The 54930-nt window shown below is 59.8% G+C and carries 61 protein-coding genes, 1 tRNA gene and 2 riboswitches (2 of these 64 cut by a window edge); of the genes, 36 read left to right on the forward strand and 26 right to left on the reverse strand.

Annotated elements, in window-relative coordinates; all coding sequences use genetic code 11:
• Positions 1-1720 carry the 3' portion of a DNA topoisomerase IV subunit B gene (parE, locus tag ACQY1J_RS12505; RefSeq protein WP_430251743.1) on the forward strand. The gene continues 332 nt to the left of window position 1, outside the view, so the window shows 1720 of its 2052 coding nt (coding positions 333-2052); its start codon lies beyond the left edge, outside the window; it ends in the stop codon at positions 1718-1720.
• A 37-nt stretch (positions 1721-1757) separates the two neighbouring features.
• Here the strand turns inward: parE and ACQY1J_RS12510 are convergent, their stop codons facing one another.
• Positions 1758-4304: an HWE histidine kinase domain-containing protein gene (locus tag ACQY1J_RS12510; RefSeq protein ID WP_430243510.1), complete on the reverse strand. Its 2547-nt coding sequence runs from the start codon at positions 4302-4304 to the stop codon at positions 1758-1760.
• Positions 4305-4570: 266 nt separating this feature from the next.
• Between ACQY1J_RS12510 and ACQY1J_RS12515 the strand changes: the two genes are divergently transcribed.
• The gene (locus tag ACQY1J_RS12515; protein WP_062580694.1) at positions 4571-5779 is read left to right on the forward strand and encodes an AI-2E family transporter; all 1209 of its coding nucleotides are present in this window, start codon (positions 4571-4573) and stop codon (positions 5777-5779) included.
• 84 nt (positions 5780-5863) lie between these two features.
• A complete protein-coding gene (locus ACQY1J_RS12520) occupies positions 5864-6301 on the forward strand; it encodes a hypothetical protein (RefSeq protein ID WP_062580693.1) in 438 nt (145 codons plus the stop codon).
• A 2-nt stretch (positions 6302-6303) separates the two neighbouring features.
• Here ACQY1J_RS12520 and ACQY1J_RS12525 read toward each other — a convergent pair whose 3' ends face one another.
• The 3 genes from ACQY1J_RS12525 to ACQY1J_RS12535 form a co-directional block, all read right to left on the reverse strand.
• On the reverse strand, positions 6304-7431 hold the full coding sequence (locus tag ACQY1J_RS12525; RefSeq protein WP_062458049.1) for a DUF2336 domain-containing protein: 1128 nt from the start codon (positions 7429-7431) through the stop codon (positions 6304-6306).
• 149 nt (positions 7432-7580) lie between these two features.
• Positions 7581-8183, reverse strand: a complete 603-nt coding sequence (locus tag ACQY1J_RS12530) for a flavin reductase family protein (protein ID WP_062456946.1) — start codon at positions 8181-8183, stop codon at positions 7581-7583.
• A 4-nt stretch (positions 8184-8187) separates the two neighbouring features.
• Positions 8188-8763 (reverse strand): nitroreductase family protein, encoded by a 576-nt coding sequence (locus tag ACQY1J_RS12535; RefSeq protein ID WP_192076894.1) that lies wholly within the window; start codon positions 8761-8763, stop codon positions 8188-8190.
• A 108-nt stretch (positions 8764-8871) separates the two neighbouring features.
• Here ACQY1J_RS12535 and ACQY1J_RS12540 point away from each other — a divergent pair, with 108 nt between their 5' ends.
• Positions 8872-9861: a hypothetical protein gene (locus ACQY1J_RS12540; protein WP_174196665.1), complete on the forward strand. Its 990-nt coding sequence runs from the start codon at positions 8872-8874 to the stop codon at positions 9859-9861.
• 15 nt (positions 9862-9876) lie between these two features.
• Here ACQY1J_RS12540 and ACQY1J_RS12545 read toward each other — a convergent pair whose 3' ends face one another.
• From ACQY1J_RS12545 to ACQY1J_RS12560, 4 genes are all read right to left on the reverse strand, one after another.
• Positions 9877-10719: a lysophospholipid acyltransferase family protein gene (locus ACQY1J_RS12545; RefSeq protein WP_062580687.1), complete on the reverse strand. Its 843-nt coding sequence runs from the start codon at positions 10717-10719 to the stop codon at positions 9877-9879.
• 106 nt (positions 10720-10825) lie between these two features.
• Entirely contained in the window at positions 10826-12826 is a 2001-nt protein-coding gene (gene thrS, locus ACQY1J_RS12550; protein ID WP_092662330.1) for a threonine--tRNA ligase, read from the reverse strand.
• Between the two features lie 214 nt (positions 12827-13040).
• The gene (gene yidD, locus ACQY1J_RS12555; RefSeq protein WP_430251746.1) at positions 13041-13394 is read right to left on the reverse strand and encodes a membrane protein insertion efficiency factor YidD; all 354 of its coding nucleotides are present in this window, start codon (positions 13392-13394) and stop codon (positions 13041-13043) included.
• Complete coding sequence (locus tag ACQY1J_RS12560) at positions 13394-13843, reverse strand: iron-sulfur cluster assembly scaffold protein (protein WP_430251748.1); 450 nt, start codon at positions 13841-13843, stop codon at positions 13394-13396. The genes yidD and ACQY1J_RS12560 overlap by 1 nt, the downstream gene beginning before the upstream one ends.
• A gap of 289 nt (positions 13844-14132) precedes the next feature.
• Here ACQY1J_RS12560 and folE point away from each other — a divergent pair, with 289 nt between their 5' ends.
• The 3 genes from folE (at position 14133) to ACQY1J_RS12575 (ending at position 16293) form a co-directional block, all read left to right on the forward strand.
• Positions 14133-14747: a GTP cyclohydrolase I FolE gene (gene folE / locus ACQY1J_RS12565; protein ID WP_062458053.1), complete on the forward strand. Its 615-nt coding sequence runs from the start codon at positions 14133-14135 to the stop codon at positions 14745-14747.
• Between the two features lie 8 nt (positions 14748-14755).
• On the forward strand, positions 14756-15226 hold the full coding sequence (gene hisI, locus ACQY1J_RS12570; protein WP_209900838.1) for a phosphoribosyl-AMP cyclohydrolase: 471 nt from the start codon (positions 14756-14758) through the stop codon (positions 15224-15226).
• Between the two features lie 104 nt (positions 15227-15330).
• Positions 15331-16293, forward strand: a complete 963-nt coding sequence (locus tag ACQY1J_RS12575; protein ID WP_062458055.1) for a patatin-like phospholipase family protein — start codon at positions 15331-15333, stop codon at positions 16291-16293.
• A 33-nt stretch (positions 16294-16326) separates the two neighbouring features.
• Here the strand turns inward: ACQY1J_RS12575 and ACQY1J_RS12580 are convergent, their stop codons facing one another.
• Entirely contained in the window at positions 16327-16761 is a 435-nt protein-coding gene (locus ACQY1J_RS12580) for a CBS domain-containing protein (RefSeq protein ID WP_062456971.1), read from the reverse strand.
• A 100-nt stretch (positions 16762-16861) separates the two neighbouring features.
• Positions 16862-17635, reverse strand: coding sequence for a rhomboid family intramembrane serine protease (locus ACQY1J_RS12585; RefSeq protein WP_430251750.1), 774 nt, complete (start codon positions 17633-17635; stop codon positions 16862-16864).
• 226 nt (positions 17636-17861) lie between these two features.
• On the opposite strand from ACQY1J_RS12585, the gene ACQY1J_RS12590 reads away from it, so the two are divergent.
• The 6 genes from ACQY1J_RS12590 (at position 17862) to ACQY1J_RS12615 (ending at position 23284) form a co-directional block, all read left to right on the forward strand.
• A complete protein-coding gene (locus tag ACQY1J_RS12590; protein ID WP_430251752.1) occupies positions 17862-18449 on the forward strand; it encodes a PAS domain-containing protein in 588 nt (195 codons plus the stop codon).
• 73 nt (positions 18450-18522) lie between these two features.
• Complete coding sequence (locus tag ACQY1J_RS12595; protein ID WP_062456977.1) at positions 18523-19134, forward strand: PilZ domain-containing protein; 612 nt, start codon at positions 18523-18525, stop codon at positions 19132-19134.
• A 576-nt stretch (positions 19135-19710) separates the two neighbouring features.
• Complete coding sequence (locus tag ACQY1J_RS12600; RefSeq protein ID WP_092662577.1) at positions 19711-20277, forward strand: transglutaminase-like cysteine peptidase; 567 nt, start codon at positions 19711-19713, stop codon at positions 20275-20277.
• A 227-nt stretch (positions 20278-20504) separates the two neighbouring features.
• Positions 20505-21260, forward strand: a complete 756-nt coding sequence (locus tag ACQY1J_RS12605; RefSeq protein ID WP_430251754.1) for a hypothetical protein — start codon at positions 20505-20507, stop codon at positions 21258-21260.
• Between the two features lie 118 nt (positions 21261-21378).
• Entirely contained in the window at positions 21379-22896 is a 1518-nt protein-coding gene (locus ACQY1J_RS12610; RefSeq protein WP_430251756.1) for an SPOR domain-containing protein, read from the forward strand.
• A 103-nt stretch (positions 22897-22999) separates the two neighbouring features.
• Positions 23000-23284 carry a hypothetical protein gene (locus tag ACQY1J_RS12615; protein ID WP_062456991.1) on the forward strand — a complete coding sequence of 95 codons (285 nt, stop codon included), beginning with the start codon at positions 23000-23002 and terminating at the stop codon, positions 23282-23284.
• A gap of 19 nt (positions 23285-23303) precedes the next feature.
• On the opposite strand, the gene ACQY1J_RS12620 is transcribed toward ACQY1J_RS12615, so the two are convergent.
• Together ACQY1J_RS12620 and ACQY1J_RS12625 are read right to left on the reverse strand one after the other, a co-directional pair.
• Positions 23304-23741, reverse strand: a complete 438-nt coding sequence (locus ACQY1J_RS12620) for a DUF1489 family protein (RefSeq protein WP_062456994.1) — start codon at positions 23739-23741, stop codon at positions 23304-23306.
• Positions 23742-23816: 75 nt separating this feature from the next.
• The gene (locus tag ACQY1J_RS12625) at positions 23817-25217 is read right to left on the reverse strand and encodes an L-serine ammonia-lyase (RefSeq protein ID WP_430251758.1); all 1401 of its coding nucleotides are present in this window, start codon (positions 25215-25217) and stop codon (positions 23817-23819) included.
• 218 nt (positions 25218-25435) lie between these two features.
• Between ACQY1J_RS12625 and ACQY1J_RS12630 the strand changes: the two genes are divergently transcribed.
• Positions 25436-26167, forward strand: coding sequence for a DUF599 domain-containing protein (locus tag ACQY1J_RS12630; RefSeq protein ID WP_062457000.1), 732 nt, complete (start codon positions 25436-25438; stop codon positions 26165-26167).
• Positions 26164-27153: a DUF1624 domain-containing protein gene (locus tag ACQY1J_RS12635; RefSeq protein WP_430251760.1), complete on the forward strand. Its 990-nt coding sequence runs from the start codon at positions 26164-26166 to the stop codon at positions 27151-27153. Before ACQY1J_RS12630 ends, ACQY1J_RS12635 begins: the two co-directional genes overlap by 4 nt.
• Before the next feature lie 4 nt (positions 27154-27157).
• Here the strand turns inward: ACQY1J_RS12635 and ACQY1J_RS12640 are convergent, their stop codons facing one another.
• Together ACQY1J_RS12640 and mgtE are read right to left on the reverse strand one after the other, a co-directional pair.
• Positions 27158-27544, reverse strand: a complete 387-nt coding sequence (locus ACQY1J_RS12640; RefSeq protein WP_092662576.1) for a MerR family transcriptional regulator — start codon at positions 27542-27544, stop codon at positions 27158-27160.
• 77 nt (positions 27545-27621) lie between these two features.
• A complete protein-coding gene (mgtE, locus tag ACQY1J_RS12645; RefSeq protein ID WP_062457009.1) occupies positions 27622-29040 on the reverse strand; it encodes a magnesium transporter in 1419 nt (472 codons plus the stop codon).
• A gap of 214 nt (positions 29041-29254) precedes the next feature.
• On the opposite strand from mgtE, the gene ACQY1J_RS12650 reads away from it, so the two are divergent.
• Together ACQY1J_RS12650 and ACQY1J_RS12655 are read left to right on the forward strand one after the other, a co-directional pair.
• On the forward strand, positions 29255-29746 hold the full coding sequence (locus ACQY1J_RS12650; RefSeq protein ID WP_430251762.1) for a peptide deformylase: 492 nt from the start codon (positions 29255-29257) through the stop codon (positions 29744-29746).
• Positions 29747-29820: 74 nt separating this feature from the next.
• Entirely contained in the window at positions 29821-30318 is a 498-nt protein-coding gene (locus ACQY1J_RS12655; RefSeq protein ID WP_430251764.1) for a BON domain-containing protein, read from the forward strand.
• Between the two features lie 56 nt (positions 30319-30374).
• Here the strand turns inward: ACQY1J_RS12655 and lipB are convergent, their stop codons facing one another.
• Entirely contained in the window at positions 30375-31112 is a 738-nt protein-coding gene (gene lipB / locus ACQY1J_RS12660) for a lipoyl(octanoyl) transferase LipB (RefSeq protein WP_430251766.1), read from the reverse strand.
• A gap of 176 nt (positions 31113-31288) precedes the next feature.
• Here lipB and ACQY1J_RS12665 point away from each other — a divergent pair.
• From ACQY1J_RS12665 to fghA, 9 genes are all read left to right on the forward strand, one after another.
• Positions 31289-31373: transfer RNA gene (locus tag ACQY1J_RS12665), tRNA-Leu, on the forward strand.
• A 145-nt stretch (positions 31374-31518) separates the two neighbouring features.
• A complete protein-coding gene (locus ACQY1J_RS12670; protein ID WP_062457020.1) occupies positions 31519-31755 on the forward strand; it encodes a hypothetical protein in 237 nt (78 codons plus the stop codon).
• A 141-nt stretch (positions 31756-31896) separates the two neighbouring features.
• The gene (locus tag ACQY1J_RS12675) at positions 31897-32817 is read left to right on the forward strand and encodes a DMT family transporter (protein WP_430251768.1); all 921 of its coding nucleotides are present in this window, start codon (positions 31897-31899) and stop codon (positions 32815-32817) included.
• Between the two features lie 41 nt (positions 32818-32858).
• Positions 32859-33488 (forward strand): GNAT family N-acetyltransferase, encoded by a 630-nt coding sequence (locus ACQY1J_RS12680; protein ID WP_430243537.1) that lies wholly within the window; start codon positions 32859-32861, stop codon positions 33486-33488.
• A 105-nt stretch (positions 33489-33593) separates the two neighbouring features.
• Complete coding sequence (locus ACQY1J_RS12685) at positions 33594-34721, forward strand: S-(hydroxymethyl)glutathione dehydrogenase/class III alcohol dehydrogenase (RefSeq protein ID WP_430251770.1); 1128 nt, start codon at positions 33594-33596, stop codon at positions 34719-34721.
• Complete coding sequence (locus ACQY1J_RS12690; RefSeq protein WP_062580659.1) at positions 34718-35179, forward strand: GNAT family N-acetyltransferase; 462 nt, start codon at positions 34718-34720, stop codon at positions 35177-35179. The genes ACQY1J_RS12685 and ACQY1J_RS12690 overlap by 4 nt, the downstream gene beginning before the upstream one ends.
• Entirely contained in the window at positions 35176-35622 is a 447-nt protein-coding gene (locus ACQY1J_RS12695; RefSeq protein WP_062457036.1) for a YaiI/YqxD family protein, read from the forward strand. Before ACQY1J_RS12690 ends, ACQY1J_RS12695 begins: the two co-directional genes overlap by 4 nt.
• Positions 35623-35653: 31 nt before the next feature.
• The gene (locus tag ACQY1J_RS12700) at positions 35654-36325 is read left to right on the forward strand and encodes a DUF1345 domain-containing protein (protein WP_430251772.1); all 672 of its coding nucleotides are present in this window, start codon (positions 35654-35656) and stop codon (positions 36323-36325) included.
• A gap of 26 nt (positions 36326-36351) precedes the next feature.
• Complete coding sequence (fghA, locus tag ACQY1J_RS12705; protein WP_430251774.1) at positions 36352-37185, forward strand: S-formylglutathione hydrolase; 834 nt, start codon at positions 36352-36354, stop codon at positions 37183-37185.
• Between the two features lie 54 nt (positions 37186-37239).
• On the opposite strand, the gene ACQY1J_RS12710 is transcribed toward fghA, so the two are convergent.
• From ACQY1J_RS12710 to crcB, 6 genes are all read right to left on the reverse strand, one after another.
• Positions 37240-37623 (reverse strand): DoxX family protein, encoded by a 384-nt coding sequence (locus ACQY1J_RS12710; protein ID WP_062457045.1) that lies wholly within the window; start codon positions 37621-37623, stop codon positions 37240-37242.
• A gap of 93 nt (positions 37624-37716) precedes the next feature.
• On the reverse strand, positions 37717-38208 hold the full coding sequence (locus ACQY1J_RS12715; RefSeq protein ID WP_062457054.1) for a hypothetical protein: 492 nt from the start codon (positions 38206-38208) through the stop codon (positions 37717-37719).
• A 56-nt stretch (positions 38209-38264) separates the two neighbouring features.
• The gene (locus ACQY1J_RS12720; RefSeq protein WP_062457056.1) at positions 38265-39056 is read right to left on the reverse strand and encodes an ATP12 family chaperone protein; all 792 of its coding nucleotides are present in this window, start codon (positions 39054-39056) and stop codon (positions 38265-38267) included.
• A 9-nt stretch (positions 39057-39065) separates the two neighbouring features.
• Positions 39066-39719 carry an HAD-IA family hydrolase gene (locus ACQY1J_RS12725; RefSeq protein WP_062457059.1) on the reverse strand — a complete coding sequence of 218 codons (654 nt, stop codon included), beginning with the start codon at positions 39717-39719 and terminating at the stop codon, positions 39066-39068.
• The gene (locus ACQY1J_RS12730; RefSeq protein WP_062457061.1) at positions 39716-40708 is read right to left on the reverse strand and encodes an RluA family pseudouridine synthase; all 993 of its coding nucleotides are present in this window, start codon (positions 40706-40708) and stop codon (positions 39716-39718) included. The genes ACQY1J_RS12725 and ACQY1J_RS12730 overlap by 4 nt, the downstream gene beginning before the upstream one ends.
• 38 nt (positions 40709-40746) lie before the next feature.
• On the reverse strand, positions 40747-41124 hold the full coding sequence (gene crcB / locus ACQY1J_RS12735) for a fluoride efflux transporter CrcB (protein WP_062457064.1): 378 nt from the start codon (positions 41122-41124) through the stop codon (positions 40747-40749).
• 117 nt (positions 41125-41241) lie between these two features.
• On the opposite strand from crcB, the gene ACQY1J_RS12740 reads away from it, so the two are divergent.
• A complete protein-coding gene (locus tag ACQY1J_RS12740) occupies positions 41242-41523 on the forward strand; it encodes a hypothetical protein (RefSeq protein WP_062457067.1) in 282 nt (93 codons plus the stop codon).
• A 3-nt stretch (positions 41524-41526) separates the two neighbouring features.
• Here ACQY1J_RS12740 and ACQY1J_RS12745 read toward each other — a convergent pair whose 3' ends face one another.
• Together ACQY1J_RS12745 and ACQY1J_RS12750 are read right to left on the reverse strand one after the other, a co-directional pair.
• Entirely contained in the window at positions 41527-42714 is a 1188-nt protein-coding gene (locus ACQY1J_RS12745) for a GNAT family N-acetyltransferase (protein WP_430251777.1), read from the reverse strand.
• An 87-nt stretch (positions 42715-42801) separates the two neighbouring features.
• On the reverse strand, positions 42802-43347 hold the full coding sequence (locus tag ACQY1J_RS12750) for a copper chaperone PCu(A)C (RefSeq protein ID WP_430251779.1): 546 nt from the start codon (positions 43345-43347) through the stop codon (positions 42802-42804).
• A 173-nt stretch (positions 43348-43520) separates the two neighbouring features.
• Positions 43521-43607: riboswitch (glycine riboswitch) on the forward strand.
• A riboswitch (glycine riboswitch) is annotated at positions 43608-43692 on the forward strand. It abuts the riboswitch before it with no gap.
• 85 nt (positions 43693-43777) lie between these two features.
• Between ACQY1J_RS12750 and gcvT the strand changes: the two genes are divergently transcribed.
• From gcvT to ACQY1J_RS12785, 7 genes are all read left to right on the forward strand, one after another.
• Entirely contained in the window at positions 43778-44914 is a 1137-nt protein-coding gene (gene gcvT / locus ACQY1J_RS12755) for a glycine cleavage system aminomethyltransferase GcvT (protein ID WP_430251780.1), read from the forward strand.
• An 81-nt stretch (positions 44915-44995) separates the two neighbouring features.
• Complete coding sequence (gcvH, locus tag ACQY1J_RS12760) at positions 44996-45358, forward strand: glycine cleavage system protein GcvH (protein ID WP_062580646.1); 363 nt, start codon at positions 44996-44998, stop codon at positions 45356-45358.
• Complete coding sequence (gene gcvP, locus ACQY1J_RS12765; protein WP_430251782.1) at positions 45355-48228, forward strand: aminomethyl-transferring glycine dehydrogenase; 2874 nt, start codon at positions 45355-45357, stop codon at positions 48226-48228. The genes gcvH and gcvP overlap by 4 nt, the downstream gene beginning before the upstream one ends.
• A 227-nt stretch (positions 48229-48455) precedes the next feature.
• Complete coding sequence (locus ACQY1J_RS12770; RefSeq protein WP_062457081.1) at positions 48456-48665, forward strand: cold-shock protein; 210 nt, start codon at positions 48456-48458, stop codon at positions 48663-48665.
• 233 nt (positions 48666-48898) lie between these two features.
• The gene (gene rpsU / locus ACQY1J_RS12775) at positions 48899-49144 is read left to right on the forward strand and encodes a 30S ribosomal protein S21 (RefSeq protein WP_062457083.1); all 246 of its coding nucleotides are present in this window, start codon (positions 48899-48901) and stop codon (positions 49142-49144) included.
• A 117-nt stretch (positions 49145-49261) separates the two neighbouring features.
• Positions 49262-49486, forward strand: coding sequence for a hypothetical protein (locus ACQY1J_RS12780; protein WP_430251784.1), 225 nt, complete (start codon positions 49262-49264; stop codon positions 49484-49486).
• Positions 49487-49682: 196 nt separating this feature from the next.
• Entirely contained in the window at positions 49683-49940 is a 258-nt protein-coding gene (locus ACQY1J_RS12785; RefSeq protein WP_062457086.1) for a hypothetical protein, read from the forward strand.
• 41 nt (positions 49941-49981) lie between these two features.
• Here the strand turns inward: ACQY1J_RS12785 and ACQY1J_RS12790 are convergent, their stop codons facing one another.
• On the reverse strand, positions 49982-50371 hold the full coding sequence (locus tag ACQY1J_RS12790; protein WP_430251786.1) for a RidA family protein: 390 nt from the start codon (positions 50369-50371) through the stop codon (positions 49982-49984).
• A 148-nt stretch (positions 50372-50519) separates the two neighbouring features.
• Between ACQY1J_RS12790 and ACQY1J_RS12795 the strand changes: the two genes are divergently transcribed.
• Positions 50520-51122: a TetR/AcrR family transcriptional regulator gene (locus ACQY1J_RS12795; protein WP_113112177.1), complete on the forward strand. Its 603-nt coding sequence runs from the start codon at positions 50520-50522 to the stop codon at positions 51120-51122.
• Between the two features lie 9 nt (positions 51123-51131).
• On the opposite strand, the gene ACQY1J_RS12800 is transcribed toward ACQY1J_RS12795, so the two are convergent.
• Together ACQY1J_RS12800 and dusA are read right to left on the reverse strand one after the other, a co-directional pair.
• Complete coding sequence (locus ACQY1J_RS12800) at positions 51132-53489, reverse strand: bifunctional diguanylate cyclase/phosphodiesterase (RefSeq protein ID WP_430251788.1); 2358 nt, start codon at positions 53487-53489, stop codon at positions 51132-51134.
• A gap of 151 nt (positions 53490-53640) precedes the next feature.
• The gene (gene dusA / locus ACQY1J_RS12805) at positions 53641-54606 is read right to left on the reverse strand and encodes a tRNA dihydrouridine(20/20a) synthase DusA (RefSeq protein ID WP_430251790.1); all 966 of its coding nucleotides are present in this window, start codon (positions 54604-54606) and stop codon (positions 53641-53643) included.
• Here dusA and ACQY1J_RS12810 point away from each other — a divergent pair.
• Positions 54583-54930, forward strand: partial view of a helix-turn-helix domain-containing protein gene (locus tag ACQY1J_RS12810; protein WP_430251792.1) — the start only. Its footprint extends 861 nt past the window's final position; the window shows 348 of its 1209 coding nt (coding positions 1-348); the start codon lies at positions 54583-54585; its stop codon lies beyond the right edge, outside the window. The genes dusA and ACQY1J_RS12810 overlap by 24 nt on opposite strands.

The following is a 54930-nucleotide window of genomic DNA, read 5'->3' on the forward strand; positions in this document are numbered from 1 at the left end:
CGATAACGGTCGTGGCATTCCTGTGGAAAACCATCCGCAAGTGCCCGGCAAGTCGACGCTCGAAGTCATCATGACCAAGCTTCACGCCGGCGGTAAGTTTGACGGAAAGGCTTACGAGACCTCGGGCGGCCTCCATGGCGTCGGCGTCTCTGTGGTCAACGCGCTTTCCGACATGCTGGAAGTCGAGGTTGCGCGCAACAAGAAGCTCTATCGCCAACGTTTTTCCCGCGGAGTTCCGCAAGGTGGGCTCGAAGAACTCGGTGACGTACACAATCGTCGCGGCACCCGCGTCCGCTTCCATCCGGATCCGCAGATCTTCGGCGATCACGCGAAGTTCGATGCCGGTCGCATTTTCCGCATGGCGCGCTCGAAGGCTTATCTGTTCGGCGGCGTCGAAATCCGCTGGAGCTGCGACCCGTCACTGGTTCAGGCCGGTGGCGATGTGCCGGACAAGGCAGTCTTCCATTTTCCCGGCGGTCTGAAAGACTATCTTTCGGCCACGCTCGGCAAGGATTTCACCGTCACTCGCGAAATCTTCGCGGGCCGCACCGAAAAGACCGGTGGTCACGGCGCCATGGAATGGGCCATCACGTGGTATGGTGGCGACCCGCAGGTTCACTCCTACTGCAACACCATCCCGACGACCGAAGGCGGCACCCATGAAGCCGGGTTGCGCATTGCGCTGACCAAAGGCCTGAAGAATTACGCCGAACTGACCCAGAACAAACGTGCCCGCGAAATTACCACTGATGACGTGATGATCTCGGCCGTGGGCATGCTGTCTGTCTTTATCCGCGAGCCGGAATTTGTCGGCCAGACCAAGGACAAGCTTGCGACCGTGGAGGCTCAGCGGCTCGTCGAGAACGTTCTGCGCGACCCCTTCGATCATTACCTGACCGGAAATCCCAACGAGGCCGCGAAACTGCTCGATTGGGTGATTGAGCGCTCCGAAGAGCGGCTTCGTCGCCGCAAGGAAAAAGAGGTCAATCGCAAGACGGCCGTGCGCAAGCTGCGCCTTCCCGGCAAGCTTGCCGATTGCTCACAGAACACGGCCGAGGGCGCCGAACTGTTCATCGTCGAGGGTGACTCGGCTGGCGGCTCGGCGAAGCAGGGCCGTAACCGGTTGAACCAGGCCATTCTTCCGCTCCGAGGTAAAATCCTCAACGTCGGCTCGGCAAGCCGCGAAAAACTCTCGGCCAACCAGCAGATCGCAGATCTCGTGCAGGCGCTTGGCTGTGGCACGCGGACGAAATACCGCGAGGAGGATCTTCGCTACGAGCGGGTCATCATCATGACCGACGCCGACGTCGACGGCGCCCATATCGCATCGCTGCTGATCACGTTCTTCTATCAGGAAATGCCCGAACTCATCCGCGGCAGCCATCTTTATCTGGCCGTGCCACCGCTTTACGTCATCCGGCAGGGTGGAAAGACCGTCTATGCCCGCAACGACGCGCATCGGGCCGAATTGATGGAAACGGTGTTCAAGGGCAAGAAAGTCGAAATCGGTCGCTTCAAAGGCCTTGGCGAGATGATGGCTGCGCAGTTGAAGGAAACGACCATGGACCCCGCCAAGCGCACGTTGCTGCGCGTCGGGATCGACGAGGTGGATTTCGAAGGCACGCGCGAGGCGGTCGACAATCTCATGGGCACGAGGCCCGAGGCGCGATTCCGGTTTATCCAGGAACGCGCCGCCTTTGCCGATAACCTCGATATCTGATTGCTGCGACCGGAAGACTTCCGGTCGCATTTTGAAGCTATCGTTCCAGAACCTTGCTGACGGCGGCGATCAACGCCGTCGCTTCATAAGGCTTGCGCACAACCGGCGCTGAAAACGTCGCCGGAATGATCGAGCGATCGCTGTATCCCGTCGCAAACACGAAGGGCACGTGACGACGCAGAAGTTCTTCCGCGATTGGAAGCGACGTACCGGATCCCAGATTGACATCGAGGATCGCGACGTCCGGGGTGAAATCCTTGAGGCGGCGAAGCGCGTCCGAGACCGAAGGCGATGTCGTTACCTTGTCGATACCATTGTCCGCCAGCATCGCCTCGACATCGGCTGCGATCAGCATCTGATCTTCCACAAGAAGGAACTCCAGATTGCCGAGTGATCGCTCGCTCGCCGTCCGTCCGCCGAGCCCATCCAGGTGGAGATCGTCCTCGGATGCCGCGTCATCATCTGCGTGAACGTGCTTGGAGGGGATGACAAAGACCGCGTTGACGCCCTCGGGCGGATAGTCGACCGATGCCCGACCATCTAGCTCGAAGGGCATGCTGCGGCTGATAAGGACACTGCCGAACCCACTGCGACTGGGCGCCTTTGTGACCGGACCACCGGTTTCCTTCCAGGTCAACTCGCAGTCGCCATCGGCGCTTCGGCCCCACTCGATGTCGAGCCGACCGTCAGATACCGAGAGCGAACCGTATTTTGCAGCATTGGTAGACATTTCGTGCAGGACGAGGGCCATGACGGAAAACGCACGGCTATCAAGCCAGAATCGCGGTCCGCTCATCGTCACGATGCGGCCGCTTCCCTTATAGGGCTGCAGTTCCGCTTCGAGAAGGTCGGCGAGATGTCCGCCATCGCCGCTGCGGACGACCTGATCGTGCGCATAGGCCAATGCCTGAATGCGTCCCTTCAGCGAGCCGACGTAATCAGACAGCGGTCTTGAGTCATCCACAGGATGCCCCACGAGCGCCTTGATCACAGACAGGATGTTCTTGACGCGGTGGTTGAGCTCCTCGTTGAGCATGCGCTGGCGCACGTCCGCCTTACCGCGCTCGTCCGCAAGCAGTTCGTTATGATGCAGTACGGTTTCGACAAGAACTGCCCTGATGGCGTCGGCAATCTCGAGATCCGTATCGGTCCAAGGTTGAGCCTTGAGGCGTACCTGTTCTTTCCAGATGGCGAAGCTCGACCTCGGCGTCAGTCGCTCCCCATGCGGTCCGCTGGTATACTGCTTGTCGGGATTGCCTGCCCAATCGAGGGTCTGCACGACTTCCTTGCGGAAGAAAAACAGATAGTCGCGAGGGCGCTGGGACAAGGAAATGGCAAGAACGCCGCTCACGTCGTCCGGCGAGATCATCGACAACGGTAGCGACCGAGACAATTCGGCCGTCGACCAAATCCGTCCGCCCGCGACGCCGCCGACCAGTTCCGCCAGTTCGGCAACGAGATGCTCCTGTGGCACGAGCCCCTGCCCTGTCCAGATCCCGTCAAGCCACAGCCCGACCCCATCGCAGGGTAGCATGCCGCCGAAATCATCCAGTGAACTTCTCAACAACCCGCTGATATCGTTGTGGTTGGAAGCGATCTGAAGGAATCGGTCGAGCGAACGTCTGGCAAGATTTGCCGTTTCGACCAGTTGCTTCTGTTTCAGCGCGCTCAAATGCAGGGAGAAGAACTCGCCGAACGTTTCTGCCGCAACGCGCTGGGGCATCGACAAGGTCTTTGGCGAATAGTGGTGGCAGGCCATCAGCCCCCACAACTCCCCATCAACGATGATGGACACCGACATCGAGGCAGAGACGCCCATGTTGCGAAGATACTCGCAGTGGATCGGCGAAACACTCCGCAGATGCGCGAAGGACATATCGAGCGGCAGGCCGTCTTCGCCCAACTCAGGGACGATGGCCACACGCTCGTTGTCAGCGTTGGAGATGACGCGGATGGTGTTCTTGATGTAGAGAATGCGTGCCTGTTTGGGGATATCCGCTGCAGGAAAATACTGGCCCTTGAAGCTCTCGAGGTCGCGGCGTTTGTATTCGCTGACGACCTTGCCGGACCCTTCCTCCTCGAAACGATAGACCATCACGCGGTCATATCCGAGCATGGCGAACATCAGCCGTGCAGCGTTCTCGATAAGCCTGTCGATGCTCTTCATGTTGCGAATGCGGCTGATCAACATGCGCGCAACTTCGAGCGGCTGGTCGGCGTCGTTGGAAGCCGGCTCGAACTCGATGATCACCTTGGAATCGAAACGATGCAACGAGATGTCGAAAGCTTTGCCTGACGGGAGTCGCAAGGCATGGCGTAGCGCCGGGCGTGCTGGATCATCGGAGGTCGCGAGCGCGTTGCGAAGCGAATGGGCCGCTTCGCCACCGACGACGTCCTCGAGTCTCCGGCCGTTGATGTCACCTTCAACACCGAGCATTTCTCCGACATTCGCAGAGTGGTGAAGAATCTCAGCGCCAGTTAAGTCGCAGGCAAGAAGGCAACCATGCGGTTGAATGCTCCCTGGGATGTGAATTGGCTCGCGGTCGCAATTTGTAAGGTCGACCGCCTCCGCATTGAGCATCATTAAAAGTCCTTGGATCTCGTCTTTTATAAAACACGCGTACGTGACGGTTATCTATTGTTCTGCTCTACCGAAACAAGGGGCGCTGACAAAGACGGTTTAGCCATCGCAATGCCCTAGATGAAGTTATGGTTCGGTGTTTTCACATTTGTATCGTATCTGAAGGATAGGCAGACGATGAAGGGCTCGGTTAAGAGGTCCACGGTAGGCTTGCAGCGTAATGGCCGACACACCATATCGGCGACAGCAATCGGGAGTGGCAGTATATCGTGAGCGCGCAAGATGATCGGAACATCCCTATAGAACCGCGTTGGCTGGGACCGGTCTCTCCCAATCGCATTGCTCTGATACCGGCGATATCGGCAGCTCGATGGCTTCTGGTCCTGATTGTTGCTGCGTCGATTTATTTCTTCTACGGCTTCCTTGTGCCGGTTCTGGCCGCCTTGGTCATTGGATTTGCGAGCTGGCCACTTTATCGCAAGCTCTTGGTCCGCGTTGGCGGAAACACGACAATCGCCGCGACGCTTGCCATTCTGTTCATCCTCGCCTTTCTGATTGTGCCGATCGGCGTCGCGATCAGCTACACCACGGGTGAACTGCGCCAGTGGTTCAGCTGGGCGGTCGAAGTGAACAGGTTCGGGGCGCCGCCTCCAGCCTGGATCATCGGCCTTCCCTGGGCCGGTGATTGGCTCGGGTTGCAGTGGACAAAGCATGTTGGGTCACCCGGCGCTATCGGCGAGCTTGTACAGATCGTTAGCGGAGCCAATATCGGCAATATCTACCGCGCCGTGATTGCTGCCGGAGATGGCGTCTTCCATCTTGTTCTGACCATGCTGTTTATGATGATCGCTCTGTTTTTCGTTTATCGTGACGGCGCATCGTTTTCACGCCAGATTGATCTTGTTGGTGAGCGCATCCTGCCGTCGCGGTGGGAGCGGATTTCGCGTGTCGTACCGGCGACAATCAGTTCGACGGTGACCGGGATGACGTTGATTGCGATCGGCGAAGGCATCGTGCTTGGCGTGGCCTACTGGATTGCTGGCGTCCCCTCGCCTGTGACACTTGGGGTCATCACTGGTGTAATGGCGCTTATTCCGGGCGGCGCGCCGCTTTCGTTCACGCTGGTATCTGCCTATCTCGTTGCCAACGGCTCGTTCGTCGCAGGGATCGGGCTGTTCACGTGGGGTGCGGTGGAATTGTTTATCGTCGACAAGACGGTTCGTCCGCGCCTGGTTGGCGGCCCTATCAAATTGCCATTCCTTCCCACATTCTTCGGCCTTGTCGGTGGTGTGAAAACCATGGGCTTTCTCGGACTGTTTATCGGTCCGGTTCTGATGGCGCTGATTGTGTCGATATGGCGGGAATGGATTCGCGAGGTCCGGATGGCAGAGACGACCGAAGTGCAATCGGCCGACCTTGCGGTGTCGCCGAGCGAAGCGGCGGAGCGGGCCTATAAGCGAAAGGCGCAAACGCCTTAAGTGTTCAGCCCCGCTGCGGTGGCGCCTCGCTGGCGCCATCATTGAGCAATCTAACCCCCAACAACCGCCATTGGGGAAAACAGCATGAATTCCGCGCTCATCGTCATGACTATTTTGGGCTGCAACGATTCGGCCACGGACTGCCGCTACATCTCGACCGTCGACCAGAGATGGCCAACGGTCGCCATGTGCGACGCCGTTTCCGAAGACAGGCTACCGTCCTATGCCAATCAGCCTTATCCGGTAATCATCGCCGTCTGCCAAAATCCGGACGATGCGATCGAGACAGCAACACAGTCGCAAACCCCTCCCGTGCGGGATCAAGCGTCCGAGCCGATAGCGGCGGCTCCGGAGCCAGACAGCGACGTAAGCGAGAAGCAGAAGGAAGGTCTGGCCAGCCGTGCGATCCAGCGGGTTCGCAACGTTTTGCCAACGACCGAAGGCGTCAAGACGCTCGTGACGACGCCCGTAAGGCTTGTCGAAGGCGGTTATTCGTGGGTTGCCAAGCGTTTCGACCGCTAAGCTCAGGCAGCAAGCGCTAACTCGCTCGCATAGGCCCGTGCGGCGAACCGCATCTCCAGACGATGCCGTCTCTCGATCATCTGGATCATATCCGAGACTGCCGGATGCTGCCCTGCAGCCCCTGAGAACCTCTCGATCAAACGACCGCAGACATCAGCGGTGGAACGACCCGCCGACGCGTCGCGCCAGAGCAGGACAGCCTCGACGAAGACGGCGGCAATCTCTCTTGTCAGACCACAGGCTTCAAAAAGGGCGCGAACGGCATGAAGGCGGCCTGTCGCCAGGATAGGCCTCACGCGACGCTCTCCGAGCCCGGAAAGGGTCGATACCGCCTCTGCAACGAGGTCCGCTTTGCCAAGGCAAAGGGCGTGGATCAGGAAAGACGGTGTGAGGCGTCCCGATGCCCGGAGATGCTCGACGAGTGCCGGCACTTCCTGCTGGGACGTCGTTCCTGCAATTGCAACGGTTGCCGCTTCGTCGGCCTCGCGGCCCACATATTCGATACGGCCGCGAGCAAGCGTCGAGCGGACCAGACCGCAGTTGAGAAGCGTGTCCGCGATGTGGCTAACGAGCATGTGGCGCGCTTCTGAAGGAAGGTCTTCGCGCTCGAGCAGAAGGTTGCGAATGTCGTGGCGCTGTCCATGCCGCTCGGCGATCCGGCGCAGGGATATGCCTGTGATCAACGCAGTGCCACTTTCGAGCAGAATCAGAATTTCCGGCTCGTCGCCGATTTCTGCAAGTGCTGCACAGGCGCCGCGGGAAAGATTTGGCCGCGAAGCGATCAGACGCCGGGTCATTCCATCGCCTCGGCCGATCAGGTCGACAAGATCCGAGTCGCTGATCACGGGCGAGCGGGCAATCACCGTACAGGCGATCTCGACCTGATCTTCCGCAAGCGCGAGGATGATTGCACGAGGAGCCTGAGGCGAATCGGCGATCGATTCTGCCAATGCGAGACGTACGCGCGGCGAAGGGTCATCGAGAAGGTAAGTGATCGCCAATCCGGCAGCCTTGCGCTCTTCCGCCCCCATCGCCGCGTGGAGATATGCCCGACCAAGGGCATCCGCTGCGCGGGAACGGTCCCCAGCCCTTGCCGTCTCAGCCCAACGAAGAAATGCCTGTACGATCACGACCTGCCCCGGAAACACAACGCTGCTGCTCCGTCTGGAACAGCCTGGTGCCACGGTAGAGACAAAAAGTTTAAGATTGGTTCACCATGTTCCACACCCGGCGCGGCGCACCTCACGCGTAGCCTGAACCAGGCCGAGAGTATGAAATCTCACGTCGGACGGATCAGTTCGAACACGCCCTCGCCGGCATCGGAATAGTCACGGTAGCCCATGCGGCCGACCGGTCGGGCAAGCTGCATGTCGATTCGGCCATCCCGGATGATGTCTTCGGAGATATGGATTCCGACCACCTCGCCAAACACCATGTAAGCGTCGGTGAGCTCGCCCTTGAGATCCTTCGGCTGGATCACTTCGGTAAGACGGCATTCCAGCGCGGTATAGGCCTCCGCAACGTAGGGCGCGTCGACGACCTCTCCCATTCTGGCGGTGAGGCCAGCCAGGTCGAACTCATTCACCCCGTAATCTACCGGAGCAGAGGAAGCGTTGACCTGTTCGGAAACATGGCGGCTGGCCATGCTTGCCGTGAAAAAACCCGTGTCCGACGCATTCTTCAGACTGTGCTTGCGTCCCGACGAGGAGAACATCACGATCTTGGGGTTATCGGACACGATGTTGAAGAAAGAATAGGGCGACAGGTTCAGCGAACCGTCGCGGCCTTTGGTACCGATCCAGCCGATCGGCCGCGGCGCCACGATGGCCTTGAAGGGATCATGGCGCATGCCGTGGGCGTTCGTGTCGGTGCGATAAAACATGCGTTCAACCTGCGTAGGTGACAATGTCGGCAAGAGCCGGCCGCGGCCGGTCCGGCGTCGCGAAATCGCTCGAGCCGATATGAATGAAACCCGCGACCTTTTCGCCCGGGCTTATGCCAAGAGCGGCGAGGGCTCGCTCGTCGTAGCACACCCACTCGGTGCGCCAGTTGGCAACATAGCCATGTGCATTTGCAGCCATCAGCATGTTGAGGCAGACAGCGCCAGCCGACAGGACCTGCTCCCATTCAGGGATTTTGACGTGGGGCTGCGCGGTGCTGACAACGGCAACGACAAGCGGTGCACGTGTGAAACGCGTCAGTTCAGCCTGTTTGGCCGGTTCATTCATCTCCGGGTTACCGGCGAGCGCGAGTTCAAGGAACGTTTCGCCGAGCTTTGTGCAAACGTCACCCCGATAGACGACAAGGCGCCACGGCGCGATTTTGCCATGATCGGGAACGCGGACCGACATGCTCAAGATCGATTCGAGCTCTTCTTGCGATGGGCCCGGGCCTGTGATCTGGGCAACGGGCGTCGAGTGGCGCTCTTGCAGGTAATCGCTGAGCTTCAGGTTGTTTTCCATGTCGAAAGCTTCCGATCGATACGTGATATAGAGGTAGGCCTTGAAAATGCCCGGACGTTCGTCTTCAAGTGGCTTCTCGCAAAACAAGAGTCAACGGGTCATATCCTGATGCCAGGCCTATCGTTCGTAACCCGTATCGCTGCTGCAGGCCTGCTGCTGTTGACCGCTGCCGACCTGGGTTTCGCGCAAAGCGATGCGTTCGGAAGCTTCCGCCAGCTCGACAGCACGGGGAAGATGCCCAAGCTGAACGCCTTCTCGGCCACACCGGGCGAAAGCGCCGGCTCGATCGCGAAGGATGTGCGGTTTGATGCCAGGCTGACGGCTGACAGCGACGTGATGCAGGAAGGTCTTGCCTGGCGCGTGTTCAGCCCGATTGCCGGTGTGGACGGCAAGCTTCCGCTTGTTGCAAGCTCCGACGGCGGATCCGCCGCCTTCCAGCTGGCGCCGGGTGATTATTTCGTGAATGTCGCGTTCGGCCGCGCCGGCGTCACGAAAAAAGTAACTGTACCCTCTGAAGGCGACTTCCAGAAACAGACCCTTGTCCTTGATGCCGGCGGGTTCATCCTGAACGCGGTTGCCGGAGCGGACCAGACTATCCCACCGGCACAGCTGAGCTTCTCCGTCTATGCGGCCGAAGTCCGCGAAAACGGCGATCGGGCCCTGGTGATGTCGGAGGTAAAGCCCAACACCATCGTGCGGCTTGCGACAGGGACCTATCACGTGGTCTCTGAGTACGGTGACATCAACGCCGTCGTGCGTGCCGACATCCAGGTGGAAGCGGGCAAGCTGACGCAGGCAGTCTTGCAGCACAAGGCCGCGGAGGTGTCGCTGAAGCTCGTGTCTCAGCCGGGTGGCGAAGCCATCGCCGACACGGCCTGGTCGGTGCTGACGGCTGCGGGCGACGTGGTCAACGAAAGCGTCAGCGCCCTGCCCTCCATGGTGCTGGCCGAGGGCGACTATCTCGCCGTTGCCCGCAACAAGGACAAGATCTATCAGCGCGAATTCAAGGTGACGGCTGGTAACAACGTGGATGTCGAGGTTCTGATGCGCAATGCCAACCCGTCAGATGCGACGACCGCTGCCGTCGTGCCCGACTGACATCGGCTTTCTGGGTCAACTGGCCTTCTTGAGAAACCGCTGACGTCTGACGGGTCGCATGGAGAAGACGGCACTGTGGAGCAGACCGAGCAACTCCTTGCGGTCTGTGGTCCCAGCCATATCGTCCCAGCTCATCACCCTGCCCACCCGTGCCGTGATCGACGTTCCAGACAGGCGTTTAAACTCGCGGATGAGAAGCGACAGCCTGAATGTCATCGAGATCCGGCTGGCCAGATGAAAGAGCCGACCATTCTGCCCCTCGAAATAGACCGGAACCACGTTGGCCCTGGTAGCCTGAATGAGTTTTGCGGCGAAGATCTTCCACGGCAGGTCGTCGGCAATGCCGAAGCCCTTCTTCGCGGTTGCGACACCGCCGGCTGGAAAGATAATGATGGTCGTGCCGTCTTTCAGCAGCCGTATCGCTTCGTTCCGCGTGTGCATGTTCAGCACCAGCGCCTCCTTCGTCTCCTCGAAGGATACGGGCAGCGAATAGGGTTCCATCTCAGGAACCTTCAGGAGATCGTTGTGGATCAGCACGCGGAAAGGTCGGCCGAGCTGTTCGGCAAGTGCCAGCACGGCAATTCCGTCTCCGATGCCGAACGGATGGTTTGCAACGATGACCAGTGGAGACTGCAGCTGTTCTTCGGGAGGCCATGCGCCTTCGATCTCGAGACCCACGTCGATGATATCGAGCATCTTGCCGAAGACGCGGTCGCTCTTGCCGACGATGTCGGTGCGCCAGATATCATACAGCCGGGCGAAACGATCGCGTCCCGAGAGCCCTTCGATAGACCGGATGAACCAGCGCTTGAAGCGCGGATCCCTGTCATTGGCGTAGGACAGTTCTCTGAACCGCAAATCAGTCTCCCAACGGAAAGGCGCATCCGATGGGAAGGCAATATTACAAAACGATTGCAGTTTTTTGACAGCACCCGCGGACATGGCCCGCGGGCGCTGGTCTTGATCAGGCCGGGCGCTTTCTCAGTGCTGCGCGGCGGCGAAGGTCCGGCGGCGTCGCTTCTTCCGCAAGCGACCGAATCGCCTCTTCAAGCGTCATCGACGTTTGCGCCTGCGACCCCAGACGACGGATGTTGACCGAGTTCTCCTCGGCTTCCTTCTTGCCGCAGACGATGATGACCGGAACCTTGGTCACCGAATGCTCGCGGACCTTGTAGTTAATCTTCTCGTTGCGGAAGTCAGTCTCGACCTGCAGGCCGGCATCGCGCAACTGTTCGGCAACTTCCCGACCGTAGTCGTCTGCGTCCGAAGTGATGGTCGCGACAACGACCTGGGTCGGTGCAAACCACAGCGGCATGTGGCCTGCGAAGTTCTCGATCAGAATGCCGAGGAACCGTTCCATCGAGCCGCAGATGGCACGGTGGATCATCACCGGCTGCTGCTTTTCCGAGTTGGCATCGATGTAGAAGGCGCCGAAGCGCTCCGGCAGGTTGAAGTCGACCTGAGTCGTGCCGCACTGCCATTCGCGACCGATCGCGTCCTTCAGCGTGTATTCGAACTTGGGGCCATAGAAGGCGCCCTCGCCCGGAAGAATGCCGGTCTTGATGCGACCGCCGGACTGTTCTTCAATGGTTTTCAGAACGTCCGTCATGACGCTTTCGGCGCGATCCCAGAGATCATCGGTGCCGACGCGCTTTTCCGGACGCGTGGAGAGCTTCACGACCACTTCCTCGAAGCCGAAATCCTCGTAGACGGAGAGGATGAGATCGTTGATCCGCAGGCACTCGGCCGCCATCTGCTCGTCTGTGCAGAACACGTGCGCGTCGTCCTGCGTGAAGCCGCGCACGCGCATCAGACCATGAAGCGCGCCTGACGCTTCGTAGCGGTGAACGAGACCGAATTCGGCAAGCCTGATCGGCAGTTCGCGATAGGACTTCAGACCGTGCTTGAAGATCTGGACGTGGCCGGGGCAGTTCATCGGCTTCAATGCGAAGACGCGATTGTCCGCTCCCTCGTCCTTCGGATGCGTGAACGCGTAAGCGGATTTCACCGCGAACATGTTTTCCTGATACCAGCCCCAGTGACCTGACGTTTCCCAGAGAGACGCGTCGAGAACCTGCGGTGCGTTGACCTCTTCGTAGGTGCCGGCCAGACGGCGGCGCATGTAGGAAGTCAGGGTCTGGAACATGCGCCAGCCCTTGCCGTGCCAGAAGACGACGCCGGGGCCCTCTTCCTGGAAATGGAACAGGTCCATTTCGCGACCGAGCTTGCGATGGTCACGCTTTTCGGCTTCGGCCAGGATATGCAGGTAGTTGTCGAGCTGCTCCTGCTCCGCAAAGGCCGTGCCGTAGATGCGCGTCAGCATGACGTTGTTGCTGTCGCCGCGCCAATAGGCGCCAGCCACCTTCATCAGCTTGAAAGCCGTGCCGATCTGGCCCGTGGACGCCATATGCGGCCCGCGGCACAGGTCGAACCAGTCGCCCTGATAATAGATCTTCAGATCCTGGTCTTCGGGAATGGCATCGACCAGCTCGACCTTGTAGGCCTCGCCCTTGGCTGCAAAAACCTCGCGCGCCTTGTTGCGCGGCCAGACTTCCTTGGTGAAGGGCTTGTTGCGCTGGATGATTTCCTTCATCCGCTTTTCGATCTTCGGCAGGTCGTCCGGCGTGAAGGGCTCAGCCTTGGCAAAGTCGTAGTAGAAGCCGTTCTCGATGACAGGACCGATGGTCACCTGCGTGCCGGGCCAGAGCTCTTGCACGGCTTCTGCCATGACGTGGGCGGCATCGTGGCGGATCAGTTCAAGCGCCCTAGGGTCCGTACGGGTGACGATCTCGATCTGACCGTCGACGACGGGGTCAGAGAGATCGCGAACGGTGCCGTCGATCGCGATCGCGACAGACTTTTTGGCAAGCGACTTGGAAATGGATTCGGCAACGTCACGGCCGGTCGTGCCGGCATCATACGTGCGGACGGAGCCATCGGGAAATGTAAGGGAAACCTGGGACATGTTCTATCTCCTGTCCAGTCCCGCCAACGAATGCGGGTGGTGGTAAAATGGCCAGATCGACCGGCCGGCAACGGGCGCGGTGATAGTGTGTTTTGGGCGGTTAGTAAAGGTTTGGAACCCGCGAACGGATGGTCGGAGGGCCGTTAGGTTCTGAGCTTTTCTGAATGGTTGGGGTCTGTGATCGCCGGAACGGCAACGCGTCCTCCAACACTTATCAACGACGCCAGTAGCGCCAGGGCATCCACCAGAGTTGGCGTTGCTTCTGCAGGTCCGGAACCGGGTCCAGTCCGCCGGAGCCACCAGGTCCGCAGCGGGCGACGCGATACAGTGTCATCCAGAAACCGGGCCAAAGGCCGTGACGGGCGACGGCTTCATACCCATACTCGGAACAGGTCGGAATATGGCGGCAGCCGTTTCCCACGAAGCCGGAAAGCGTCAGCTGGTAGAACCGGATCAGCCCCATTCCGGCAAGCCGTCCCGGCGTCTTGGCGAACGGGCCTTGCCAATTGCGCGATCGATAGGGCCCGCCGCGTTTTGTGTCGTGGTCACAATCCGGCGAACCGCACATCAGGCGGTCGCTTTGTCGGCCGGGTCGCGGACGTCGATCTGATCGAGCGCGTCCACGACCGCATCGAATGTCAGCATGGTTGAAGGATGCCGGGCCTTGTAATCCTTCACGGGCTTCAGGTAGCGCATGTCTTCGAAGCGGCCGACCGGGCCTTCGCCGCCCTCTTTCAGCATCGACAGCATGTCGACCCTCGCCTGGCGCAGTTCGTCGACCGGCGCGCCGACGATATGCCGTGCCATGATCGACGACGACGCCTGACCGAGGGCGCAGGCCCTCACCTCGTGAGAGAAGTCGCTCACCACGCCGTCACTGACTTTCAGGTAAACACGAACTTTTGAACCACAGAGCTTGGAGTGCTTTTCGGACGTCGCATCCGCATCGTCCATTGCACCCGCGCGGCCAATGTTCCCCGCAAACTCAAGAATTTTCTGGTTATAGATCTCGTCCATGTCGCTCGCTCACGTCATCGTCCTCGACATCCGCTCGACCGATCGAACGCACCGTCTACCGGGATGACCTACCACAATCTGGATTAGGCCCCTATATGTTGTCCGCGACGGGAATTATCAAGGAAACACGTTTTCGAGAAACGCGCGAAAACGGCGATGGTATGCCTTGAAAATTCGGAACGCGCAGACGAAAAGTCAGGAAACTGGTATTCCGGCGTGATCCATGGCGATCAGCTTTTTTACCATAGTGAGATCGGATGTGGCCCTGGCCCGCATCGAGGGACACAAGATGGATGCTATTTTGAAGAATTTTCCGGCCTCCAGCCAGAAACAGCCTCGTCCGACCCAGCAGGAAGCTGAGGACGCCGTGCGCGTCTTGCTCCAGTGGTCCGGTGACGATCCGGAGCGCGAAGGTTTGCTCGACACGCCGAAGCGCGTTGCAAAAGCCTATCGCGAGCTCTTTTCGGGCTATGACCTGTCCGCCGAAGAGGTTCTCGGCCGGACCTTCGAGGAGGTCTCGGGTTATGACGATATGGTTCTCGTTCGCGATATTCCATTCTTCTCCCATTGCGAGCACCACATGCTGCCGATCAAAGGCAAGGCGACCGTTGCCTATCTTCCGCAGGGCCGGGTCCTTGGACTGTCCAAGATCGCGCGTGTGATCGAGATCTACGGTCGCCGCCTCCAGACACAGGAAAATCTTACGGCACAGATCGCCAGCGCGATCGACACGACATTGAAGCCGCGCGGCGTGGCTGTCCTGATCGAGGCGGAACACATGTGCATGGAAATGCGCGGTGTGGAGAAGCAGGGATCTCAGACGCTGACGACCCGGTTTACCGGTGCGTTCAAGACCGACGCGGCCGAGCAGGCGCGCTTCTTTACCATGGCCCGCAACCGCTGAGCGCCGAAATGACAATAACTTTTCAAGCGCCGTCGTCGGATAAGGCCGAGCTCGAGGGTGACGGCGCCTTTACGCCGCGTTTCGATACCGACGGTCTTGTGACCGCTGTCGTGACCGACATTCGCGATGGCGAATTGCTCATGGTGGCGCATATGAACGCCGAGGCGCTCGCGCTGACGGTCGAGACGGGCGTCGCTCACTACTACAGCCGGTCGAGAGCGAAACTCTGGAAGAAGGGCGAGACCTCCGGCAATCTGCAAACTGTGCATGAGATCAGGACCGATTGCGATCAGGACGCCGTCTGGCTCAAGGTCTCGATGTCCGGCCATGACGCCGCTTGCCACACCGGGCGACGCTCCTGTTTCTATCGTGCGGTAAAGAAAAGTGACGGTGGCGCTGTCCTTGAAATACAGGATCAACAGCGTCACTTTGATCCAGAGCATGTGTATTCTGGTCATGATGAGACTGGAAAGCGGTAGGCGTCTGCACCGCTTTCATACCATCCCCACCTGAATAACGAATTGGCAACCAAACGATGCGTTAATTGGCGTACGTGGCTGTGTTCAGCTGAGAGGTGATGGCGATGATGAATTGGAGTTGGAGTCGCAACGAGCGGCAAGCCGCGCCAGCAGACGCTGTCACAAATCGGCTCCAGACGTCCCCTCCTCCCATTGTCATTGAGCAGCCACGCAAGGCAAAGCTGTCTTTAGCACTTGGTGGCGGCGCGGCCCGCGGATGGGCGCATATCGGCGTGTTGCGCGCGCTTGACGAAGCCGGCATCGAAGTCGGGATGATTGCCGGCACATCAATCGGCGCGCTGGTCGGAGGCTGTTATCTCGCAGGCAAGCTCGACGAACTCGAAAGCTTTGCCCGATCTCTGACCATGCGGCGGATCGCGGCGCTTCTCGACCTCACCATCGGTGGCGGCGGCCTGATCGGTGGCATGCGGTTGACGAAGCGAATGCAGGAACACCTGCAGGGCATCTCCATCGAAGATCTCGACCGCCCCTTCGTCGCAGTCGCGACGGAACTTCATACCGGGCACGAAGTGTGGATTTCGGCCGGCTCTCTGATCCGAGCCCTTCGGGCGTCCTACGCGCTGCCGGGGATTTTCGAACCTGTGAAATGCAGCGGCCGCACGCTGGTCGATGGCGCGCTGGTCAATCCGGTCCCGACCTCCGTCTGTCGCGCCTACGAGCAGCCGCTGGTCGTGGCCGTGAACCTCAACTACGATGTCTTCGGCCGGTCCGCGGTTGTCAAACACACTGCAGCCGATGCGCCGGACGATCACGAGCGTTCGCGCCATCAGGACGACCCCCGCGTCGGTGTCACCGGCACCATGGTGCAGGCGTTCAACATCATCCAGGAGCGCATATCGCGCGCCAGACTGGCCGGCGATCCGCCTGATCTGGCGCTGCATCCACGCCTCAACGATATCGGTCTGTCCGAATTCCACCGCGCCGGCGAGGCGATCGACCGGGGCTATGAGGCCACCATGTCGCAGATCGTGGCGCTTCAGCGCATGCAGGAAGTTTTCGCCCGCTGAGATGCGGGCGAAGATGCCGCTCTCCCAGCCGCCTTACCCGGCGATATAGGCCTTCATCTGTTCGGCTTCGATCTCCACTTCACGCAGCCGCGATTTCACGACGTCGCCGATCGAAATGATGCCGGAGAGCTTGCCGTCGGCTTCTACCGGGACATGGCGGAACCGTCCCGCCGTCATCATACCCATCACCTCGTCTGCCGTCTGATCCTCCCGACAGCGCTGCACGGAAGTTGTCATGACGGCCTTGACCGGCTGCTCCAGCGCATCGACGCCTTTAGTGGCTATGCAGTGGACGAGGTCTCTCTCGGTGAAAATGCCGGCAATACGCCCCTCCATCCCGGCAATGATCACGGCACCGATGTTTCGGTCGTTCAAGATGCCCGCGATCTGGCGCAACGTCTCGTCCGGGCTGACGGTCACGACGTTACGGCCCTTCGAATCCAGCATGCTCTTTACGGTCGTCGACATGGCTCGCTCCTCCAAAACCATTCGAACCGAAACGTCTCCCCTCAAAGACATTTGCGGCACAGTCCCTCGACGCGAAGTTTAAGACGACAGCAACTGGAGATCAAGCGGGCGCCAATGGGTGGTCATCGGCGGCAATCCTGTCGAACAGGCCGAAAAACAAAAAGCCGAAGAGAAAGCCACCGATGTGAGCATCCCAGGCGATCTCTCCGACATCGGATCCGATCAGCGGCAGGCCGATGGCGACGAGCACGTTTCCGAAGAACCACATCGCCGTGAAAATCACCACTGTCCGGTTCCGGAAAGAGCCAAGTATGGACTGACGTGGATGGAGATGGCCGAAACTGCGGTCGTATCCGCGGCCGTCCGGGAACGCGAACCGGCACGCGGCGCCCATCAAGCCTGAGACGACGCCTGAAGCGCCGACGAGCAGCGTCTGGTCGCCCCAATGCAGGCCGGCATGGAAGAAAGCTGCCGCCGCTGCCGAGAAAATCCAGAACAGCACGTAGCGGAGAGTTCCGATGCGGCGCACGACCGGCGCTCCAAAGGCAACCAGCCAGAGTGCGTTAAAGCCGATATGCTCGATACCGCCATGCAGGAAGGAATAGGTGACAGGCGTCCACAGCCATTCGAAATTCTGCTCCGCAAACGGAACGACGTAGCGTACGGGCGTGAAGGCGAACCACATCAGCACCGAGATCTGCGCCTCCTCGTCGAGCAAGTAAGCATCGACTAGATAGACGACGGCCAGGAACAGGACCGTGATCACCAGACTTCGGGGAAGATTGAAAACTGGCTGCGACGACTGGTCGTCGATGGCGTCCGCATCCCTGTCCGTATCGTTCGTGGCACCCGGCAGGTCTTGCCTGTCGCTCATCACAATTCCTTCCCTGTTGAAGCGTCAGGCTTACAGGACGACCCGCCTGAAGAAAAGCTGCAGATAGCACCGGATACAAGCACTTAGTCGCCGGGTTCGACATTCTTTCGTCTAGGCTCACCGCTCTGGCATGGTTTTCGCAGCGTTAAGGCTGACCCTCGTGTTGTGCCTTAGAAAGCGGTTCAGCACGGGATGAAGCGTCTCGAAATGGATCACGGGAAAGCGAATGCGAAATCCGGCTACGACGGAAATCTTCGAATACTGGACAGGTCTGTGCGACGGGCGGTTGCCTCCCATGCGCAACGAGATCGATCCGGTCGCCCTGCGCAGATTTCTGCCTCATCTCTTCATCGTCGCAAACGAGGCAGACGACCAATTGACGTTTCGGCTTGCGGGAACGCGGTTATGCGAGTTGTTCGGTGGCGAGTTTCGCGGGATGCCGTTCCGCACGATCTGGGATCTCGAAGAAAACGATCGCGCCCAGGAGGTCGTCATGCAGATCCTCGTCCATGAGAAACCCGCGATTGCCGACGTAGTCCTGAACGTAGCCGGCACGTCAATCGAATGCGAAATGCTGATGATGCCGCTTCGCTCTTCCGAAACCGGAAGCGACCGGGTACTCGGAGCACTTCTGACTGCCGACGGCCCTTTCCCGGTGGCGGCCAGACCGGCAAGTGGGCTGCATCTTCAAGATTGGGGCTTTGTCGAAAGCGATGAAACCGGCGGGTTGTCCGTCTGCGGGCATGACCAGCCGCAGTTGGTCCAGTCAGGACTTCTGCGCCGCTTCCTGCCGGCGAGCTTCTTCCCACAATGACGGCTTCGGGAACCATATATTAACGCCCTGTCGCTAATGTAGGCTAGGACTTTAGCTGAAAAAGCGCTCATCCATGTTTTCCGGCACCTCGTCTCAGGCATCCGTTTCGCAAGCAACTGCAGCGCAGCGCTCATTCCAACGCGTCTCCGTGAACATCGGCGGCCGCTTGATGCTGGCCGACCATGAGGAATATGCCTGCACCGCGATCGAGATGTCCCCCGGGGACGTCAGCTTCCAGTGTGCTGGTCGTCCACGGACCAACGAGCGGGTCATCGCCTATCTCGATCACGTCGGCCGCCTTGAAGGGACAGTTCTCAGTGTTGCGGGCGGCGGCTTCCTGATGATGATCAACGCGACCGACCGCAAGCGCGAAAAACTTGCCGCACAGTTGACCTGGATCGCCAACAAGCATGAACTCGGGCTGCCGGAGGACCGTCGCCACGATCGTCTCACCCCGCGCAACACCCGTTCGGAGATTACTCTCGACGACGGGCGCCGCTATCCGTGCCGGCTGCTTGACCTTTCGCTTTCCGGTGCGGCTGTCGACATCGAGACCCGTCCGTCAATCGGGACCCCGCTTCGCCTCGGAAACATGCGCGGACGCGTGGTGCGTCACTTCATGGAAGGCGTCGCGATCGAGTTTCACTCGGTCCAGTCCCGCGAAGCGCTGACCGAGTTCCTGTAAGCCTCATCATATCCATTTTCTAACCCGCCTGCCCGCAGCTGAGTTGTGCTGTGTCTGCTCCGGCGTGAATTCTTAAGATCACCGCCATCGTCAGCGGCGCTGGACCCGCTGGTCCGACACACCAAAATCCCGAAAAAACACGCCGAAAGAATTATTTTGTGCCTTTTCGGGATTTTTTTCGGGCAGTTTCAGGCGGAGAAACGGGCTGTTTTGGTCGCGATTTCGTCCCGGAACGCGGCGAAGCAAAGCAACAGGCACAGGCAGATCGAAGATCTTCGCTCACCTTTCGATGATGTCACGTTTCATCAAAGCGACGCAGTATCAGGGAGATAGGAGCGGATAGGTCAAATTTACCTCGCATTTTATGCAAATTCGCCGAAAAAGCAGTGCGTATTTTATGAAAAAGCACGTCGAATTCGACGCGTATTTTCGCCAAAGTTGATTAGAATAAGCATCTGATTTTACTGCGGTATTTTGCGGTCGATCAAAGGGTCTGAGGCATTGTTTCCCCACAACGGGGAGACAAGAAAAATGAACTGCCGTAAAGCTCTCGCATTCGCAATCGCCGCCGCTGCAATGATCGGCTCCATGACCGTCCAGTCCTTTGCGATGCCATCCGGCGCCATGCGCGTTATCGGCAAGGCAAACCCGCCGATCGGTCATTACGAATTCTGCAAGACCTACACGAGCGAATGCGTGGCATCCTACAAGGACGCCGGCCCCGTGGCACTCACCGAAGACACCTGGCGCACGATCCTCGACGTCAACTACACGGTCAACACCTCGATCACACCGATGACCGACCAGGAAATCTACGGCGTCGAAGAGCGCTGGGCATACCCGCGGACCGTCGGGGACTGCGAGGACTTCGTGCTCCTGAAGCGGAAGATGCTGACGCAGCAGGGCATTTCGCCTTCCAACCTGCTGATCACGGTCGTGCTGCAGCCGAATGGCGAAGGTCATGCAGTCCTGACCGTCCGCACCGATCGCGGCGACTTCGTCCTCGACAACATGCGCAACAAGGTCATGATCTGGACCGATACGGAATACACATACCTGAAGCGCCAGGCGACCGATGATCCGGCGCGTTGGGTCAAACTCCAGGACGGCCGCGCCACCGCAGTCGGCAGTGTCAGCCAGTAAGTCAAGATTACCCCGACGAACGATCGACCATGTCATCATTCAGAACGCCGGCAAGGCCTCCGAGGAGGTATCCTGCCGGCGTTTCCGTTTATGGCGCTCACCGCTGTCGCGCGACTATGACTAACGATCCATTAACCACAAATCCGCAACAATGGCGGTATCGCTGCCGGCGCGGTCGCACCCCTCGTTCGGTCCGCCGGCCACTCCAGTGACGAGAGCCCGGCCGCATGCAACCCGACAGCCTTAGTGAAACGGACAGCCCGCTTCTATCCAGGCGAACCCTATACAAGATCACCGGCATCGTGGTTGCGCTTGGCATAGTGACCAGCGCCATCAGCGTTGGCGGCCGATGGCTCGGCGAGCGGATGATGCTGGGTGGCCATTCCGAGAGCACCGAGACATTCGACTTGGTGATCGGTCAGGATACGATCCAGCTTTCCGCCAACACGCTCCGTTTCAAAGAGCAAAGACGGAGCGGTGCAACTGAACGGGCGGATCTTTATCTGACCTGGCCGGAAATGACGGGCTACAGCGCCACCAATCGGGCGCGATTCGACACCGTCTCCCAGCCGGCATCTCTGATCTTCGTACAGATGTCGCAGAGCACCATGTCGCGCGACATGTCGGGGCGGCTTCAGCCGATCTACGAGGGACTTTTCGAAGGCCCGGCAGAACCGGCTGAGCATGGGCTGACACTGCATCGCCTCCGGGCGGACAGCGGTTACGGGAACGAAGTGATTCTGACGGGCGCACAGCCCGGTGCCGCCTCCCCCTACGCCGTGCGTTGCCTATTTCCATCAGCGGGAGAGCGCCCTACCAGCGGCGACTGCCAGCGCGATATCCGAGTCGGGCAGGATCTGACCGTGCTTTATCGATTCTCGAGCGCGCTTTTGCGCGACTGGCAGAAGATTGACGCCGGAGTTCGGACATATGTCCAAACCCGCCTTGTGACCGGGCACCCGGTAACGCAGGTCAATCGGTAAAATGGTCCTCTGCGAAGCAACCAAACGTTCATCATAAACCTCTTGGTAACGCTGTTCCCCTAGATTGCCTGACAACGGGCCCATCGGGGGCGCTGAGCCCGGACGTAATACAACCACCATGCAAGCGATGAGTGCGGCAGTGTCGAAGAGCATGTTTTCCACAATCCTCCCCAAGGGACGCGTGGCAGTGCCGGGAAAATTTCTCGGTTGTCTTTTTACGGTGATCTTGGCCTTTTCGAGCCTCGCCAGTCCGGCGCATGCCGATCCGAAATATGCAGGGATCGTCGTCGACGCCAAGTCTGGAAAGGTTCTTTACGGCGAGGATCCGGATGGTCTTCGCTATCCAGCTTCGCTCACGAAGATGATGACGCTTTACCTGACCTTCGAAGCGCTCGAGGCTGGTCGTATCACGCTTGACACCAAGGTTCCGGTTTCTGCGCATGCTGCGTCCGAGCCGCCTTCGAAACTGGGTGTGCGCCCCGGCGGCGCCATCAATGTCGATCAGGCGATCCGTGCACTCGTTACGCGGTCGGCCAATGATATGGCGACAGCTCTCGGCGAGTTCGTCGGTGGATCCGAAGACCGCTTTGCGCAGATGATGACGAACAAAGCACGTGCCCTCGGCATGACGCGTACGACGTATCGGAACGCACACGGCCTGCCCAACACGGCGCAGATGACGACGGCACGTGATCAGGCTCGCCTCGGCATCGCTCTTCGCCAGCATTTTCCGCAGTATTACGGTTACTTCTCCATCCGCACTTTCAATTTCGGCAAGCAGACGATCGGCAACCACAATCGCCTGGTCGGAACTGTCCGCGGCGTCGACGGTATCAAGACCGGTTATACCCGCGCAGCCGGCAGCAATCTGGCAACGTCGGCACAGCTCGACGGTCGCTCGATCGTTGCAGTCGTGCTCGGTGGCCGCTCCAGCGCCGCTCGTGATGCGACGATGCGCAAGCTCGTTGCGGAATTTCTACCGAAAGCCTCCCGCGGCGGTCAGAGCAACCTGATCTCGCAGGCTCCGTCCGCTCCGGTTCCGACACCATCGCTTCCCGTCGCAAGTCAGCCGCGTGTCGCTGCTGCAGTATCCGATGCCCGTCAGGTTTCGGCTCTCGACCTTCCTAACAGTGGCCCCATGCCTGGCGCTCGCTATGACGAGACGGCAGCACCTGCTGCAACCGCCTATCTCGGCGAACCGTCGCAGAAGCGGACGGCTTCGGCAGCGATGAACTCCGCAATGCTCGGTTCTGGCGCTGTCCCGACCCCTGCCCCAGAATATGTTCCGAAGCGCAGTGGCGCCGGCGAGCGGACCGAAATGGCGGCAATCGATTCGGTCACCACGGCATCCACCCGTGATACGCCTAAAGTGTCTCTCAAGGGTGATGTGTCCGGTTGGGTCATCCAGATTGGCGTCTCGCCCAATCCTTCGATGGCAAACGAACTCCTGCAGGATGCGCAGGATAAAGGCGGCAAGGTATTGCGTTCCGCCAAACCCTTCACAGTCGCCTTCAGCACCAATGGCGGCCAGGTCTATCGCGCTCGTTTTGGGGGCTTCGGCGACCAGAAGTCCGCGATCGATGCCTGCAATATCCTGAAGAAGAAAGGCGTGAACTGCTGGGCGTCGATACAGTAATCGGCCCATCAGACGACCAGTGAAAAAGGCTGCGCCAGCCACCGTGTTTTGTATCCGCGGGCGCAGTGAAATCTCGATAGTAATGCGTAAAACGGGGTTTCCTATGGGAATGAATGAAAACAGTATCGGCTTCGTCGCCAACGCGACGAAGTCCAAGGCCCGCGGCATTGCGCTCAATCCGCTGCACGAAGCGGCCATGCGGCTTGCGGGAATGGGAATGGCGGGAATGAACCTGTCTTCGCGTTCCCGGGAAAAGACCAAGGATCTCGTCACCCTGCTGCTCAGCCATGGAGCCCGTGCGTGGCGCCAGTCGCAGCCACCGGCTCAGATCCATCTGCATGTCGGGCTGCGTGCCGGACGCGCGTCGGTCCGTTTGAGACTTCGCTGACTGAGACTGGGCTGAATAGCTAGAGAAGACCGAGTTCGGCGAGGTGTCGCCGCAACTCTTCCGGCAGCTGGGTGACATCATCTCCCAGTCCGCCGAGGTCCTTCGGGATCTCGTTATCGAGGAGATAACGCCAGCCCTGAAATGGCCGCTTCGGCATCGGCGCGGTTTCGATGACTTCGGGACCGAGCACCAGCTGGCAACGGCCGATACCATCCTCGCCCTTAACTGTGCGAACCTCCAGAAGCTTCTGGCGCGCAGAGACCTGCCCCTTGATCACCCAGTAGAGCGACCCGCCATCGACGAGCTCTTCCACGCGCTTCGGCATCATTCGCGTCGTGTGGATGCTGTGGGGTTCAAGGCCGGCGGACATGGCGGTCAGAGACCGCTCGGCCACCCAGTCCCTCAGGTCCTGGATGGAGTCGGCGCCGACGCAGAGCTTGATCAGATGTAGAGCCATGTCCGTTCAAAGCCGCAAGGACTGCGCCGGGTCAAGTCGGATCTTTCAAAACGGACAACGCCCCACAGGAAGCTCTCAGCACTCGACCACGTTCACGGCAAGCCCGCCGGTCGAGGTCTCCTTGTACTTCTCGCTCATGTCCATGCCAGTCTGGCGCATGGTTTCAATACAGGCGTCAAGCGGCACGAAATGGCTGCCGTCACCCTTCAGCGCCAGAGATGCCGCCGTCACGGCCTTTACGGCGCCAAGCGCATTGCGCTCGATACACGGCACCTGGACGAGGCCTGCAATGGGATCGCAGGTCATGCCGAGGTGATGCTCGAGCGCGATCTCCGCAGCATTTTCGATCTGCTCCGGCGAACCGCCCATAACGGCGGCGAGACCCGCAGCGGCCATGGCCGCAGCCGACCCGACTTCACCCTGGCAACCGACTTCGGCACCAGAAATCGAGGCATTGTGTTTGATGATGCCGCCGATCGCTGCCGCGGTCAGAAGAAAGGTACGGATGTCTTCCTGCGTCGCGTCGTCGTGAAAATGCAGATAATAGCGAACCGTGGCTGGAATGACCCCAGCGGCACCGTTGGTCGGCGCGGTCACGACACGGCCACCACCGGCATTCTCTTCGTTGACCGCCATCGCATAGACCGAAAGCCAGTCATTGGCGAGAAGCGGGTTGAGCCGATTGCTGCGCCATTCCTCGTTAAGGCGGTCGTGGATCGCCCGCGCACGGCGCTTCACCTTGAGGCCACCCGGCATGATGCCGTCGACCTTCAGACCGCGATCAATGCAATTCCTCATCGCGTCCCAGATCCGGTCGACGCCTTCGTCGAGTTCGGCCGCGCTCATCTTTGTCAGCTCGTTGGCGCGTTTCATCTGGGCAATCGTCAGGCCAGAACCCTGCGACATTTCGAGCATCTGTTTGGCGGACGAGAATGGATAGGGCACGCGCGCATCGCTTGCCGTCTTCTTGGACGCCCGCATCGCCTCAAGTTCGGTGTCGGTCACGACAAACCCGCCGCCGATCGAATAGTAGATGCGCTTCAAGAGCAGTCGTCCGTCCCGATCCAGCGCCGAGAAGCTCATGCCGTTGGCATGGCCGGGCAGCGGCTGCTTCTTGTCGAAGATCAGGTCCGTTGCCGGCTTGAACTCGTAGCTGGGGTGGCCCGGCGGGGTGACGCGACCGGTACGTTCGACGTCTGCAATGATCGCGTCCATCCGATCGGGGTCGACGCTGTGCGGCTCTTCGCCGACAAGACCGAGGATAATCGCCCTGCCCGTTCCGTGCCCAATGCCGGTAAAGGCAAGCGACCCGTGGAGGCTGACCTTCAGCGCCGCGACGGCAGCACCCGTCGGGCGTGGCCAGTCATTGGAAAGGAGGAGCTCCAGAAAACGATTGGCTGCCGACATCGGCCCCATCGTGTGCGAGCTGGAAGGACCGATACCGATTTTGAAAACGTCGAAAACTGAAAGAAACATGATTGTTCACGGGACCGTTCGTTTGGGCAGAGGCTACGCCAAACCTGAGTTCGGCTCAGGCGATCACCCGACATCCGCTTGGACACGAGCGACATGCATCACAGAGACACGCTCCACAGATAGGTGTTGCAAAAACCTATACCAGGCACACGCCTCTTGCCCGGACAGCCGAAACAAAGCAAGACGAAACGAGGCATACACGATTTGTGGCGAGACCCATGACGACTGCGGACTATATCGCGCTGGCACTGTTTCTCGCCCTGTGGGCCCTTTATTCCTGGCTCACAGCGGGGTCTGGCAGTCGCTTTTTCCCCCGCTTGAGCCTTAACCGGGCCATGGCGGAGCGGCGTCGGAACTGGATCTACAACTCGCTTCGGCGCGATCTCAAGATGATCGACACGCAAATCCTGGCCGGCCTGCAGAACGGGACGGCATTTTTCGCCTCGACCTCGATCTTCGCGATTGGTGGCTGCTTTGCGCTGCTTGGCTCGACCGACAAGGTGGAGGACGTGTTCAGCAACCTGCCCTTCGTCTATTACGGCGGGCGGACGGCCTTCGAGCTCAAGGTTGCCGGTCTGACGGTGCTGTTCGGCTATTCCTTCTTCAAATTCGGCTGGGCCTACCGTCTGTTCAACTACTGCACCATCCTGTTCGGCGCCCTGCCGATGATGCACGACACGAATGCTGATCGTGCCAAAGCTGAGATCGCCGCAGATCAAGTAATCCAGATGAACACGATCGCCGCCGGCCACTTCAATGCAGGCCTTCGGGCGCTGTTTCTTTCCATCGGCTACCTGGGCTGGTTCGCCGGGCCCTACATGTTCATGGCGATGACCGCGATCGTGGTCTTCGTTCTGACACGCCGCCAGTATTTCTCCGACGCCCGTCTCGCGCTGATGGACCCGGTGAGCGACACCAAAGACAAACAAGAGCGGGACATGCGAACGTGACATCATCAGAGATCCAACCCAATGCCTCCCGCGTGCCGCGCATTGTCTTGATCGATACGCTGCGCGGCGTGGCACTGATCGCCATGGCGACCTATCATTTCACCTGGGATCTCGAATTCTTCGGCTATCTCGATCCGGGGACAGCGACGCAGGGTTTCTTCAAGATCTATGCGCGACTCATCGCCAGTTCGTTTCTCTTTCTCGCCGGCGTCAGTCTGGTCCTTGCACATACGCCGCAGATCCGCTGGCAGTCCTTTGCGAAACGGCTCGGCATCGTTGCCGGTGCAGCCCTTGCCATCAGCGTCGCGACATTCGTCGCCTTCCCGGGCGAATGGATCTATTTCGGCATTCTGCATAACATCGCCCTGTCGAGCCTTATCGGCCTGGCGTTCCTGCGGCTTCCTCCGGCGCTCACGGCTGCGGTCGCCGCGATGATCGCGGTTCTGATGCTGGTCGATTACGTCGCTATGCCGGGAACTCTCGATTCGGCTCTGTTCGACACGCGCTGGCTCGCCTGGATGGGCTTCGCCGAGGCTCCGCCCCGTTCGAACGATTACGTGCCGTTGTTTCCCTGGGTTGCCGCTCTTCTTGCAGGCGTCGCCGCAACCAAGTTCCTGATGACACGAAACGTGCTGCCGCGCATTGCGAAGGTCCAGACAAGACAGAACCTACTCTCAAAGGCCGGTCAGCACAGCCTGCTGATCTATCTCGTGCATCAGCCGATCCTGATCGGTCTCGTCTATCTCTTCTCGCTGGTCCATCCCGCTCCGCCGCCGGATGTCCGCAAAGGTTACATCTTGAGCTGCGAGAGGGGCTGCATAGAGAGTGCCGACGCCAACATCTGCCGCGCGTTCTGCACCTGCACGGCCGATCGGCTGATTGCCCAGAACCTCATGACGCCCATGCAGTCAGGCGTGATCACACCACAAGACGACCGGATCCAGATGATCGCACAGGAATGCGCCATCGCTTCGCCGCCTCCCTGAGAGTTCAGGTCCCGACGCCGATTTCGGCGAGACGGGTCAGGCAGGCCTCCTCGACATTGTCGAGTTCAAGCAGCGTTTCCTCGATGTCCTTGCGCTTCTGGCGCAGGTCATCGCGCTTCTCGTCGACCTTCTTCATCAGAAGCTTGAGCTGGCCCATTTCGCCCGGAGGCTCCTTGTAGATCTGTACGATCTCGCGGATCTCCGCGATGGAAAAGCCGATGCGACGTCCACGGAGAATTTCCATGATCAGACGGCGGTCTGCAGCCCTGAAAAGACGCGTACGTCCGCGGCGCTCCGGATGGATCAGGCCCTCATCTTCATAGAAGCGCAAGGTGCGCGTGGAAACGCCGAACTCGCGGGTCAACTCGGTGATGCTGTAATATTTGTTCACGGCCACATCCTGACATTTCTGCCTCAAATAATTGACTTTTACGTAACAGTCAATTTTTCGGATGTTTGCTGCTCTCGTTACCCGATCGCAAACCACCAAGTGGCGAGGCCCAGAAACGAGAAGAACCCGGTCGTGTCGGTGATCGCGGTCACAAAGACCGCGGAGGAAACGGCGGGATCCGCCCCTGCCCGGTTGAGGAGAATCGGAACCATCAGACCGGCGCTGGCGGCCGCGACCATGTTGATGAGCATCGCCGTCGCAATCAGTCCGCCGATATTCGGATCCTGAAACCAGAAGCCCGCCACCAGCCCGACGAGTGTGCCGATCAGACACCCATTGATCAGGCCGACGCAGATTTCACGCCGCGCGACGCGCCAGGCATTGTGGATATCGAGATCGCGGGTCGCGATGGCGCGCACCGTGACCGTCATCGTCTGCGACCCCGCATTGCCGCCCATGCCGGCGACGATCGGCATCAGGATCGCGAGTGCGACCACTTCTTCGATCGTAGCCTCGAACAGCGAGATCACCGACGCCGCCAGGAAAGCGGTCAGGAGGTTGACGAGCAGCCAGGGCACGCGCGATCGAGAGATATCGACGACGGTGTCGGACAGTTCTTCATCACCGACGCCGCCGAGGCGCATGATGTCTTCTTCCGCTTCCTCCTGCATCACGTCGACGATGTCGTCGATCGTCAGCACCCCGACCAGCCTGCCGTTTTCATCGACGACGGCGGCCGAGAGAAGGTCGTATTGCTCGAAGAGCTGTGCTGCCTCTTCCTGATCCATATCGGCGGGGATCGGATAGTTGGTCTCCCGCATGATCGTCTCGATCTTCACCTGCCGGTTGGTGCGCAGGATGCGGTCGAGATAGATGACGCCGAGCAGCTTGAAGGTCGGGTCGATGACGAAGACCTGCGTAAAGCTTTCCGGCAGGCCTTCATCTTCGCGCATGTAATCGATCGTCTGGCCCACCGTCCAGAACGGCGGCACGGCCACGAATTCGGTCTGCATGCGGCGTCCGGCCGAGCTTTCCGGATAGTCGAGTGCCCGCCTTAGGCGAACCCGTTCCGTAAACGGCAGCTGCGCGAGGATCTCTTCGCGATCCTCCTTGTCGAGATCTTCGAGAATGTAGACTGCGTCGTCGGAATCGAGACCGCCAATACCCGCAGCGATCTGCGCGTTGGACATATGCTCGACGATCTCCATACGGATCGCCTCGTCCACCTCGGTCAGAGCCGTCAGGTCGAAGTCGGTGCCGAGCAGCCGAACCATCGCCCGGCGCTGGTCGGGCATGATCGATTCGAGAAGGTCGCCGAGTTCGGATTCGTGCAGGCGCGCTACATGCTGGCGCAGATAGAGAACATCCCGATCGGCGATTGCTGCCCCGACCCTCGCGAGGAAATCGGGCCGAACCGCGCCTTCTTCGGTATAGATGTCGTGGGCCGGTTCGTTGGCCTTGCTGCGACCGCGGGTCTCTTCGCCGATATCGCTCATTGCCGCCCTCGCTATCCGCATCTCGCAGGTTGAAGATAACGGCAGAAACTGATTTTCAACAACCAGATAACCGTCTTAGATCGAACGCGTTTGCCGCTTCATTCCAGCTAGAGCAAATGGTCGGGATGGTCCAGTGCGCAATGGTCAAACATCTGTGGCGAAACGGTTCTCGCCATGCCAATGGGAACGCGTGAGAGACGAGGAAGGATAACGAATGGCACCCCTGACGATATTGCGATATCCGGATCCCGGCCTGTCAAAGCCGTGTCAGCCGATTACCGTGTTCGACGCGGCACTCGAGACGTTCGCGCAGGATCTGCTCGCCACCATGCGGGCTGCACCGGGCGTCGGAATCACCGCCGCGCATGTCGGGGCTCACATCCGGCTTGTCGTGCTAGAACTGTCGGCGAAAGACGGTCCGCGCTTTTATGCCAACCCGGTAATCCTTTCGTTCGGTGAACAGCCCATGCGCTACACCGAGGGAAGCGTATCCATGCCAGGTGCGACCGAAGAGGTCGAGCGTCCCGCCATGATCCGGTTCCGCTATCAGCGCCTGGACGGGACGCACGCAGAAGAGGACGCCACGGGCTTTTACTCCGTCTGCATGCAACATGAAATCGACCAGCTGGACGGCGTCTTCTGGCTGAAGCGTCTATCGAGGTTGAAACGCGACCGGTTGGTCCGCAAGTGGGAAAAAGGTCGGTAGAGGAACCAAGGCTGTTCCTGACGGTTATCGAGGCAACCCTCTACCGACTGACGAACCTTACGGAAGGAACCACAATGCCCGCCACCCGCAAGCCCGACGATATTTCCCGCGAAGAAGATTTCCGCGATTACGACGACCGCAACATCGACGAAGGCTGGCCTTATGACGATGCAGCCGGTGCCGGTGCGCGTCCGGTCGGCAACGCCGCCTATGGCGAGCCTGCTGCGAACTTCGAAAGCGATCGTAACGAAGGCTACCAGGTCGAAGGCATCGAGGCCGACGGGCAGCAGGAACGGCTTGTCGACAGCGATACGCCCGCAACGATCGGGGTCGAAGAATCAGACGATCTTGAGGAGCGCATCACGGACGCGATCGAGTCGCTTGATATCGCCATGATGGATGCCATCGACGTGCATGTCGATGACGGAGAGGTCACGCTCGAAGGCTTGGTCGACGAGGCATCTGCCGTGCGCATCATTGCTGCCAAGGTAAAGAGCATTGCCGGCGTGAAATCCGTCGTCAACAACTTGCGCGCTGGCGGCGTCGATGGACGTATGCCCGACGAGGACTGAGACTCGTACGCCGGTGATTATCGCCGTCGCTACCAACCATCAGACGTCTGAACAGGTCACCGTGAGGTGACCTGTTCTCGTTCGTTCACAGTCGGGCCGAAGATCTGCTCGAACGCCTCACGAAGCCGGATATCGACATCCGTCATCATGACCGGCAGGCCGAGATCCACCAGGCTGGTCACACCATATCCAGTTATACCGCAAGGCACGATGCCGGAGAAATGCGACAGGTCGGGCTCGACGTTGAGCGACAGACCGTGAAAGCTCACCCAGCGGCGCAGGCGAATACCCAGTGCGGCGATTTTGTCCTCGGTGACCGACCCGTCGAGCATGGCGGGCTTGTCCGGCCGCTTTACCCAGACACCAACACGATCCTCGCGCCGCTCGCCGCGAACGTTCATCATGTCGAGCGTCTGAATGACCAGCTCCTCGAGGCCCGCCACATAGGCTCGAACGTCCTGACGCCGGCGCTTCAGGTCCAGCATAACATAGGCAACGCGCTGGCCCGGGCCATGATAGGTGTATTCTCCGCCGCGACCCGTCGCAAAGACGGGAAACCGATCCGGCTCGATGAGGTCGGCGGTCTGGGCGCTGGTACCCGCTGTATAAAGCGGCGGATGCTCCAGCAGCCAGACCAGTTCGTCGGCATGGCCGTCGGCAATGGCTGCCACCTCCGCCTCCATCGTGGCGATCGCCACGTCGTAAGGCACGAGTTCGTCCGAAACCCGCCATCTTACGGGCGGACAGTCGGCTTGTGGCAGCATGGAGAGATTGAGATCGGTGCGTGTCAGCATGGCCAGTCTTCTGTCAAAAGCGAACAAGGGCGGCAAGAGCCTTGTTTTCCGGGACTTTATATAAGGTTATCCCCAACCCGTTTAAATCCTTCAAAAATCTGTCACGACGCACTTGTGCACCCCAAATCCTTTTGCTACATGCTCGCTCGCCGGAGCAATTCGGCTCTACCACGGATGCGGTCGTGGCGGAATTGGTAGACGCGCAGCGTTGAGGTCGCTGTGGGGCAACCCGTGGAAGTTCGAGTCTTCTCGACCGCACCAAAAGAACCCGGCTTCGGCCGGGTTTTTTCGTTTCTGGCGTCAAGCGACGTTTCAAGCCTCGTCATGTCACCCAATTCACATCTTCACAAACGAATTGACTTCTTGCTCCTTCTGGAACATAAACAGAACAACATAGGAGCGTAACATGGCAACCGCAGAAAAATTCATCGTTCTCCAATTCAAGAAGAACCGCGGCCACATCGTCCCCGGTGAAATGCGCCAAGCCTCGAACGCGGCCTCCGCCGAGAAGATCGCGACGGCCATGTCGGTGCGCGTCATCGGAGTCGCTGCCTATTCGGTAATGGTGGACGAAGAGACCGGCGACATGACCTCCCCGCGCCTTCTCATCGAACACGGTGAGACCACGGAACTCGCGGCCTAAGATACCGCGACCTCTGTAAATGAGCATCGGATATGCTTTCCGGTGCTTGCAGCGCCAAGCGTTGCTGATGTGCCCGCACCTGCGGCTTGCCGACAAGGTCAGCCTGTGTTTGAACTCAGGTTCAATTGAAAGCGCAGGCCAATGCCCCCAAAGACTTCCGAAAACCCGCTCAAGGGCATGGCGATCATGGCCTCGTGCATGGCCATTCTGCCGGTCATGGATGCCATCGCCAAATACATGGCGAATTTCGAGCACATGTCGCCCGGACAGGTCACCTTCTATCGGTTCCTGTTCCAGTTCCTGAGCCTGCTGCCGCTGGCACTGCTTTCCGCCCGGTCGCTCATCCATGCGAATCGCCCGTGGATGAACCTGTTGCGCGGCACGTTGCATGCTTCGGCAAGTCTGATGTTTTTTGCCGCCGTCAAATATATGCCGCTTGCCGATGTGTTCGCGATCTACTTCGTCGAGCCGTTCATGCTGACGATGATGTCTGCCATCTTTCTCGGAGAAAGGGTCGGCTGGCGGCGCTGGCTTGCCATTGTCGTCGGTTTCGGCGGTGCGATGATCGTGATCCAGCCGAGCTATTCGATATTCGGCTGGACGGCGCTTCTGCCGGTCGCCTGCGCCTTTCTCTTCACGCTCTATCTGTTTCTCAACCGCGCCATCGGTGAGAGTGATTCGCCGCTGGTGATGCAAACCATTGCCGGCCTCGGCGGCACCGTCTTCATGGGCCTCGCGATGACTGCTGGAAGCAGTTTCGGCGTGGCGGACTTCGAGCCGTCCCTGCCCGCCTCCGCGCTCGGGTTGCTGCTGCTGGTCGTACTGGGTTCGATCTCGGGATACATGCACCTCCTCGTGGTGAAGGCGTTCAGGATGGCACCCCTGTCGCTGCTCGCACCCTTTCAGTATTTCGAGATCATATCGGCGACAGTGCTTGGTTATGCGCTGTTCGGCGACTTTCCGACGGCATCGAAATGGTTCGGCATCCTCATCATCGTGGCCTCGGGTCTGTTCATCATCTGGCGCGAACATGCGCAGTCGAAACAGCTGGTGCCTGCGTGACCTTCGTTGACAACGACCATCAAACATCGTGAAAAGACCTCATGAGCCAAGACCCGATGTCCCCTGACAATCCCATGCTTTTGAGCGGATATTCCAATGTTCCGCCGGGAATGATCGCGACCGTGGTAACCTGTCTGGAGATGCAGGAACGACCGGAACCGGGTTCGATGCCGCCTGTAGGATCGCTTACCGTCGAGCACTGGCCGTCGCCGTCGATCGAGGATTATCGCGCGCTCTACAGGTCGGTCGGCGAACACTGGATGTGGACCTCGCGCCTCGTAATGGACGACAGCGAGCTTTCCGCTATCCTTCAAGACCCATTGGTCGAAGTTCATGCCCTGATAGATGGCGATCGCGCGGTTGGGCTTCTGGAACTCGATTTTCGCAAGCAGGGTGAATGCGAGATTGGCTATTTCGGTCTCGCCGCCGGTACGATCGGCAAGGGTGCCGGCCGGTTCTTGATGAACGCTGCAATCGAGAAGGCGTGGTCTCGACCGATCTCGCGCCTATGGGTTCACACCTGCCATCTCGATTCGGCGCAGGCGCTGCCATTCTACCAGCGCTCCGGCTTCAAACCTTTCAAGATGATGGTCGAAGTCGTCGATGATGTTCGGCTGACGGGGTTGGTGCCGCGCAGCGCTTCTCCGCAGGCCCCGATCATCGAGCCCTGACCGATCACCCGATTGCGACTATTCATACCGTCTTCCGGCTTGAGCCCGGACCACTTGCCGTGCAAAAGTCCCGGCAGAATCTTATAGATAAAATGGAGTGACACCATGGATGTCCGCGCCGCCGTTGCCGTTCAGGCTGGCAAACCGCTCGAAGTGATGACCGTACAGCTGGAAGGCCCTCGCGCCGGCGAAGTGCTGATCGAGATCAAGGCGACCGGCATCTGCCACACCGACGATTTCACCCTGTCGGGCGCCGATCCGGAAGGCCTCTTCCCTGCCATTCTCGGCCATGAGGGCGCCGGCATCGTCGTTGATGTCGGACCGGGTGTCACCTCGGTCAAGAAGGGCGACCACGTCATTCCGCTCTACACGCCGGAATGCCGCGAGTGCTATTCCTGCACGTCGCGCAAGACGAACCTTTGCACCTCGATCCGCACCACGCAGGGCCAGGGCTTAATGCCTGACGGCACCAGCCGGTTTTCGATCGGCAAGGACAAGATCCACCACTATATGGGTTGTTCGACATTCTCGAACTTCACTGTTCTGCCCGAGATTGCCGTCGCCAAGGTCAATCCCGACGCGCCGTTCGACAAGATCTGCTACATCGGCTGCGGCGTCACGACGGGCATCGGCGCCGTCATCAATACGGCCAAGGTTGAAATCGGTTCGACCGCGATCGTCTTCGGTCTAGGCGGCATCGGCCTTAACGTCCTTCAGGGCCTGAGGCTTGCCGGTGCCGACATGATCATCGGCGTCGACATCAATCCCGACCGCAAGGAATGGGGCGAGAAGTTCGGCATGACACATTTCGTCAACCCGAAAGAGGTCGGCGAAGACATCGTGCCCTATCTCGTCAACATGACCAAGCGCAACGGCGACCTGATCGGCGGCGCCGACTACACGTTCGATTGCACCGGCAATACCAAGGTCATGCGCCAGGCGCTCGAATCGTCGCATCGCGGCTGGGGCAAGTCGGTCATCATCGGCGTTGCCGGCGCCGGTCAGGAGATCTCGACCCGTCCGTTCCAGCTGGTCACCGGCCGCAACTGGATGGGCACGGCCTTCGGCGGCGCCCGAGGACGCACAGACGTGCCGAAGATCGTCGACTGGTATATGGAAGGCAAGATCCAGATCGATCCGATGATCACCCACACAATGCCGCTCGAAGACATCAACAAGGGTTTCGAGCTGATGCATTCGGGCGAAAGCATCCGTGGCGTGGTGGTCTATTGACCAGTCTGCCGTCCTATACGACCGATGTGCGGAGGCTCGAAGAGTTCTCCGCACTCGACCTTTATGCCATGATGAAAATGCGCGTGGACGTGTTCGTCGTCGAGCAGACCTGCCCCTATCCGGAACTCGACGGCAACGATGCGGCCTGTCTGCATCTGCGTCTTCTCGATGGCAGCGATCTGCTCGCCTGCGCCCGCATCTGGCGGCCAGAGCCCTCAGACAATCCGCGTATCGGGCGTGTTGCCGTCTCGCCGGATCATCGGGGCAAGCGGCTCGGCGAAGCGCTGATGCGCGAAGCGATCACCGTCTGCGAACAGGCCTATCCCGGAGAAACGATCGAGATTTCCGCGCAGGCGCATCTTCAGAAATTCTACGCCTCGTTCGGCTTCTCGCCGATATCAGAGGAATATTTGGAGGACGGTATTCCGCATGTGGACATGCTGAGGGCAAAGCCTTGATCTATGTCGATGCCGATGCCTGCCCCGTGAAGGCGGAAATCCTCAAAGTCGCGGAGCGTCACGCGTTTGAGGTGACGTTTGTTGCCAATTCCGGCTTGCGTCCGTCCCGCGATCCGATGGTGAAGAACGTCATCGTCTCGGCCGGTTTCGACGCCGCCGACGACTGGATTGCCGAGCGCGCCGGCCCTGCCGACATCGTCATTACGGCCGACGTGCCGCTTGCCGTGCGTTGTGTGGCCGCCGGTGCCTTTGTCACGGGACCGACCGGGCGCGTGTTCGACGAGACCAATATCGGCATGGCGAGCGCCATGCGCGATCTTGGCCAGCATCTGCGCGAGACGGGCGAAAGCAAAGGCTATAACGCAGCCTTCTCGCCACGCGACCGATCCAAATTCCTGGAGACGCTGGACAGGCTCTGCCGGCGCGCCAAATCAAACGGCTAGACCGCGCTATCAAGGCGGTACGGGAGGGCGGATGTCGACACAACAGGGCAAGGCATCGCTGTGGCACTGGCGCCGCCGCCGGCATGGGCCCTTTTTCGCATCGGCGATCGTCGCAGTCGTCGCGTTGCCTGTGCTGATCTGGCAGCTGCCGGAGCTTGCCGCAGCGCTGACGGCGATCGTCTTTTTCGTCGTCTATCTTGGATTGATGGCATTCCGAATCCCGCATCTGGACGCCGACCGCTTCGAGAAAAGCGGCCAGAACACCGATGAACCGGCACCGCTTATCCTGGCCGTCACGCTTGCAGCGGCGGCGATTTCGTTGGTGACGCTGTTTGAAGCGATGAATGACAAGCAGACGGCAGGTGCGTTGGATGTGATGGTCGGCTTCGCCGCCGTCATTCTCGGCTGGTTTTCGCTGCACATGATGTTTGCCCTGCACTACGCCCACCTCTACTGGCGCCCCGGCGACGACAAGGTCGAGGGCCCGGTTGGCGGCCTCGACTTTCCCGGAACCGATCGTCCGGGCGGCTGGGAGTTTCTCTATTTCGGCTATATCATCGGCATGACCGCCCAGACGTCCGATGTCGCGATCACGGCGACCGACATGCGCAGGATCAATCTCCTCCACTCGGTCGTGTCTTTCTTTTTCAACACGGTGCTGGTAGCCGCTGCGGTCAATGCCGTCGTTTCGCTGGCCGGCTGAAGTCCCAACATCGAGGAACATGACCGATGAAGATCATCTCACAGAACACCGCATTTGGCGGCATGCAGGGCGTCTATTCGCATCCGTCGGATGCCTGCAAATGCGATATGACCTTTGCCGTGTTCGTGCCGCCGCAGGCGGTGTCGCAGCCGTGCCCGGTTCTCTGGTATCTGTCGGGTCTCACCTGCACCCATCAGAACGTGATGGACAAGGGCGAGTATCGCCGGCTGGCTGCAGAGCTCGGTCTCGTCATCGTCTGCCCCGACACAAGCCCGCGCGGAGACGACGTCGCGGATGAGGCGACCAACTGGCAGATGGGCAAGGGTGCCGGATTTTATCTCGATGCGACTCAGCAGCCCTGGGCCGAGAACTACCAGATGTACACCTACATCACGCAGGAACTGCCCGCCCTCATCGGCGAGCAATTCCGCGTCGACATGAGCCGGCAGGGGATTTTAGGGCACTCCATGGGTGGCCATGGCGCCATGACGATTGCTCTCAAAAACCCCGACCGGTTCAAGAGCTGCTCGGCCTTTGCGCCCATCGTCGAGCCGACAACAGCTGACTGGTCTGCGCCGGCACTCGAAAAGTATCTCGGTGCCGATCGGTCAACGTGGCGGCCATACGACGCCTGCGCGCTGGTGAAGGACGGGGCGCATTTTCCGGAATTCCTGCTCGATCAGGGCAAGGCCGACAACTTCCTCGACAGCGGCCTGCGGCCATGGCTGTTCGAACAGGCAATCGAGGGCAAGGACATTGCTCTGACGCTCAGGATGCATGAGCGCTACGACCATTCCTACTTCTTCATCTCGACATTCATGGACGACCATCTGCGCTGGCACGCCGAGCGTCTGGCCTAGTCTCCCGTCCGAGGATCAGGACGCCCGCGCGCAATCGCCCGCGGGCGTAAAATCTCAATTCTTGTCGACTGCCCAGGCACCGGGGCCGGAGAAGACGAGATACAGGAAAATGAAGCAGAACAGGATGGCGCCTTCGCCGCCGTTCAGCGCCGGCCAGAAGCCCTTGCTGGCATGCGCCATGAAATAGGCGACGGCCATCTGGCCGGACAGCAGAAACGCGACCGGGCGGGTCATGAAGCCGACAACCAGCAAGGCGCCGCCGACCACTTCAAGCAGCGCTGCGATCAGCAGAAGCGGCGGCAAAGCACCGTCGCCCATCGGTGCCGGAAAACCGAACAACTTCATAGTGCCGTGCTCGATGAAGAGCAGGGCTGCAATGATTCTCAGCACGGCCAGCGCCTGCGGACGGTATTGTCCCAGACTATTGAAAAACTGCATGTCAAATCCCTCTCGTGGCATTGCCGCGGCTGCGCGGCAGCAAACGAGTTAAGCTCGGTTTGCCTGCGGAAATCAAATGCATTTTGTCAAGAATCAGGGTTCGAACAGCGCAGATGTGATGGTTGCGGAATGTCCGCTGCGCAGGCGGAACTCGCTTGCCACCCGGTCGGCGATCTTTCTGGCAAGAGCTGCATCGGCATCCTTGTTGCCGAAGAGGAAGACCGACGTTTCGAAGGAGCCCGTCGCGACCGGTTCACCTGTCGAGACGGAGACGGCCTGAACCGTGACCCTCGCCTCCAGCCGCCGGCCGAAGACGACGGGAACGGGCGCTGCCCGGTCGATCCGGACGGAGATGATGGTTCTCGGCAGCATGCTCGGCCGCATCGTCGAGCGGACAGCCTCATCGATCAGCATGTCGGTGGCAATGACGAGGCCCTGTGGCACGTCGGGCCGTGCCGTCACGAAAGCTCCCCTGACGTCGTAGAGAAGCTTGTCGCGCACACCATCTTCCAACGGCATGCGAAACGCCATCAGCGATGGCGTCAGGGTCAAGATCAGGGCTAGGCGCAGGACACCGGAACGCATGGGGAAACTCGATACGCAGACTGTACCGATCTTCCCCCAACAGGGTTAGAGAAGGATTAAATCCGCCCTGTGGTTGCGTCAAAAACCGCAGCAGCGGCCTGCATCTCTTCGAACCGCTTTGCGCGGCGATGTTCGGCCTCGGCATCGGATCCCCAATGCTCGATTGCCCAGTCTTCCTCCAGATGCGCAAGCCGCCATGTGTCATCGACGGAGAGTTCGCCTTCGGCGAAAGCAATCGCCAGGATTGCGGAGCCCGTCAGCGATGTCACCGTGTGGAGAGACGCAAGCTCGATCGGGGACGCATATTTGCGCAACACCCCGGAAAGGGCGGCGATCGCTTCCTTAGGCTGCTCCTTGGGCATGATACCCTCGATCACCTCGAAGCGAGCGCCGATCGCGTTGGCGGCCCAGTCCAGGACCGGATCCCACTGCTCGGCCTGACGAAGCGTAAGGTTTGCAGGTGTTTCTGCGCGGTAGCACAGCATGTCGCTCGACGAGAAGCGAAGGATGTCCTCGAACACGGCCTGCGGGTCGGCGGCAATGCCGTCGATCGCGGTGTTGACGAGCCGTGTCACCGGCATCGTGCGCGGATCGATCACATCCACCTGCGATGCCCATTCGTCACGGACGAGTTCGGCAACCCGTGTGGTCGGCATTCTCAAGGCGTTCTTGGCGGGTGTCTTCACCGGCCGCCCGTCGAGAAGGATAGCAAAGTCACCCTCGCCCGCCTCAACCGAGACTTCCTTGTAGAAGCGCTTCGGCAGAGGCTTGTGCATCTGGATCTGTGCCCGCCGGGTCGGGTCTTCGTGGCTCAAACCGGCGTTCGGGTCGGATAGTATGTCGCGCATGGAAAACCCTCAGCCGATCAACGGCAGCAATTCGCTTGGATGATGGACGATGTGGTCGGCTCCGGCCTTCTGAAGCTCGCCAACCGAGGCGTATCCCCAGGAAACACCGATTGCCGTTGCACCGGCCGCCTTTGCCATCTGCATGTCGTAGATCGCATCGCCAATGACAAGAGTGTCTTCGGGCGACACGCCCGTCGCGTCGCAGCATTCGGTGACCATCGCCGGATGGGGTTTGGACGGGCAATCATCTGCCGTGCGGCTGACGACGAAATGGTCTGCATAGCCGTGCGTGTTCATGATCATGTCGAGGCCGCGACGGGATTTGCCGGTGACAGCGCCGATCAACAGGTCGTCTCGCGGTCCGATCGTCTCGATCAGGTCCTTTATGCCATCGAACAAAGGCTCGCGGAAATCGAGATCCTGGCGCACCACGGAAAAGAGCGACTTGTAGTAGGCCATCATCTCGACGGCTTCTTCATCGGCATGCGGCTTGCCGTCGATGCGGGCGATCGCGATGTCGAGCGTCAGTCCGATGATCGACTTCGTCTGCGCCAATGTGGGTTCCGCCTTGCCGAAGTGACGGAAGGTGCGCAGCATCGTCTCGTGGATCAGTTCGGCGCTGTCGACCAGCGTGCCGTCGCAGTCGAACAGGACAAGCTTCATTCCTGATCCTCCCGCCGACCGTTCTCCATGTCGAAGCCCAGAAGGTTCCAGGACTGCACCATGTGCGGCGGTAGCGGAGCCGTGACCCGCAGACGACCGCCATCCGGATGCGGGATGTCGATGTGGCGCGCGTGCAGATGCAGCTTTTTCTGGATGCCGCCCGGGAACGGCCAGTTGTGGTCGTCGTCGAAATATTTCGGATCGCCGATGATCTGGTGACCGAGATGCAGCGCATGGACACGCAGCTGGTGCGTACGGCCGGTATAGGGCTCCATCTCCAGCCACGCCATCGTCTGCGCGGCGGTTTCCAGAACGCGGTAGTATGAGACCGCGTGGTCGGCGCCCTCCTCGCCATGTCTCGCGATCCGCATGCGGTCGCCGTCGGGCGTCTGTTCCTTGACCAGCCAGTTGGAAATCTTGTCCTCGCGCTTGCGCGGCACGCCCTTGACCAGGGCCCAGTAGGTTTTCTTGGTATCGCGCTCGCGGAATGCCGCGGTCAGCTTCTGTGCAGCACCGCGGGTTCGGGCAACAACCAGGACGCCTGATGTGTCGCGGTCGATCCGGTGGACGAGACGCGGTTTTTCGCCTCTCTTGTTGGTGAAGGCATCCATCATCTGGTCGATATGGCGGGTCACGCCGGATCCGCCCTGCACAGCCAGACCCGCCGGCTTATTGAGAACGAAGACCTTGTCGTCTTCATGCAGCATCATCCGCTGCAAAAGCTCGTAGTCGCCGGCGTGCTTCAGATCCTTGCCCGCGATCGGCCCGCTGTTCTTCGCGTCGGTATCCATCGGGGGAATGCGGACCATCTGGCCGGGCTCAACGCGCGTGTCGCTTTTCACACGGCCACCGTCGATGCGCACCTGTCCGGAGCGCAGTAGTTTCTGTAGAGGGCCGAAGCCGAGACCCGGGAAATGGATCTTGAACCAACGGTCGAGGCGCATGCCTGCCTCGTCCGCCTCGACGCGGATATGCTCGATGCCTGCCATCAAAGCTCTTTCATCTTATCTGTGATCAGTCCTGCCCTTTAGAGCATTGCCCGCCCGAGCGCCAGCCCAGCAAAGACCGCACACAGCGACACACCAACGCTTGCGATGACATAACTTGCCCCCGCCACGGTCGCGCCGCGCTCGAACAGCGAGATGACATCCAGCGAAAAGGCCGAAAACGTCGTGAAGCCGCCGAGAAATCCAGTCACCAGCAGGAGACGCATCTCAGGCGAGGCGTTGAGGCGCCGGGCAATCACCTCGCTTAGCAAACCGATTGCGAAACAGCCGACGATGTTGACGGTCAGCGTTCCCCAGGGAAAGTTCGGCCCGAACCGGCGCAGCGTCCAGACGCCCACGAGGTAGCGGGCGACGGAACCGAATGCGCCGCCGAGTGCGACAAGTATGATATTGATCATCGAGATATCCAGAAAAGTCCTAAATCGTGCCTACCGTTAAAATGCCGGGATTTCGGTTAAATCGCGGCAAACTCGACGCATATTACATATGTGCCGAATGGGTTGAAGGCGGTTGCTATGGTTCAGGTGACGACAATTTCGGCAAGCATGGCAGCGCTCGCCATAGAGACGTTAAGAACGCCGCCGCAACTGTCCGTCAAAGCGAGAATTGGTGAGGCCAAACGTGTCGCCGAACGCGCTTCTGCGCGTGATCAGAGTGCGACCGATCCGACGGTCACCGGGGCGATGACGCTTGCGACCAGCCTGTCTCTCGATTTCCTCGACGCCGGCCAGCAGCCTCCGCAGCAGCAGGCATCGCTGCAGATGGCCGAAGCCGCCTATCGTGACACGGAAGAGTGACCTTCAGACCCCGAGTACAAGAAGTCCGACACCCTGAATGCCGCTGAGGAAGCGGCGCCAGCTTTCGGGTATCGTGAAATACATCCGCTTGGCGAATGGACGGATGACCGGAAGCCAAGCCTGCGCGTAGAGGCGCCCTTTCCACGAGAAGGGCAGGCTATAGCCGTTCAGCACCAGTTTCTGGTTTGCCCAGGATTGTTTGTAGGCGCCATCGCCGCCGAGAAGATCGTAGGTCTTGATCCTGTTGTCGATCAGCCAGCAGACTGTCATTTCCATCTGCACCTTGCCGGCGGAGAGATGCCGCAGGCTCCAGTCGAAGCTGCCAAGATAGGCGTAGTAGTGCCCTGCCCGCACGAAGCCGAGCTCGATCGCCACCGTTGCATCGCCAGCCCGCAGGATCGAAAGGCACGCACCCTCTAGCAACGCGGCATCACCCGTCAGGCTCGCCAGGAAATCGTCCAGGCCATCGAAGGAAAAACCGCTGCTGCTTCTCCCGGTTTCGCGCAGCCAGACCCGCTTCATCGCCGCACATTCGCGAACGTATTCGGCAAACCTTTGATCGGAGGGCCAGATCATCTCGAAGGTGAGTTCGCCGAGCCGCGCCAGGTGGTTGCGCCGACGGTTGCGATTGCGCTTCTTCAATTTGCCGCCGTGCGAGCGGTATGCGTCCGAATCGGCAAACTGCGTGAGATCGAGCACGGCGCTGCTTCCGCCGTAGCCTCGGATCGTCGGCTGTGAGCGAAGCAGGAGACCCAGCGAGGATTGATGCGGAACGGGGTGAAAGACCGCGACATCGCAATCGGGCATCATCTCGATACGGGTCAGCAACTTGCCCATCAGCAATCCGGCAAGATGGGCGTCGTCGCACAGGAGATTGCAGTATTGCGAGTGAGGGGCGCCGAGGTTTTCCAATACCCTTATGCCGCTGACGGTCTGAACCATCAGAGGCCAGACTGCGACGAGATTGCCGTTGCGCCAGACAGTTTCGATCCGGAATTCGAACGCGGAACCACCACCGGCAAAGGCTGCGACCCAGCCGCGGCACCAATCGAAACTCTGAAAATAGGTCAGCCGGTCTTCGCACCGGCTTTCAAGGGCCCGCCAGGCGTCGGCAACCGTGTCGATTTCCGCGAGCGTGCTGAGGCGTCGGTAAATACCGGCGTCCGGTTCCGGTGCACTGGAAATATCCACGATCTTCGTCCCCACAAAGCCAAACCATCGGCAGAATAGATGGCGGAGCTAAACGAGATATTACGCCTGAGATCACATCAAGCGTGATCAGTTATGCTGGTTGACAGGACGGAAACCCTGGACCGGGAGCGTGAGATCGAGACTGCCGGACTTCTCGAAGGTCAGCTCCAGGGGCACGCTGTCGCCCTGCTTGAAAGGCGTCTCGACTTTGGTGAACATCAGATGCAGTCCACTGGGCTTCAACTCGACGGTCTGGCCGGCCGGGACCGCAATGCCGCCTTCGAGACGGCGCATCTTCATGATCTGGCCCTGCATCGACATTTCGTGGATCTCCACGGCAGGCGACAGAGGCGATGAGGCGGAGACGAGTCGATCGTTTTCGCTGCCCGTGTTGCGGATCACGAGATAGCCACCGCCGACCGGCTGGCCGGGAAGCATGGCACGCACATAACCGCCGGAAATCTCGAGCATACCGAGTTGAACTGTGGCGCCCGATGTGGCCGCCGGATTGGACGATCCGTGCATGTGCATGCCACCATTCCCGGAACCGGCATCTCCCGCCTGGGCATAGGATTGATCTGCCGCCGCACCAAGTGTCGCTGCAAACAGCGCCAGAGTCGCAAGAAATTTCATGACAACGCCTCCCATCGTCTTTCAAGACGACGGGTAGAGCAGATTCCTGAACGTCCGGAAAGCTTGAAGCTTGGCACTCAGTCGCGATGCCTAACTCTATGGTGTGCGACAAAAATCTTGGTCACGACGACATTCTCCCCTTGTCAAACCTGTCGCCTCCTCGATAATGGACGTCATACCCGTTGGGAGAAGCCGCTTCGATGCGGTGCCGAAGGAGCAACCGCCCCGGAAACTCTCAGGCAAAAGGACCACGGGCGACCAACCGGAACTCTGGAGAGTAGCAACCGTCATCGGGGGCTCGCCGAAGGGATAACAATCTCAGGCGAAAAGGACAGAGGGGGCTCGAAACAGGCGCGTAACCGCGCCCTGATCAGAGCCGGCGTGTGAGCTGATTTTACTCAGCGAGCGCCCAAAACCTGGAGGCGCCTTTTTGGACGATCACTCAGTTCTCAAGACCACACCGCTCAACGCACTGCATCTCTCGCTTGGTGCGAAGATGGTGCCGTTCGCGGGCTACGACATGCCGGTGCAATATCCGCTCGGCGTGATGAAGGAGCACCTTCATACGCGCGCCGCCGCAGGTCTGTTCGATGTCTCCCACATGGGCCAGGTCATCGTCAGAGCGAAGTCCGGCGACTATGCAGATGCAGCACTTGCGCTGGAAAAGCTCGTTCCGATCGACATCCTGTCGCTCAAGGAAGGCCGTCAGCGCTACGGCTTCTTTACCGACGAAAATGGCTGCATTCTCGACGACCTGATGATCACCAATCGCGGCGATCATCTTCTCGTCGTCGTCAATGCCGCCTGCAAGGATGCCGACCTTGCCCACATGAAGGCGCACCTTCCGGACTGCGACGTCACCCTGCTCGACGACCGCGCGCTGATCGCTCTCCAGGGTCCACGCGCCGAAGCGGTTCTGGCCGAGCTCTGGGCTGGCGTCTCCTCGATGAAGTTCATGGATGTCCGCGAAGTGCCGCTGCACGACGTTCCCTGCATCATCTCGCGCTCCGGTTATTCCGGCGAGGACGGTTTCGAGATATCGATCCCGCAAGACCATGCCGTGTCAGTTGCCAAGGCATTGCTCGAACATCCCGACTGCGAAGCCATCGGCCTCGGCGCCCGCGACAGCCTGCGCCTCGAAGCCGGCTTGTGTCTTTATGGAAACGACATCGACACCACGACGTCGCCGATCGAAGCGTCGCTTGAGTGGGCGCTGCAGAAGGCGCGCAAGGCCGGCGGCGACCGTGAAGGCGGTTTCCCGGGTGCGGACCGCATCCTCGCCGAACTGGCTGATGGCATCAGCCGTCGCCGAGTCGGCCTGAAGCCGGAAGGCAAGGCGCCTGTGCGTTCGCATGCGAAACTGTTTGCCGATGCGGACGGGCTGCAGGAACTTGGCGAAGTCACCTCTGGCACATTCGGCCCGACGGTCGAAGGTCCGGTTGCCATGGGCTACGTTCCCGTCAGTCATGCAGCAGCAGGTACGCAGGTCTTCGCCGAAGTCCGGGGAAAATACCTGCCGATGACGGTGGCCGCGCTGCCGTTCATCACGCCGACCTACAAGCGATAAACACGCGCGGGAGGCCTGGCCCCACCCCCGGCCTCCCCCCCACGTCATCCCCATTCACGCTTTCCTTAAGAGGACATTCCCATGCTGAAATTCACCGCCGAACACGAATGGCTGAAACTCGAAGACGGCGTTGCCACCGTCGGCATCACCACCCATGCTGCCGAGCAGCTAGGTGATCTCGTGTTTGTCGAACTGCCAGAAGTCGGTGCCGAGCTGGTGAAGGACGGCAATGCCGCAACCGTCGAAAGCGTCAAGGCAGCCTCCGACGTCTATTCGCCGCTCGACGGCGAAGTCACCGAAGTCAATCAGGCGATCGTCGACGACCCGTCGCTCGTCAATTCCGATCCGCAGGCTGCCGGCTGGTTCTTCAAGCTGAAGCTCAAGAATGTAGCCGACGCCGACGCGCTGATGGACGAAGCTGCCTATAAGGAACTGATCGGATGAGTGACTCGACCGACTTCCACTTCACCGACTACGACCCGTACGACTTTGCCAACCGTCGCCATATCGGTCCCTCCCCGACGGAGATGAGCGATATGCTAGCCGTGATCGGCTACAAGTCGCTCGACGCGCTGATCGATGCCACCGTTCCGGCCTCCATCCGTCAGCAGAACCCGCTGACCTGGGGTGCGGCGCTGACCGAACGCGAAGCGCTCGACAAGCTGCGCGAGACGGCCAACAAGAACAAGGTGCTGACCTCGCTGATTGGACAGGGCTATTACGGCACCGTGACGCCGCCTGTCATCCAGCGTAACATTCTGGAAAACCCTGCCTGGTACACGGCATACACGCCCTACCAGCCGGAAATCTCTCAAGGCCGCCTCGAAGCGCTCCTGAACTTCCAGACGATGATCTGCGACCTGACCGGCCTCGACGTCGCCAATGCCTCGCTGCTCGATGAAGCCACAGCTGCTGCCGAAGCCATGGCGCTCTGCCAGCGTCAGGCGAAGTCGAAGGCAACCGCCTTCTTCGTCGATCACGCCTGTCATCCGCAGACGATTGCGTTGATCGAGACACGTGCAGCCCCGCTCGGCTGGAGCGTGATCATCGGTGATCCGATGACCGATCTCGACCCGGTCGACGTGTTCGGCGCGATCTTCCAGTATCCCGGCACGAACGGCGAAGTGCGTGACTTCTCGGGCCTTATCTCCCGCCTGCACCAGACCGGTGCGGTCGCTGCTATGGCGGCCGATCTTCTGGCGCTGACGCTTTTGAAATCGCCCGGCGAAATGGGTGCGGATATCGCGATCGGCTCGTCGCAGCGATTTGGCGTGCCTGTCGGTTACGGCGGCCCGCACGCGGCCTACATGTCGGTCAAGGATGCGCACAAGCGCGCCATGCCCGGCCGCCTCGTCGGCGTCTCCGTCGATGCCCGCGGCAACCGTGCCTACCGCCTGTCGCTGCAGACCCGCGAACAGCATATCCGCCGCGAGAAGGCGACATCGAACATCTGCACGGCGCAGGTTCTGCTCGCCGTCATGGCCTCGATGTACGGCGTCTTCCACGGCCCGGAAGGCCTGAAGGCGATTGCCCAGGCTGTCCACAAGAAAGCCGTGCTGATGGCCAAGGGCCTCGAAAAGCTCGGCTACACGATCGAACCCGATACGTTCTTCGACACGTTCACTGTCGAGGTCGGCCACATGCAGGGTGTGATCATGCGGGCGGCCGTTGCTGAAGGCGTCAACCTGCGCAAGGTCGGTGAAACCAAGATCGGCATGTCGCTCGACGAACGCACCCGCCCGGCAACGCTGGAAGCCGTCTGGCGCGCATTCGGCGGCGACTTCAATGTGTCGGACTTCGCGGTCGAATACCGCCTGCCCAACGCACTTCTCAGAAAATCGGATTACATGACCCATCCGATCTTCCACATGAACCGCGCCGAAAGCGAGATGACCCGCTACATCCGCCGCCTGTCGGACCGCGACCTGGCGCTCGATCGCGCGATGATCCCGCTCGGCTCCTGCACGATGAAGCTGAACGCGACGGCTGAAATGCTGCCGATCACCTGGCCGGAGTTTTCCGACATCCATCCGTTCGTGCCCGTCGACCAGGCGCTCGGCTACAAGGAGATGATCGACGATCTCTCGGCAAAGCTCTGCCAGATCACCGGTTACGATGCTTTCTCGATGCAGCCGAATTCCGGTGCGCAGGGCGAGTATGCGGGCCTGCTGACGATCCGCAACTATCATATCGCCAATGGCGATACGCATCGCGACGTCTGCCTCATCCCCACCTCCGCGCACGGCACCAATCCTGCCTCGGCCCAGATGGTCGGCATGAAGGTCGTGGTCGTGAAAGTGCTCGAGAACGGCGATATCGATCTCGAAGACTTCCGTGCCAAGGCACAGCAGCATGCGGCAAATCTGTCTTGCTGCATGATCACCTATCCTTCGACACACGGCGTGTTCGAGGAGACGGTGAAGGAGATCTGCGAGATCACCCATGCCAATGGCGGCCAGGTCTATCTCGACGGTGCCAATATGAATGCCATGGTCGGATTGTCCCGCCCCGGTGACATTGGCTCCGACGTTTCGCATCTCAATCTGCACAAGACGTTCTGCATTCCGCATGGCGGCGGCGGTCCCGGCATGGGTCCGATCGGCGTCAAGGCGCACCTGGCAAGCCACCTGCCCGGTCACCCGCAATGGGCCGGAGAACTTGGCAGCGAAGGTGCGGTTTCGGCGGCGCCGTTCGGCTCTCCCTCGATCCTGCCGATCTCCTGGTCCTACTGCCTGATGATGGGCGGCGAAGGGCTCACGCAGGCGACGAAGGTTGCGATCCTCAACGCCAACTATATCGCAGCTCGGCTCAAGGGCGCCTACGATGTGCTCTACAAGTCCGCAAGCGGACGCGTCGCGCATGAGTGCATCATCGACACCCGCCCGCTCAACGCCTCAGCCGGCGTCTCTGTCGACGACGTTGCAAAACGCCTGATCGACTGCGGCTTCCACGCCCCGACCATGAGCTGGCCGGTTGCCGGTACGCTGATGATCGAACCGACGGAATCGGAAACGAAGGCCGAGATCGACCGGTTCTGCGATGCGATGCTGGCAGTCCGCGAGGAGGCTCGTGCGATCGAAGACGGTCGCATGGACAGGGTCAACAACCCGCTGAAGAACGCCCCGCACACGGTGGAAGACCTGGTCGGCGAATGGGATCGTCCTTATAGCCGCGAACAGGCCTGCTACCCGCCGGGCGCTTTCCGTGTCGACAAATACTGGTCGCCGGTCAACCGCGTCGACAATGTCTATGGCGACCGCAATCTGCTCTGCACCTGCCCGCCGCTTGAGGACTACGCGGAGGCCGCGGAGTAACACGAATACCGGAGAGGCCCGGGCTTTGGGCCTCTCCGGGATATATTTTCGCGCAGCCCTTGTTTAAGTGCAATTATTCTCTATTTTGAGTTTCATCGAACTTTGCTAGCGACTCGTCCGCAGCTCCCGGAAAACTTGGAGCTCTTTCTGATTTCCTCTCAACGTCGATCTACCCCCGACCCCGTATTTCAGGGTTGGCAACTTACTACGATTGAAAGGAAATCGTTATGGATACCGGCACTGTAAAGTGGTTCAACAGCACCAAGGGTTTTGGTTTCATTCAGCCTGACAACGGCAGCCAGGATGTGTTCGTTCACATTTCCGCTGTTGAGCGCGCTGGCATGAATGGCCTGAACGAAGGTCAGAAGATCAGCTACGAAATCGTCCAGGACAAGCGTTCTGGCAAGAGCTCCGCAGACAACCTGCGCGCTGCTTAAGGTTTTGTCATTGCCCCGCGTGACCACGGATGTACTGGCACGAAGGCGGCGATGATGGTGGAAGGTCGGGGTTCATCTCCCGGCCTTTTGTTTTTTCGTCCATTCTGAGGTTTTACTGTGCTAGACGGTTTAACTTCGAATGGGTGAAAAGAGAGCGGATGTGAGATCGCTTCCCGATCAACCCGCGTCCGACAAATTTCAAGAGATAGCGGTTCGCCGCGTAAGGAGATATTTTGCAGGTACTCGTCAGAGATAACAACGTTGATCAGGCTCTCCGCGTCCTGAAGAAGAAGATGCAGCGCGAAGGTATCTTCCGCGAAATGAAGGCTCGTAGCGCTTACGAAAAGCCTTCCGAGAAGCGTGCACGTGAAAAAGCAGATGCGATCCGTCGCGCGCGCAAGCTTGCTCGCAAGCAGATGCAGCGCGAAGGCCTGCTTCCGGCTCCGAAGAAAAAAGTCATCGTAGCTCGCGCCCGCTAGGCTCCGACATGAGCGTGGTTTTGAGCACAAGCCAGAGCCACGCAACCAATCGCAGGATGGCAGTCTATGCCATTCTCGCGGTCCACGGCAGACATCGGCCGTTTCCAGGAGGAAAGCATGACAGCGACCAAGGACCAGTTCTTCAAGCCCGCGAAAATGTCGGCACAAGCCAAATCGGAGCAGACCAACTCCGTGGTGCGTGACATCCTGGACGCCGAAGTTATTGCTCGTGAAAAGAAGACAGAAAAACTACGTGCTCTGCGGCTCCAGCAGACCGCTGATGCCCCCGCCCCTATAAAAAAAGCGGCGACGAAGACCAAGCGCGCGGTCAAGACTTCCTAATCTTTCGTTTTACTCCCGACTGCTTTTCCCGAATTGAACCAATTCGTTGGTTCTGCGTTAACTTGCACTGCGGGACGCATGCACACTCCGGGATGCAGCGCTCAGGTGTCGCCTTTTCAAAGACGCCCCGCAGTCTTTTCTGATCATCCGGCTACGCCGATATCAGGAGAGTGCCTGTCAAGGATGCGAGGGTAGAATGTGTCAGGACAACGCCTCATCGGCGATCGTGCTAGGTTCGGATGATCTCGAACTTCTTCAGAGATTCCTGGAAGCCTGGTGCGAGGAGAGACATGTGGACGTGTCGAGCGAGGAGGCTCAGACTGTCGCATCGGGTCTTTTCAACTGGTACCAGTTTGAACTGAATGATCGCAACAACCTCAAGTCCGAACCGCCCGAGCCTTTGCCGGAATCGGTCGAACTGAAGCGATTGCTACGGCAACTCGCCGTAGCCTGATATCGGGCGCTGACCGTGCTGCAATCGCGGCCCGCTCGGGATTACGGGATACGAGCGATCACTTTGATCTCGAAGTCGAATCCCGCGAGCCAGTTTACCCCAACCGCTGTCCAATTCGGGTACGGCTTTTCCCCCATTATGCCCAAGCGAACTGCCTGAACCGTCCCGATCTGATTTTCAGGGTCGGTGTGAAACGTGGTGACGTCGATGATGTCGTCGAACCCGCAGCTTGCCGCTGCGAGAACCGCTCGCAGATTGTCGAACGCAAGTTGAACCTGTTTCTCAAAATTCGGTTCCGGCGTTCCGTCATCACGGCTGCCAACCTGTCCGGACACGAAGAGAAGATCCCCCGACCTTATCGCGGCTGAGTATTTGTTGATGTCGTAAAGGGCCTGTCGGCCTGCGGGGAAAATTGCTTCTCGTTCGATCATAGCTCGTCTCCAATCGGTTGTTGCGTCCACGGCGTTGCAGGAGCCTTCCCTGACCACGTCAATCTTGATATACGCTCCGTATGCAACTACGTATCTCAGATACGCTGCGTATGTCAACTGCTGTAAGAATCCGGTTTAGGGGTGAGCGATGGCGCCGAGCAAGCGTACAACGATGATGGAAGAAACGCGGGTCAAGCTGATCAGCGCGGCGCGCAAGTCCTTCGCCGAGAAAGGCTATGCCAGCTCGTCCATGGACGACTTCACGGCGTCCGCCGGCCTGACGCGGGGTGCGCTCTACCATAATTTCGGAGACAAGAAGGGTCTTTTACAAGCGGTGATCGATCAGATCGATTCCGAGATGCTGCGGCGGATGCGTGCTGCAGCAGACCACGCCGGCGGGACACTTTGGGACGGCTTTCTTGCCGAGGCGGTCGCCTATATCGAGATGTCGCTGGAGCCGGAAATTCAGCGCATCATGTTGCTGGATGGTCCTGCTGTCCTCGGCGACCCATCGCGTTGGCCCAATCAGAACGCCTGTCTGCGCACCACGGCGGATACGATCAGCGCTCTCATCGCCGAAGGGACGGTCAAGAGTATGGATGCGGAGGCCGCCGCACGTCTCATCAACGGTGCGGCACTCAACGCTGCACTGTGGATCGCTGCGGCCGACGATCCGCCGGCCGTGTTGGAAAAAGCCGTCGAAGCGTTCCGTCACCTTGCCAGCGGGTTGCTGACGAAACAGCCCGTATGATCGCCCACCTTAACCTCGACGGCGATAAGTCGGAAGATTGCGAATTCCTGAGAGGATCTCCACTTCACCCTCGCTCTTCGGCTTGCCGAGGAGAAAACCCTGCAGCTGTTCGCAGCCGTCTTCGACCACCATCCGGTGCTGCCCGAAGGTCTCGATGCCTTCCGCGACGACGGGCAAGTCCAGGCTCTTGCCGAGACCGATGATGGCTTTGACGATGGCACGGGCGCTGTCGCTTTCCTCCATCTCGCTGATAAAACTGCGGTCGATCTTGATCTTGTCAAAGGGGAAGCTGTGCAGGTTGCTGAGCGACGAATAGCCGGTGCCGAAATCATCCATCACCACATGGACTCCCAGCGCCTTCAACCGTAGCAAGGTCGCGAGCGTCGTGTCGCGATCCTTGAGCAGCGAGGTCTCTGTGATCTCGAGTTCAAGCCGGTGGGGCTCCAGGCCGCTCTCATCCAGTGCCGACGCAATCATGTCGACAAGGTTCGGGAAGCGAAACTGGATGGCCGAAACGTTGACCGCTACCGCCAGGCCGTCATCCCAGGTACTGGCGACCCTGCAGGCTTCGCGCATCGCCCATTCACCGATCGGCACGATGATGCCGGTTTCCTCGGCAACCGGAATGAAGACGCTCGGTGAGACATTGCCCCATTGCGGATGCTTCCACCGCATCAGGGCCTCATAGCCCGAGCAGAGGCCGCTTGTGGCATCAAAGAGTGGCTGGAATACCATGCTGAGTTGCGAGCGGAGTACGGCGTAGCGCAACTCGCTCTCGATCTCGCGCCGCTCGCGCAGCTCTGCGTCCATTGCCGCGGAATAGAATGCTGCCGTACCACGTCCCGAGAACTTCGCATTGTAGAGGGCCATGTCGGCCGCATTGCGCAAGTCATCAGGCGTTTCTCCGTCGTCCGGATAAACCGCGCAGCCGATGCTGACGCCCACGGCGGTGGGATCGAGTGCGACATTCATTTCGGTGCGGAAGGTTTCCAGGATACGCTCGGCGAGCAAGTTTGCGCCCGCCGGCTGTTCGACGCCTGTCTGGAGGATGATGAACTCGTCGCCGCCGATGCGGGAGGGCGTATCGGCCGGACCGACACAGCGCCGCAGGATATCGGCGACCCGGATCAGGACACGATCGCCTTCTGCATGGCCGAACACGTCGTTGACGGCCTTGAACCGGTCGAGATCAAGGGCAAGCACCGCCAGTACATCGCCGGAAAGCGCAGCCGTCCTCAAGGCACCGTCGAGCCGATCGTTGAAGAGCGTACGGTTGGGAAGGTCCGTCAAAGCGTCGTGGCGGGCCATGTGTTCGATGCGGCGCTCCGCAATGCGCTTCTCGGTCAGATCGCGGACAGCCAGAACCTGGCAGGAGCGACCGCGATACTCGATCGTATGGACGGCAACCTCGAGAAAGACCTCACGGTCCGTCACTTTCGGCGTGGCAGCGACTGCGGAATTCCTTTGAGCCGTCAGCGGAAGACCGTCGGCTGCCGCCAGCAGATCGTCGGGATCTCGGCCGAGGATGTCGCGGTCGCGCAGCAACAGCAATTCGGCAAAGCGAGCATTGGTCTCGATGACGCGGCCATCGCGAACCACCGCGAGGCCTTCAAGCGTCGCGTTGGCGAAGCCACGCAAATCCGTCAGGTACCGGTCGATGAAGCTCGCGGCAACAGTCGTCAGCACGATCACACTCATGACGATCGAAACCGCGCCAATGAGCCAGATCCGCCCGCCACCGTCGAGCGAGGCCTCTGGAAGCGTCGGATCGGGGATCAGCTCGGTCGCCGACATTGCAGTGAAATGCAGGATGCAAATGGCAGCAACACTGGCAGCGACTACACAGATCAGGCGCAGGGTGCTTCTTCGAAGCGTCGTGGAGGCGAACGCCGCGGTGAAGAGAGAGAAAGAGACAACAGAGCCGATCAGGATGGGCGTCATTTCGTAGCGGGTCGTGGCTGCGGCACGGATCGCTTCGGTGCCGATCAAGTGCATGGCGGCGACCGTGACGGTGGCGACCATGCCGGCTGCGAGCGAAGAAACGGTCTTCGATCGATCGGCGATCTGCAGCGCCAACCAGAAGCCGGCGACGGCAGTCAGAGCCGAGACAAGGGTGAGGACGCGCTCGAATTCGATCGCGATCGTGCCCTGGTAGGCGAGCATTGCCACGAAATGCGTCGACCAGATGGAAAGCCCGCCCGTGGCGCTGGCGACAAGGAGCCAGATCCGCCGCCGACGTTCGTTGCACTCGATCGCCCGTCTATGGATCAGAAAAAATGCGAGCATGCCGACGACGCAGATGCCGGCCGCGAGAAGAACAGTGCTTCGATCATGCTGAACCACGACGCATTCGAGAACTCGAAACATGGATGCCACCACAAGAACGCACGACGAACAATTTCATCGACTTGTCAGCAAAACATTAGGTGTTAATATTTAAGGAAATAATAATATACAGTGCCGGCATGCACGTGTCCAAGAACGCGCCTTGGGTACGGGATATCGATCCCAAAAAGGCTTATCCGGCCGCCTTTTCAAGCCCGGAGCTCAAATCCACTGCCGCGAACGCAGCGGTCAGGATTTCGGTCCCAGCGCCAGGCTTCGTCGCCTCTGACGACAGGATTTGGCGGAACCGACGCGCACCGGGATAACCCTGAAACAGACCAACCATGTGACGCGTCACGTGATGCAATCTGCCACCGGAGGCGATAACCTGATCCGCATAGGCAATCATCGCGTCGCGCAGCGCCAGCCAGTCAGGGTCTGGATACTCAAGTCTTCCATCCAGAAGCGCATCGACGCCCGCCAGCAAGCCGGTGTTGTGATAGGCAGCGCGGCCGAGCATGACGCCATCCATCGCCTCAAGGTGTTCAGCAGCTTGCTTAAGATCGGCAATACCGCCGTTGATCCCGAGAAACACATCCGGGTTCTCACGCTTCATCCGATGGACCAGATCGTAATCCAGTGGAGGAACCTCGCGATTTTGTTTTGGCGACAGTCCCTGCAGCCAGGCCTTCCGGGCATGGATCCAGATCGCGTCGGCACCGGCACCAATCATTCGCGCGAGAAAGTCCGGCAGGACGTCGGCCGGCACCTGATCATCAACGCCGATGCGGCATTTGACGGTCACAGGCGCCTGTGAAACCTTTTTCATGGCTGTGACGAGATCTGCAACATGCGCAGGGTCGCGCATCAGGCAGGCACCGAATGTACCCGACTGCACCCGGTCCGAGGGGCATCCGACATTGAGGTTGATCTCGTCGTAACCGTAATCACCGGCGATCCGGATCGCCTCGGACAGCTTTTCCGCATTCGAGCCGCCGAGCTGCAAGGCAATAGGATGTTCTGCCGGCGAATAGGACAAGAGCCGCTCCCGCGGCCCATGGATGATCGCATCGGCGACGACCATCTCCGTATAAAGAAGCGCCCGCGACGACAGCTGCCGGTGCAGGAAACGGCAGTGACGATCGGTCCAGTCGATCATGGGTGCGACAGCGAAGACTTTTTTATGAGGATGCGTTGGCATGGTTTCCGAGCGACTATTCCGGTGCGTGGCTGCACGGATAACAAGATTTCGAGCCTGGCGAAAGACAAACGGCGAAAATGCGTTGTCGCCAGGTTGGTGCGGATTGGAACCGGCTGGAGCGTGGATGGACTGAGTCTTGAGGTAAAAGCCTCTTCTACAGGGAATTCGACTTTCGACGGCCGAGATGCCAGCGAAGGTGAGAGGTCGCCACCCAAGGTGCAAGCCCTACCCTTCAGTAGCAAATTTTGTTTAATCCGAGCAAAATGCGTGCTAGTCAGACAT

Origin of the sequence: Neorhizobium sp. DAR64860/K0K1 (genome assembly GCF_050500205.1) — a bacterium.
Classification (GTDB): Bacteria; Pseudomonadota; Alphaproteobacteria; order Rhizobiales; family Rhizobiaceae; genus Neorhizobium; species Neorhizobium soli.

Excerpts from the sequence above, each read along its gene's own strand:
- ACQY1J_RS12510 (WP_430243510.1), bottom strand. The coding sequence starts at position 4,304 with ATGATGCTCAATGCGGAGGCGGTCGACCTTACAAATTGCGACCGCGAG.
- ACQY1J_RS12520 (WP_062580693.1), top strand. The coding sequence starts at position 5,864 with ATGAATTCCGCGCTCATCGTCATGACTATTTTGGGCTGCAACGATTCG.
- ACQY1J_RS12530 (WP_062456946.1), bottom strand. The coding sequence starts at position 8,183 with ATGTTTTATCGCACCGACACGAACGCCCACGGCATGCGCCATGATCCC.
- ACQY1J_RS12535 (WP_192076894.1), bottom strand. The coding sequence starts at position 8,763 with ATGGAAAACAACCTGAAGCTCAGCGATTACCTGCAAGAGCGCCACTCG.
- ACQY1J_RS12540 (WP_174196665.1), top strand. The coding sequence starts at position 8,872 with ATGCCAGGCCTATCGTTCGTAACCCGTATCGCTGCTGCAGGCCTGCTG.
- thrS (WP_092662330.1), bottom strand. The coding sequence starts at position 12,826 with ATGTCCCAGGTTTCCCTTACATTTCCCGATGGCTCCGTCCGCACGTAT.
- yidD (WP_430251746.1), bottom strand. The coding sequence starts at position 13,394 with ATGTGCGGTTCGCCGGATTGTGACCACGACACAAAACGCGGCGGGCCC.
- ACQY1J_RS12560 (WP_430251748.1), bottom strand. The coding sequence starts at position 13,843 with ATGGACGAGATCTATAACCAGAAAATTCTTGAGTTTGCGGGGAACATT.
- folE (WP_062458053.1), top strand. The coding sequence starts at position 14,133 with ATGGATGCTATTTTGAAGAATTTTCCGGCCTCCAGCCAGAAACAGCCT.
- hisI (WP_209900838.1), top strand. The coding sequence starts at position 14,756 with ATGACAATAACTTTTCAAGCGCCGTCGTCGGATAAGGCCGAGCTCGAG.
- ACQY1J_RS12575 (WP_062458055.1), top strand. The coding sequence starts at position 15,331 with ATGATGAATTGGAGTTGGAGTCGCAACGAGCGGCAAGCCGCGCCAGCA.
- ACQY1J_RS12580 (WP_062456971.1), bottom strand. The coding sequence starts at position 16,761 with ATGTCGACGACCGTAAAGAGCATGCTGGATTCGAAGGGCCGTAACGTC.
- ACQY1J_RS12585 (WP_430251750.1), bottom strand. The coding sequence starts at position 17,635 with ATGAGCGACAGGCAAGACCTGCCGGGTGCCACGAACGATACGGACAGG.
- ACQY1J_RS12590 (WP_430251752.1), top strand. The coding sequence starts at position 17,862 with ATGCGAAATCCGGCTACGACGGAAATCTTCGAATACTGGACAGGTCTG.
- ACQY1J_RS12595 (WP_062456977.1), top strand. The coding sequence starts at position 18,523 with ATGTTTTCCGGCACCTCGTCTCAGGCATCCGTTTCGCAAGCAACTGCA.
- ACQY1J_RS12600 (WP_092662577.1), top strand. The coding sequence starts at position 19,711 with ATGATCGGCTCCATGACCGTCCAGTCCTTTGCGATGCCATCCGGCGCC.
- ACQY1J_RS12605 (WP_430251754.1), top strand. The coding sequence starts at position 20,505 with ATGCAACCCGACAGCCTTAGTGAAACGGACAGCCCGCTTCTATCCAGG.
- ACQY1J_RS12610 (WP_430251756.1), top strand. The coding sequence starts at position 21,379 with ATGCAAGCGATGAGTGCGGCAGTGTCGAAGAGCATGTTTTCCACAATC.
- ACQY1J_RS12615 (WP_062456991.1), top strand. The coding sequence starts at position 23,000 with ATGGGAATGAATGAAAACAGTATCGGCTTCGTCGCCAACGCGACGAAG.
- ACQY1J_RS12620 (WP_062456994.1), bottom strand. The coding sequence starts at position 23,741 with ATGGCTCTACATCTGATCAAGCTCTGCGTCGGCGCCGACTCCATCCAG.
- ACQY1J_RS12625 (WP_430251758.1), bottom strand. The coding sequence starts at position 25,217 with ATGTTTCTTTCAGTTTTCGACGTTTTCAAAATCGGTATCGGTCCTTCC.
- ACQY1J_RS12630 (WP_062457000.1), top strand. The coding sequence starts at position 25,436 with ATGACGACTGCGGACTATATCGCGCTGGCACTGTTTCTCGCCCTGTGG.
- mgtE (WP_062457009.1), bottom strand. The coding sequence starts at position 29,040 with ATGAGCGATATCGGCGAAGAGACCCGCGGTCGCAGCAAGGCCAACGAA.
- ACQY1J_RS12650 (WP_430251762.1), top strand. The coding sequence starts at position 29,255 with ATGGCACCCCTGACGATATTGCGATATCCGGATCCCGGCCTGTCAAAG.
- ACQY1J_RS12655 (WP_430251764.1), top strand. The coding sequence starts at position 29,821 with ATGCCCGCCACCCGCAAGCCCGACGATATTTCCCGCGAAGAAGATTTC.
- lipB (WP_430251766.1), bottom strand. The coding sequence starts at position 31,112 with ATGCTGACACGCACCGATCTCAATCTCTCCATGCTGCCACAAGCCGAC.
- ACQY1J_RS12670 (WP_062457020.1), top strand. The coding sequence starts at position 31,519 with ATGGCAACCGCAGAAAAATTCATCGTTCTCCAATTCAAGAAGAACCGC.
- ACQY1J_RS12675 (WP_430251768.1), top strand. The coding sequence starts at position 31,897 with ATGCCCCCAAAGACTTCCGAAAACCCGCTCAAGGGCATGGCGATCATG.
- ACQY1J_RS12680 (WP_430243537.1), top strand. The coding sequence starts at position 32,859 with ATGAGCCAAGACCCGATGTCCCCTGACAATCCCATGCTTTTGAGCGGA.
- ACQY1J_RS12685 (WP_430251770.1), top strand. The coding sequence starts at position 33,594 with ATGGATGTCCGCGCCGCCGTTGCCGTTCAGGCTGGCAAACCGCTCGAA.
- ACQY1J_RS12700 (WP_430251772.1), top strand. The coding sequence starts at position 35,654 with ATGTCGACACAACAGGGCAAGGCATCGCTGTGGCACTGGCGCCGCCGC.
- fghA (WP_430251774.1), top strand. The coding sequence starts at position 36,352 with ATGAAGATCATCTCACAGAACACCGCATTTGGCGGCATGCAGGGCGTC.
- ACQY1J_RS12710 (WP_062457045.1), bottom strand. The coding sequence starts at position 37,623 with ATGCAGTTTTTCAATAGTCTGGGACAATACCGTCCGCAGGCGCTGGCC.
- ACQY1J_RS12715 (WP_062457054.1), bottom strand. The coding sequence starts at position 38,208 with ATGCGTTCCGGTGTCCTGCGCCTAGCCCTGATCTTGACCCTGACGCCA.
- ACQY1J_RS12720 (WP_062457056.1), bottom strand. The coding sequence starts at position 39,056 with ATGCGCGACATACTATCCGACCCGAACGCCGGTTTGAGCCACGAAGAC.
- ACQY1J_RS12725 (WP_062457059.1), bottom strand. The coding sequence starts at position 39,719 with ATGAAGCTTGTCCTGTTCGACTGCGACGGCACGCTGGTCGACAGCGCC.
- ACQY1J_RS12730 (WP_062457061.1), bottom strand. The coding sequence starts at position 40,708 with ATGGCAGGCATCGAGCATATCCGCGTCGAGGCGGACGAGGCAGGCATG.
- crcB (WP_062457064.1), bottom strand. The coding sequence starts at position 41,124 with ATGATCAATATCATACTTGTCGCACTCGGCGGCGCATTCGGTTCCGTC.
- ACQY1J_RS12740 (WP_062457067.1), top strand. The coding sequence starts at position 41,242 with ATGGTTCAGGTGACGACAATTTCGGCAAGCATGGCAGCGCTCGCCATA.
- ACQY1J_RS12750 (WP_430251779.1), bottom strand. The coding sequence starts at position 43,347 with ATGAAATTTCTTGCGACTCTGGCGCTGTTTGCAGCGACACTTGGTGCG.
- gcvH (WP_062580646.1), top strand. The coding sequence starts at position 44,996 with ATGCTGAAATTCACCGCCGAACACGAATGGCTGAAACTCGAAGACGGC.
- gcvP (WP_430251782.1), top strand. The coding sequence starts at position 45,355 with ATGAGTGACTCGACCGACTTCCACTTCACCGACTACGACCCGTACGAC.
- ACQY1J_RS12770 (WP_062457081.1), top strand. The coding sequence starts at position 48,456 with ATGGATACCGGCACTGTAAAGTGGTTCAACAGCACCAAGGGTTTTGGT.
- ACQY1J_RS12780 (WP_430251784.1), top strand. The coding sequence starts at position 49,262 with ATGACAGCGACCAAGGACCAGTTCTTCAAGCCCGCGAAAATGTCGGCA.
- ACQY1J_RS12785 (WP_062457086.1), top strand. The coding sequence starts at position 49,683 with ATGTGTCAGGACAACGCCTCATCGGCGATCGTGCTAGGTTCGGATGAT.
- ACQY1J_RS12790 (WP_430251786.1), bottom strand. The coding sequence starts at position 50,371 with ATGATCGAACGAGAAGCAATTTTCCCCGCAGGCCGACAGGCCCTTTAC.
- ACQY1J_RS12795 (WP_113112177.1), top strand. The coding sequence starts at position 50,520 with ATGGCGCCGAGCAAGCGTACAACGATGATGGAAGAAACGCGGGTCAAG.
- ACQY1J_RS12800 (WP_430251788.1), bottom strand. The coding sequence starts at position 53,489 with ATGTTTCGAGTTCTCGAATGCGTCGTGGTTCAGCATGATCGAAGCACT.
- dusA (WP_430251790.1), bottom strand. The coding sequence starts at position 54,606 with ATGATCGACTGGACCGATCGTCACTGCCGTTTCCTGCACCGGCAGCTG.